At 43.3% G+C, this 57,671-nt stretch carries 44 protein-coding genes, 1 tRNA gene and 1 other annotated feature (1 of these 46 running past the window's edge); of the genes, 35 read left to right on the top strand and 10 right to left on the bottom strand.

Annotation, left to right across the window (positions count from 1 at the left end):
- Together OCV61_RS01325 and OCV61_RS01330 are read right to left on the bottom strand one after the other, a co-directional pair.
- On the bottom strand, nucleotides 1–893 hold an 893-nt coding region (locus OCV61_RS01325), incomplete at its 3' end, for a GGGtGRT protein (protein ID WP_158420372.1).
- Nucleotides 894–921: 28 nt separating this feature from the next.
- Complete coding sequence (locus tag OCV61_RS01330; RefSeq protein WP_158420276.1) at nucleotides 922–1,614, bottom strand: iron-sulfur cluster assembly scaffold protein; 693 nt, start codon at nucleotides 1,612–1,614, stop codon at nucleotides 922–924.
- Nucleotides 1,615–2,000: 386 nt separating this feature from the next.
- Here OCV61_RS01330 and OCV61_RS01335 point away from each other — a divergent pair, with 386 nt between their 5' ends.
- Entirely contained in the window at nucleotides 2,001–2,750 is a 750-nt protein-coding gene (locus OCV61_RS01335) for a TraX family protein (RefSeq protein ID WP_158420277.1), read from the top strand.
- A gap of 123 nt (nucleotides 2,751–2,873) precedes the next feature.
- A complete protein-coding gene (locus OCV61_RS01340) occupies nucleotides 2,874–4,241 on the top strand; it encodes an MATE family efflux transporter (protein ID WP_158420278.1) in 1,368 nt (455 codons plus the stop codon).
- A gap of 67 nt (nucleotides 4,242–4,308) precedes the next feature.
- Here the strand turns inward: OCV61_RS01340 and OCV61_RS01345 are convergent, their stop codons facing one another.
- Nucleotides 4,309–6,744 carry a glycoside hydrolase family 94 protein gene (locus tag OCV61_RS01345; RefSeq protein WP_158420279.1) on the bottom strand — a complete coding sequence of 812 codons (2,436 nt, stop codon included), beginning with the start codon at nucleotides 6,742–6,744 and terminating at the stop codon, nucleotides 4,309–4,311.
- Nucleotides 6,745–7,191: 447 nt separating this feature from the next.
- Here OCV61_RS01345 and OCV61_RS01350 point away from each other — a divergent pair, with 447 nt between their 5' ends.
- The 5 genes from OCV61_RS01350 to OCV61_RS01370 all read left to right on the top strand — a co-directional run bounded on the left by OCV61_RS01350 (nucleotide 7,192) and on the right by OCV61_RS01370 (nucleotide 12,307).
- The gene (locus OCV61_RS01350; RefSeq protein WP_158420280.1) at nucleotides 7,192–8,202 is read left to right on the top strand and encodes a LacI family DNA-binding transcriptional regulator; all 1,011 of its coding nucleotides are present in this window, start codon (nucleotides 7,192–7,194) and stop codon (nucleotides 8,200–8,202) included.
- Between the two features lie 82 nt (nucleotides 8,203–8,284).
- Nucleotides 8,285–9,637 (top strand): hypothetical protein, encoded by a 1,353-nt coding sequence (locus tag OCV61_RS01355; RefSeq protein ID WP_158420281.1) that lies wholly within the window; start codon nucleotides 8,285–8,287, stop codon nucleotides 9,635–9,637.
- An 85-nt stretch (nucleotides 9,638–9,722) separates the two neighbouring features.
- Nucleotides 9,723–10,703, top strand: coding sequence for a carbohydrate ABC transporter permease (locus OCV61_RS01360; protein ID WP_158420282.1), 981 nt, complete (start codon nucleotides 9,723–9,725; stop codon nucleotides 10,701–10,703).
- Complete coding sequence (locus OCV61_RS01365; RefSeq protein WP_158420283.1) at nucleotides 10,700–11,557, top strand: carbohydrate ABC transporter permease; 858 nt, start codon at nucleotides 10,700–10,702, stop codon at nucleotides 11,555–11,557. The genes OCV61_RS01360 and OCV61_RS01365 overlap by 4 nt, the downstream gene beginning before the upstream one ends.
- A 105-nt stretch (nucleotides 11,558–11,662) precedes the next feature.
- A complete protein-coding gene (locus OCV61_RS01370) occupies nucleotides 11,663–12,307 on the top strand; it encodes a trimeric intracellular cation channel family protein (RefSeq protein WP_158420284.1) in 645 nt (214 codons plus the stop codon).
- 126 nt (nucleotides 12,308–12,433) lie between these two features.
- Here OCV61_RS01370 and OCV61_RS01375 read toward each other — a convergent pair whose 3' ends face one another.
- The gene (locus OCV61_RS01375; protein WP_158420285.1) at nucleotides 12,434–14,164 is read right to left on the bottom strand and encodes an ammonium transporter; all 1,731 of its coding nucleotides are present in this window, start codon (nucleotides 14,162–14,164) and stop codon (nucleotides 12,434–12,436) included.
- Between the two features lie 280 nt (nucleotides 14,165–14,444).
- A complete protein-coding gene (locus OCV61_RS01380) occupies nucleotides 14,445–16,544 on the bottom strand; it encodes a glutamine synthetase III family protein (protein ID WP_158420286.1) in 2,100 nt (699 codons plus the stop codon).
- 278 nt (nucleotides 16,545–16,822) lie between these two features.
- Between OCV61_RS01380 and purF the strand changes: the two genes are divergently transcribed.
- The 14 genes from purF (at nucleotide 16,823) to OCV61_RS01450 (ending at nucleotide 37,108) form a co-directional block, all read left to right on the top strand.
- Entirely contained in the window at nucleotides 16,823–18,238 is a 1,416-nt protein-coding gene (gene purF / locus OCV61_RS01385) for an amidophosphoribosyltransferase (protein WP_158420287.1), read from the top strand.
- Between the two features lie 241 nt (nucleotides 18,239–18,479).
- Nucleotides 18,480–20,105 (top strand): CTP synthase, encoded by a 1,626-nt coding sequence (locus tag OCV61_RS01390; protein ID WP_158420288.1) that lies wholly within the window; start codon nucleotides 18,480–18,482, stop codon nucleotides 20,103–20,105.
- A gap of 15 nt (nucleotides 20,106–20,120) precedes the next feature.
- Nucleotides 20,121–24,665, top strand: coding sequence for a glutamate synthase large subunit (gltB, locus tag OCV61_RS01395; protein WP_158420289.1), 4,545 nt, complete (start codon nucleotides 20,121–20,123; stop codon nucleotides 24,663–24,665).
- Nucleotides 24,666–24,667: 2 nt separating this feature from the next.
- Entirely contained in the window at nucleotides 24,668–26,152 is a 1,485-nt protein-coding gene (locus OCV61_RS01400; protein WP_158420290.1) for a glutamate synthase subunit beta, read from the top strand.
- Nucleotides 26,153–26,366: 214 nt separating this feature from the next.
- A complete protein-coding gene (locus OCV61_RS01405; protein WP_158420291.1) occupies nucleotides 26,367–27,689 on the top strand; it encodes a glutamine synthetase family protein in 1,323 nt (440 codons plus the stop codon).
- A gap of 74 nt (nucleotides 27,690–27,763) precedes the next feature.
- Entirely contained in the window at nucleotides 27,764–28,318 is a 555-nt protein-coding gene (locus tag OCV61_RS01410) for an ANTAR domain-containing response regulator (protein WP_158420373.1), read from the top strand.
- 57 nt (nucleotides 28,319–28,375) lie between these two features.
- Nucleotides 28,376–29,707 (top strand): aspartate--tRNA(Asn) ligase, encoded by a 1,332-nt coding sequence (gene aspS / locus OCV61_RS01415; protein ID WP_158420292.1) that lies wholly within the window; start codon nucleotides 28,376–28,378, stop codon nucleotides 29,705–29,707.
- A gap of 14 nt (nucleotides 29,708–29,721) precedes the next feature.
- Entirely contained in the window at nucleotides 29,722–30,015 is a 294-nt protein-coding gene (gene gatC, locus OCV61_RS01420) for an Asp-tRNA(Asn)/Glu-tRNA(Gln) amidotransferase subunit GatC (RefSeq protein WP_158420293.1), read from the top strand.
- Between the two features lie 11 nt (nucleotides 30,016–30,026).
- Nucleotides 30,027–31,499, top strand: coding sequence for an Asp-tRNA(Asn)/Glu-tRNA(Gln) amidotransferase subunit GatA (gene gatA, locus OCV61_RS01425; protein WP_158420294.1), 1,473 nt, complete (start codon nucleotides 30,027–30,029; stop codon nucleotides 31,497–31,499).
- Nucleotides 31,496–32,935 (top strand): Asp-tRNA(Asn)/Glu-tRNA(Gln) amidotransferase subunit GatB, encoded by a 1,440-nt coding sequence (gene gatB / locus OCV61_RS01430; protein ID WP_158420295.1) that lies wholly within the window; start codon nucleotides 31,496–31,498, stop codon nucleotides 32,933–32,935. The genes gatA and gatB overlap by 4 nt, the downstream gene beginning before the upstream one ends.
- 58 nt (nucleotides 32,936–32,993) lie before the next feature.
- Nucleotides 32,994–34,217 (top strand): LL-diaminopimelate aminotransferase, encoded by a 1,224-nt coding sequence (locus OCV61_RS01435; RefSeq protein WP_158420296.1) that lies wholly within the window; start codon nucleotides 32,994–32,996, stop codon nucleotides 34,215–34,217.
- A complete protein-coding gene (locus tag OCV61_RS01440; RefSeq protein ID WP_158420297.1) occupies nucleotides 34,214–34,540 on the top strand; it encodes a cupin domain-containing protein in 327 nt (108 codons plus the stop codon). The genes OCV61_RS01435 and OCV61_RS01440 overlap by 4 nt, the downstream gene beginning before the upstream one ends.
- A gap of 136 nt (nucleotides 34,541–34,676) precedes the next feature.
- The gene (locus tag OCV61_RS01445; RefSeq protein WP_158420298.1) at nucleotides 34,677–35,945 is read left to right on the top strand and encodes a M18 family aminopeptidase; all 1,269 of its coding nucleotides are present in this window, start codon (nucleotides 34,677–34,679) and stop codon (nucleotides 35,943–35,945) included.
- The gene (locus OCV61_RS01450; protein WP_158420299.1) at nucleotides 35,942–37,108 is read left to right on the top strand and encodes a M20 metallopeptidase family protein; all 1,167 of its coding nucleotides are present in this window, start codon (nucleotides 35,942–35,944) and stop codon (nucleotides 37,106–37,108) included. Before OCV61_RS01445 ends, OCV61_RS01450 begins: the two co-directional genes overlap by 4 nt.
- Nucleotides 37,109–37,126: 18 nt before the next feature.
- Here OCV61_RS01450 and OCV61_RS01455 read toward each other — a convergent pair whose 3' ends face one another.
- The gene (locus OCV61_RS01455) at nucleotides 37,127–38,071 is read right to left on the bottom strand and encodes an AEC family transporter (RefSeq protein WP_158420300.1); all 945 of its coding nucleotides are present in this window, start codon (nucleotides 38,069–38,071) and stop codon (nucleotides 37,127–37,129) included.
- 128 nt (nucleotides 38,072–38,199) lie between these two features.
- On the opposite strand from OCV61_RS01455, the gene OCV61_RS01460 reads away from it, so the two are divergent.
- The 3 genes from OCV61_RS01460 (at nucleotide 38,200) to ilvC (ending at nucleotide 41,009) form a co-directional block, all read left to right on the top strand.
- Complete coding sequence (locus tag OCV61_RS01460) at nucleotides 38,200–39,258, top strand: tyrosine-protein phosphatase (protein WP_158420301.1); 1,059 nt, start codon at nucleotides 38,200–38,202, stop codon at nucleotides 39,256–39,258.
- A gap of 131 nt (nucleotides 39,259–39,389) precedes the next feature.
- Nucleotides 39,390–39,887 carry an acetolactate synthase small subunit gene (ilvN, locus tag OCV61_RS01465; RefSeq protein WP_158420302.1) on the top strand — a complete coding sequence of 166 codons (498 nt, stop codon included), beginning with the start codon at nucleotides 39,390–39,392 and terminating at the stop codon, nucleotides 39,885–39,887.
- Nucleotides 39,888–39,989: 102 nt separating this feature from the next.
- Nucleotides 39,990–41,009: a ketol-acid reductoisomerase gene (ilvC, locus tag OCV61_RS01470; protein WP_158420303.1), complete on the top strand. Its 1,020-nt coding sequence runs from the start codon at nucleotides 39,990–39,992 to the stop codon at nucleotides 41,007–41,009.
- Nucleotides 41,010–41,050: 41 nt separating this feature from the next.
- Here the strand turns inward: ilvC and OCV61_RS01475 are convergent, their stop codons facing one another.
- Nucleotides 41,051–41,923, bottom strand: coding sequence for a LysR family transcriptional regulator (locus OCV61_RS01475; protein WP_158420304.1), 873 nt, complete (start codon nucleotides 41,921–41,923; stop codon nucleotides 41,051–41,053).
- A 154-nt stretch (nucleotides 41,924–42,077) separates the two neighbouring features.
- Here OCV61_RS01475 and leuC point away from each other — a divergent pair, with 154 nt between their 5' ends.
- The 3 genes from leuC (at nucleotide 42,078) to OCV61_RS01490 (ending at nucleotide 44,219) form a co-directional block, all read left to right on the top strand.
- Nucleotides 42,078–43,346 (top strand): 3-isopropylmalate dehydratase large subunit, encoded by a 1,269-nt coding sequence (gene leuC, locus OCV61_RS01480; RefSeq protein WP_158420305.1) that lies wholly within the window; start codon nucleotides 42,078–42,080, stop codon nucleotides 43,344–43,346.
- Between the two features lie 13 nt (nucleotides 43,347–43,359).
- The gene (gene leuD, locus OCV61_RS01485) at nucleotides 43,360–43,851 is read left to right on the top strand and encodes a 3-isopropylmalate dehydratase small subunit (protein WP_158420306.1); all 492 of its coding nucleotides are present in this window, start codon (nucleotides 43,360–43,362) and stop codon (nucleotides 43,849–43,851) included.
- A 294-nt stretch (nucleotides 43,852–44,145) separates the two neighbouring features.
- Nucleotides 44,146–44,219, top strand: a tRNA-Pro gene (locus tag OCV61_RS01490).
- Nucleotides 44,220–44,439: 220 nt separating this feature from the next.
- On the opposite strand, the gene OCV61_RS01495 is transcribed toward OCV61_RS01490, so the two are convergent.
- The 3 genes from OCV61_RS01495 to OCV61_RS01505 all read right to left on the bottom strand — a co-directional run bounded on the left by OCV61_RS01495 (nucleotide 44,440) and on the right by OCV61_RS01505 (nucleotide 46,578).
- The gene (locus OCV61_RS01495; protein ID WP_262582582.1) at nucleotides 44,440–45,483 is read right to left on the bottom strand and encodes a redoxin domain-containing protein; all 1,044 of its coding nucleotides are present in this window, start codon (nucleotides 45,481–45,483) and stop codon (nucleotides 44,440–44,442) included.
- 77 nt (nucleotides 45,484–45,560) lie between these two features.
- Complete coding sequence (locus tag OCV61_RS01500) at nucleotides 45,561–46,460, bottom strand: 4Fe-4S binding protein (RefSeq protein WP_158420307.1); 900 nt, start codon at nucleotides 46,458–46,460, stop codon at nucleotides 45,561–45,563.
- Complete coding sequence (locus OCV61_RS01505; protein ID WP_244092886.1) at nucleotides 46,453–46,578, bottom strand: CD1871A family CXXC motif-containing protein; 126 nt, start codon at nucleotides 46,576–46,578, stop codon at nucleotides 46,453–46,455. The genes OCV61_RS01500 and OCV61_RS01505 overlap by 8 nt, the downstream gene beginning before the upstream one ends.
- 138 nt (nucleotides 46,579–46,716) lie before the next feature.
- Here OCV61_RS01505 and OCV61_RS01510 point away from each other — a divergent pair, with 138 nt between their 5' ends.
- From OCV61_RS01510 to OCV61_RS01545, 8 genes are all read left to right on the top strand, one after another.
- Nucleotides 46,717–47,454: a response regulator transcription factor gene (locus tag OCV61_RS01510; RefSeq protein WP_158420376.1), complete on the top strand. Its 738-nt coding sequence runs from the start codon at nucleotides 46,717–46,719 to the stop codon at nucleotides 47,452–47,454.
- Nucleotides 47,451–48,626, top strand: coding sequence for a sensor histidine kinase (locus OCV61_RS01515; RefSeq protein WP_158420308.1), 1,176 nt, complete (start codon nucleotides 47,451–47,453; stop codon nucleotides 48,624–48,626). The genes OCV61_RS01510 and OCV61_RS01515 overlap by 4 nt, the downstream gene beginning before the upstream one ends.
- 169 nt (nucleotides 48,627–48,795) lie before the next feature.
- Nucleotides 48,796–49,083 (top strand) — a binding site (T-box leader).
- 76 nt (nucleotides 49,084–49,159) lie between these two features.
- Entirely contained in the window at nucleotides 49,160–50,815 is a 1,656-nt protein-coding gene (locus OCV61_RS01520) for a 2-isopropylmalate synthase (protein WP_262582584.1), read from the top strand.
- 131 nt (nucleotides 50,816–50,946) lie between these two features.
- Nucleotides 50,947–53,364, top strand: coding sequence for a leucine--tRNA ligase (gene leuS / locus OCV61_RS01525; RefSeq protein ID WP_158420309.1), 2,418 nt, complete (start codon nucleotides 50,947–50,949; stop codon nucleotides 53,362–53,364).
- Between the two features lie 323 nt (nucleotides 53,365–53,687).
- On the top strand, nucleotides 53,688–54,863 hold the full coding sequence (locus OCV61_RS01530; RefSeq protein ID WP_158420310.1) for an ABC transporter substrate-binding protein: 1,176 nt from the start codon (nucleotides 53,688–53,690) through the stop codon (nucleotides 54,861–54,863).
- Nucleotides 54,864–54,969: 106 nt separating this feature from the next.
- Nucleotides 54,970–55,854: a branched-chain amino acid ABC transporter permease gene (locus tag OCV61_RS01535; RefSeq protein ID WP_158420311.1), complete on the top strand. Its 885-nt coding sequence runs from the start codon at nucleotides 54,970–54,972 to the stop codon at nucleotides 55,852–55,854.
- A 15-nt stretch (nucleotides 55,855–55,869) separates the two neighbouring features.
- Nucleotides 55,870–56,943: a branched-chain amino acid ABC transporter permease gene (locus OCV61_RS01540; protein ID WP_158420312.1), complete on the top strand. Its 1,074-nt coding sequence runs from the start codon at nucleotides 55,870–55,872 to the stop codon at nucleotides 56,941–56,943.
- Nucleotides 56,940–57,671, top strand: the 5' portion of a protein-coding gene (locus OCV61_RS01545; protein ID WP_158420313.1) for an ABC transporter ATP-binding protein. 111 nt of this gene lie beyond the right edge of the window; the window shows 732 of its 843 coding nt (coding positions 1–732); the start codon lies at nucleotides 56,940–56,942; its stop codon lies off the right edge, out of view. Before OCV61_RS01540 ends, OCV61_RS01545 begins: the two co-directional genes overlap by 4 nt.

Consider the following 57,671-nt stretch of genomic DNA (forward strand, 5'->3'; position numbering starts at 1 on the left):
GAAGAAGAACCAGCGAACTGAGCATCAGAGTGCATACGTCCCATAGTATCTGTCATACCGTAGGAAGCAGGACCTGCTGCCATGTTGTCCGGGTGAAGTGTACGTCCTGTACCACCGCCGGAAGCAACGGAGAAGTATTTCTTACCCTGCTCGATACATTCTTTTTTGTATGTACCTGCAACCGGATGCTGGAAACGGGTCGGGTTTGTGGAGTTACCTGTGATGGAAACACCAACATTCTCGTGATGCATGATAGCAACACCTTCCTGAACGTCATCTGCACCGTAGCATTTAACAGTAGCACGAAGACCGTTGGAATATGGTTTCTCATAGATAATATTTAATTTAGCTTCTTTGTAATCATATTTTGTCTCAACAAATGTGAAACCGTTGATACGGGAAATGATCTGAGCAGCGTCTTTTCCAAGACCGTTCAGGATAACACGTAATGGTTTCTGACGTACTTTGTTTGCTTTCTCTGCAATACCGATGGCACCCTCAGCAGCTGCGAAGGACTCATGGCCTGCAAGGAAGCAGAAGCACTCTGTCTCTTCCTCAAGAAGCATTTTACCAAGGTTACCATGGCCAAGACCTACTTTTCTGTGGTCAGCAACAGAACCTGGGATACAGAAAGCCTGAAGGCCTTCTCCGATAGCAGCAGCAGCGTCAGAAGCTTTTCTGCAGCCTTTTTTGATTGCAATGGCAGCACCTACAGTGTATGCCCAGCAAGCGTTCTCAAAGCAGATCGGCTGGATCTTCTTTACCTGATCATATACGTCAAGTCCAGCATCTTTTGTAATTTTTTCAGCTTCTTCGATAGAGCTGATACCATAGCTGTTTAATACAGCATTGATCTGGTCAATTCTTCTTTCATAACTTTCAAATAATGCCATTTTATGTTCGTCTCCTTTCGTTTCCTGATTACTCTTCTCTTGGGTCGATAATCTTAACGGCATCTGCTACACGGCCATACTGACCTTTTGCTTTTTCCCATGCGGTGTTAGGATCATCACCTTTTTTGATGAAGTCGGTCATCTTTCCAAGAGAAACGAACTGATATCCGATTACTTCATTATCCTCGTCAAGAGCGATACCTGTTACATATCCCTCTGCCATCTCGAGGTAACGAACACCTTTTTCTTTTGTAGCATACATAGTACCAACCTGGGAACGAAGACCCTTACCAAGATCCTCAAGTCCGGCACCTACAGCAAGTCCGTCATCAGAGAAAGCACTCTGAGTACGTCCATATACGATCTGGAGGAATAATTCTCTCATTGCGGTGTTGATCGCATCACAGACAAGGTCAGTATTTAAAGCTTCCAGGATAGTTTTGCCCTGAAGGATCTCAGCTGCCATAGCTGCAGAATGAGTCATACCTGAACATCCGATCGTTTCAACAAGAGCTTCCTCGATTACACCATTTTTTACATTCAGGGACAGCTTGCATGCACCCTGCTGTGGAGCACACCAGCCAACGCCGTGTGTAAAACCAGAAATATCTTCAATTTTTTTGGAATGAACCCATTTTCCTTCTTCAGGAATTGGAGCAGGCTCATGTTTTGCGCCCTTAGCTACAGGACACATGTTTTCAACTTCCTTAGTGTAAATCATTTTAAGACTCCTTTCAGTATTAGTGAACTTAATGTTGTTAAAAGTCTAACAACTCAGTGTAGCGCTCCTTAAGGGAGTCTCCCATAGCGGAACGCTTTACTGGTGTTATTCTCTCACAAAATGCCCAATTCGTCCAGTCATAATTTGTAAAAAAACATAGAAAAAAGAGAAAGTGCTTGAATAAAAAATGTAAATGAGCAACAGTCACCGAAAAAAATTTCTTTACTTTTCTAATTTACTTACTATAATGCAATTATCGGATGCGTCATTGGAGGGGAGAGAAATATGATATACACATGCAGATATAAATCAACGATTGGTGATATTTTGCTGGCTGCAGATGAAATTAAGTTGGAACAAGCAAACCTAAGTTAAAGGAGTACAGGATGGAACAGACAAAGCAATTACAGGATTCATTTATGCCGGAAAAGTTCCGGGTTTTAAGCGGCAGTGCATTAAAAGTACTGGCTATGGTGATCATGCTGATCGACCATACAGCTGCATTTCTTCTGGTGAAATCAGCGTCTGCCACCAGGACTTTATTTGTTCTTGGAGGCACGGATATATCGATTTACAGGATCATGCGGGATGTGGGCAGGGCTGCATTTCCCATTTTTTGTTTTCTTCTGGTGGAGGGCTTTGTCCATACACACAACCGCTTTAAATATGGAAGAAATCTACTGATCTTTGCCTGTATTTCAGAAATTTCCTGGGATCTGGTACATAAAGGTACATTCTTTGATATGTCTACCCAGAATGTGTTTTTTACACTGTTTTTGGGTTATCTGGCTTTTTGTGCAGTTGATTATTATAAAGACAACCAGCTGATGCAGCTTATCTGCATGGCCGTGCTTTTTGCTGTATCATGGAACCTGCATGCAGATTACAGCTACAGAGGGTATGTATTCCTTCTTATCATGTACTGGCTGAAGGAGAAGAAAGCAGCCCAGGCGGTGATCGGTACAAGCTGGCTGATCTATGAGTGGAAAGCATGCTTTGCTTTTCTTTCTATCAATATGTATAACGGACAGAGAGGATTCATTAAAGGAAAATGGGCAAAATACTTTTTCTATGTTTTTTACCCGGCACATATCCTGATCCTGTTCCTGATCCGGCGGATGCTTTATCAGATGTAGATCACTCCTCCTCTTTTTATGATGTTTTGATTGACATATAGGATGCACTGCTATAGAATAGAAAAAGTTATCGTAAAAAACGGCTGCTCGACTTGAACAAAACACATTGAGAGGGGGATTTTTATGGAAAAAAATGCCGTGGAAAAAGAAAACAAAATGGGCGTTATGCCTGTTGGAAAATTGCTTGTATCAATGTCTGTCCCGATCATGATTTCCATGCTGGTTCAGGCATTATATAATATTGTAGACAGTATGTTTGTTGCAAAGCTCAATGAGAATGCACTGACAGCTGTTTCACTGGCCTTTCCTGTACAGAACCTGATGATCGCAGTAGGTACAGGTACCGGTGTAGGTATTAATGCCCTTGTGTCACGGTCTCTGGGCGAAAAGAATACGGAATATGCCAACAAGGCTGCTAATAACGGCATTATCCTTTGCCTGTTAAGTGCATTGACTTTTGCCGTGCTTACCGGAGTCTTCGGACATACATTCTTTGCTGTTCAGACACAGGATCCCCAGATCCTTTCTTATGGAACGGCTTATGTAAGGATCATCGGGATGATGTCATTTGGACTGTTTATGCAGCTTGTATTTGAAAGACTGCTGCAGGCAACCGGAAGGACGTTTTATTCCATGCTGACCCAGCTTCTGGGTGCGATCCTGAATATTATTCTGGATCCGATCATGATTTTTGGTCTTTTCGGCTTTCCCAGGATGGAGGTGGCAGGTGCTGCCCTTGCCACTGTAACTGGGCAGATTATTGCTGCTATTGTAGGATATTTTGTAAATCATCATATTAATAAGGAACTCCATATTTCCCTGGTGAAATATAAGCTGTCCGCAAATGTTGTAAAAAATATTTACAGTGTTGGGTTCCCGTCTATTATCATGGCTTCCGTAGGATCTGTTATGACCTTTGGTATGAATAAGATCCTGATGGGATTTTCCTCTACTGCAACCGCAGTATTTGGTGTTTATTTCAAGCTTCAGAGCTTTGTATTTATGCCGGTATTTGGTCTGAATAATGGTATGGTGCCCATCATTTCTTACAATTACGGAGCCAAAAAGCCGGATCGTATCACAAAGACGATCCGGTTCAGTGTGGCTATGGGTGTTGGAATCATGCTTCTGGGATTTGCAGTATTCCAGCTGTTCCCTCAGGAGCTTCTGAATATTTTCAACGCTTCAGATACTATGCTGGAGATTGGAATACCGGCTCTTCGCATTATCAGTTTTAGCTTTTTGCTGGCTGGTTTCAGTGTGGTTTCCTCCTCTGTATACCAGTCCCTGTGCCATAGCTTCTTAAGCCTGGCAGTATCTGTGTTAAGACAGCTGGTAGTGCTTCTTCCGGCGGCCTTTATTCTGGCACGGACAGGCGGGATCAAAGCTACCTGGTGGTCATTCCCTATTGCAGAATTGTTTTCCTTTGTGATCTGTGTGCTGTTCCTCAGATATGTTTATAAAGCGGAGATCGATCCGTTGAAGAAATAAAAGAAAAGCCAGTTTCCTTCAGAATCACCTGGAGCAAACTGGCTTATTACATGTCATATAAAATGTCTTATCCCATATGGATCGTTACCTGGTATTCTTTCTTTCCCTCTTCAAAAGGAATCAGATTACCTGAAATCTGTTTTCCGTCGATTTCCAGATATTTTACCCCCTTTTCAACATGATCAGGATTTGAGATAAAAAGATGATATACTGCGCCCCTAAACCTGCGGGTGACAGTGAAATCCCCAAAGTCTGCAGGGATACATGGGTCTACACACAAACCGTCATAGCTTGGCTGTATGCCAAGGATGGCCTGGGAGAGATTTACAAATGTCCAGGCAGCAGTGCCTGTAAGCCAGCTGTTTTTGGCTTCCCCGTGCCGTGGTGCATCCTTTCCTGCAATCATCTGAGAATAAATATAAGGTTCTGTCCTGTGGATCTGGCTGATATTCTCAATATAGGAAGGACAGGTTTTTTTATAGATCTGAAAAGCACGGCTGCCTCTGCCGATCATGGTTTCTCCGATGGAAATCCAGGGATTGTTATGGCAGAAAATACCTGCATTTTCTTTATAACCTGGCGGATAGGAGGAGATTTCCCCAAGGTTCAGGTAGTATCTGGTATAAGCAGGCTGCTGTACCATGATACCGTATTTGGTATCCAGCCGTTCTTTTACAGAATCCAGTGCTTTTTCTGCCAGGCCTTCCTTTACACCGATCCCTGCCATTACGCAGAATCCCTGAGGCTCAATAAAGATCTGGCCTTCTTCACATTCATGGGAACCTATCTTTTGGGATGTTGCATCATAGGCGCGAAGAAACCAGTCACCATCCCAGCCGGAGGTAAGCACTGCCTGGTACATGGCATCAATTGCATCTTTTGCCTGAAGAGCTTCCTCGGTGTGGCCATATTTTTCACAGATGGTTTGAAATTCCCTGCCGTATTTTACAAACATTCCTGCAATGAAAACAGATTCTGCCACAGGACCTTCAGAAGGACCAGTAGTCTGGAATGGCTCCCCAGGCTCACTGGAAAAGCAGTTCAGGTTCAGACAGTCGTTCCAGTCTGCACGGCCGATCAATGGTAGTTTATGGGGACCTAAGTGGGTACAGGTATAATGGAAGCTGCGAAGCAGATGCTGGAAAAAGGGCTGTGCTTTTGAGGTGTCGCAGTCAAAGGCTACCATTTCGTCTAAAATAGAAAAATCACCGGTTTCCTTCAGGTAAGCAGAAGCAGCTGCGATCAGCCATAACGGGTCATCGTTAAATCCGCTTCCAATATCCAGATTGCCTTTCTTGGTGAGAGGCTGATACTGATGATAAGCACTGCCATCTTCAAATTGAGTAGCAGCAATATCAAGGATACGCTCTCTTGCGCGTTCAGGTACAAGATGTACAAAGCCAAGAAGATCCTGACAGGAATCTCGAAAGCCCATGCCTCTTCCTGTACCGGATTCGTAGTAGGAAGCAGAGCGGGAAAGGTTGAAAGTTACCATACACTGGTACTGGTTCCAGATATTTGCCATACGGTTTACATGGGGATCCTGGCTGTTTACAAAAAAGCGGGAGAGCAGATCTTCCCAGTAATGGTTCAGATCCTGGAATGCTTTCTTCACCTGTGCGGAAGTATGATATTTTTCCTGCATGGCAAGAGCTGTGGTCTTGCGGATCACATTTGGTGCTTCCCATTTTTCTTCCTGAGGATTTTCACAATACCCAAGAAGGAATATCAGTTCTTTCTCTTCCCCTGGAGCAAGTACAAGATCAATCTGGTGACTGGCGATGGGATACCATCCACTGGCAACAGAACCAGTACATTTTCCCTGCTCTACGGCCAGAGGCCGGTCATTTCCCCGGCGCACTCCCAGAAATTCATCTCTGCTGGTGTCAAAGCCGTCAATGGGCGTATTTACAGAAAAGAAGCTGTAGTGATTTCTTCGCTCCCTGTATTCTGTTTTGTGGTAAATAGCGCTTCCCTGGATCTCCACTTCTCCAATACTTAAATTACGCTGGAAATTGGTCATATCATCTACTGCATTCCACAGACAAAACTCCACATAGGAAAAAAGGGAAAGCTTTTTGGCAGAAGCGGATTGGTTTTTTAAGGTAAGTACATTGATCTCGCAAGGAGTGTCTACAGGTACAAAAGCCAGAAGATCAGCAGAAAGCTGGTTTTTGATTCCATGGAAACGGCTGTATCCAAGACCGTGTCTGCATTGGTATTCGTCCAGAGGGGTTCGGGTGGGCATTGTACCAGGATTCCAGATCACATCCCCTTCTTTTATGTAATAGTATTTTCCGTTGGAATCTGCCGGAAGATTATTATAGCGGTAACGGGTAAGCCGGAGCAGCTTTGCATCTTTATAGAAACTGTAACCACCACAGGTGTTGGAGATCAGACTGAAAAAGTCCTGAGATCCCAGATAATTGATCCATGGAAGTGGAGTGTCCGGGGTTGTGATCACATACTCCTTTTTTTCGTCGTCAAAGAAACCGAACTTCATTGGAAATCCTCCCTTGTCAAAGATTAGAGCTTGACACGATGTACTACAGTGCCTGTAATCATGCGTGGAGCTCTGAAAAAAAGTATATGCGAAAACGAATGAGTTCTGATAATTCGACAGAAATAAAAGAAACATTAGAAAACAATATAAAATAGTGAAAATATAAAGAAGTTATCCCTATAAAAGGATGGGATAATTATCTTAACTTTAATATATCTGAGAGAATATAAAAAAGCAAGGAATTTTTACGAAATAGTTTCGTGATAAAAGAAGATAACTTTGTTTAATTTGAAAAAAACTGAAAATCTGATTTTGTGAAATAGAGAGAAAGGAAGCAAAAAGCATAAAAAACGAGAAAATATACTTGATTATTTGTGCATAAAGTAATATAGTGAAGATGCGAAAACGATTTAGGAAAACAAAGAAAGCAAAGAGGCAACAGGGCTTATGGTATCGATGAAGGAAATCGCAAAGAAATGCAATGTTTCCGTAGCGACAGTCAGCAAAGCTTTAAATGATTATCCGGATATCGGGGAAGAGACAAAAGCACTGATCCAGAAAACCGCAGAAGATCTTGGGTATCTGCCAAATTCATCTGCAAGGGCATTGAAAACAAAAAGAAGCTACAATCTGGGCGTGCTTTTTGTAGATCAGGCTCACAGCGGACTGACACATGCTTATTTTAATCACGTGCTTGAAAGCTTCAAAAGTACAGCAGAGAGCAAGGGATATGACATTACCTTTACTAGCGGAAATGTTTCGGGAAAGAAGATGAGTTATTATGAGCATTGCAGATACCGGGGCGTGGACGGGGTGGTAATGGCTTGCGTGGATTTTTACAGCGAGGAGGTGCAGGAACTTTTAAGATCAGAAGTGCCGGTTGTTACCATTGACCATGTGTGTGATGGCAGGATCTCTGTTTTATCTAACAATGTACAGGGAATGGAGAAACTTCTGGAATATATCTTTTCTCAGGGTCACCGAAAGATTGCATACATTTATGGAGATGACACTTCGGTTACGAAGAAGCGTCTCAGCAGCTTTTACCGGATGATGCAAAGAGAAGGGATCCAGGTTCCGGACGAATATGTCAGGCCAGCACGTTACCTAGACGCAGACCTGTCTGCAAGGCAAACCAGGGAGCTGCTAGAACTTAAAGATCCACCTACCTGTATCCTTTATCCAGATGATCTTTCAGCAGTTGGAGGGTTTAATGAGATACGGGAAAGAGATTTGAAGATTCCGGAGGATATTTCCATTGCAGGCTATGATGGGAATAACATAGCCAGGATCATGGAACCAAAGCTTACCACATTATGTCAGGATACCAGTGCCATTGGAAGGATCGCTGCAGAGAAGCTGGTGGAACTGATTGAACAGCCGAAGACAGCGCTGATCCGGTCCTATACAGTGGATGGAACTTTATTTCAGGGCAGATCGGTCAAAAAACTGGGGTGATTTTTACTGCAGTCCTGTAATGTAAAAGAAGTACCAAAATAAATGTAAATAATAAAAGGATTATATTAAGGAGGTAGCAAAAATGAAGAGAAAGCTTATGAGTGTTTTACTTACCGCTGCAATGGTTGGAGGACTTTCCGTATATGCAGTTCCGGTAATGGCTGAAGATGACCAGGAACCGGACAACACAGTGACAGGTGATTCTGCAGCTGATGATGCATTCGTAGTGTGGGGCTGGAATGATGACATTAAGAATATTCTGGATGGTCCGTTCAAAGAGGCATATCCGGATGATTATAAGAGAATCGTATTTGTAAATACAGGTGGATCTGATTATTATCAGGGCAAATTGGATCCTGTACTGGATGACCCTTCTAATGAATTATATCCGGATCTTATGGGACTGGAAGTTGATTATGTTCAGAAATATGTAAACAGTGACTGGGTAAAATCAGTTGCAGACCTGGGCATTACAGAGGACGATTACAAGAACATGTACCAGTATGATCTTGATCTTGGTACAGATGCAGACGGTAATGTACGTGCTCTGTTCTGGCAGGCAACACCAGGATGCTTCCAGGTACGTGCAGATCTGGCAGAAAAATATCTTGGAACTACAGATCCGGCTGATCTGGCAGAGAAATTCAAAGATCTTGATACGATTATCGCAACAGCAGAAGAAGTTAAGGAAGCATCCGGTGGAAAGTGCAAATTGTTCTCTGGTTATGATGAGATCAAACGTATGCTGACAAACTCCAGAACTGTAGGCTTCTATGATGAGAACGATGTGATCACTTTGGATGACAATATCACCACTTATCTTGAAACAGCCAAGAAGATGTATGATGAAGAGCTTACTTTTAATACAGATCAGTGGAATGCTGACTGGTATGCAAACATGGATGGGGATGGCGAGAGCAGCAATGCAGCCATTGCTTATATGGGATGCCCATGGTTTACTTACTGGTGCTTAAGCGATACATGGAAAAACAATACGATCCTTGTTCCAACAGCAAATAAATGCTACTGGGGCGGCACTGGACTGGCTGCAACAACAGAGTGTGCTGATACAGAACTTGCTGGCAAAATCATGAAATTCTTTACCTGTGATACAGATGGAATGGTAGCCATCAATGCACTGAATTCTGATTATGTAAATAACACAGAAGCAATTAATAAGATCATTGAAAGCGGCGCTTCCGCAGACGGAAATGGTTATCTGTATGCTGACGCAGGACAGAACTTTATGGAATTCTTCCTTCCTCTGGCAGATGGACTGGATGCTTCTACCGTAACAGCAGAAGATCAGCAGATCCTTTCTCTTCTGGATACCCAGACAAAGGCTTATGCAACTGGTGAGAAAGATCTTGATACCGCAATTTCAGATCTGAAAGCATCAATCCATGATACCTTCTCTTACCTGAGCGTAGAATAATAATGAAACCAGGCTGACAACAGCTGCCTGTATGGATACTGCCTCTTCATTTACGAAGGGGCAGTACCTTTCATAGGAGGTATTTATGAATAAGAAGAAAAAGAAAAAAATCAATTACGGAAGATACGGATATTATTTTATTGCTCCCTTTTTTATTACTTACCTGATCTTTCAACTGTGGCCGCTGATAAATACTTTCTATTACAGCACCCTTTCTTATTATAAGAGAAATGGCAGGCAGTTTGTGGATTTTGCAGGCATTCAGAATTTTTTGAATGTGCTTGGGTTAAGTGCAGGAGAGCGCCCTTATGTACTTAGCTATCTGAAAAATACATTGGTGATGTGGGGCTGTAATTTTGTCCCCCAGATCCTTGTTTCTCTTTTACTGGCTGTATGGCTTACTGACACAAAGGTTAAGGTGAAAGGGACAGGGGCAGTGAAGGTGATCGTTTATCTTCCAAGCATTATCACTGCAGCTTCTGTATCTGTATTGTTTAAGGCCATGTTTTCCCAGTATGGACCGATTACCCAGTCTTTGAAAAACTGGGGCATTCTTGGGAAAAACTTTGATTTTATGTCCAGCGTGGCAGGAAGCCGTGGACTGATTTCCACGATCTTGTGGTGGATGTGGTTTGGAAATACTACCCTGCTTCTGATATCAGGAGTGCTGGGAATTGATCCTGGACTGTTTGAGGCGGCAGATATTGACGGAGCTACCGGATTTAAGAAGTTTCGGTTCATTACCCTTCCTCTGTTAAAGCCAATCATGCTGTATACCCTGGTAACATCTGCAATCGGCGGTCTGCAGATGTATGATATTCCAGCGCTGTTTAATGTTCCTGAAACAGGCCTGGTAGGGCTTCCGGATGATAAGACTACAACAATGGCCATGTATATCATGCGTCTGTATAACAGTGATGTTGGAAAAGCGGCAGCAGTATCCGTGATTCTATTTGCAGTAACATTGATCGTCAGCCTGATCCTTTTTGCTGCCATGGGTGACAAGGAGGAGCGTAGGATGAAAAAGGCAGCAAAGAAAGCCGGAAAGGCAGGGCAGAGATCATGAAAGATGGTTATACAAGCTCTATAAAGCGGCAGCGGATTTTCCGTACTGTAGTATGTGTGATTTTCTGTATTCTTGCACTGGGGCCGTTTTTACTTTTGATCATGAATGCCACCAGAAGCTCTGAAGCCATCAAATCCGGTATTTCCCTGATCCCGTCAGGCCATCTGATAGAAAACTGGAAAAATCTTCTGGCAAAGCAAAATGGTATGCAGATCACTTTGCAAAAAGCAGCATTAAATTCACTGACCATCACAGTACCAGGTACTTTTCTTGCTGTATATTTTTCTTCTATGACAGCGTATGGCATTTATGTATATGATTTTAAATTTAAGAAATTTGCATGGGCGTTTATTATGGCCATCATGATGGTTCCAAGCCAGATTTCTATTATCGGTTTTTACCGGTTCATGCTGGATCTGAAGCTGGTAGATACATATATTCCGCTGATCATCCCTGCTATTGCTAGTCCGGCGGTAGTATTCTTTATGAAACAGTATATGGAAAGTACACTTTCTATTGAGATGATTGAAGCGGCCCGGATTGATGGATCCAGAGAGTGGCATACCTTTAACCGGATCATTATACCGATTATGAAGCCGGCAGTTGCCACACAGGCAATCTTCCAGTTCATTGCCCAGTGGAATAATCTGTTTACACCTACCATTATGCTGACTACAGATTCCAAAAAAACACTGCCTATGTTTGTACAGCTGCTTAGTTCCAATCAGTTCCGTACAGATTACGGAGTAGTATATGTAGGACTGTTTGTAACCATTATCCCATTGGTGATCATTTATTTTATTCTTTCAAAATATATTGTGGCAGGAGTGGCTCTTGGTGGAGTGAAAGGATAAAAGGGGTACACAAAGCAGGGCAGGTTTGTTATAATTTTATATGTAGGAAAAGGATCCTGCACAGCAGGGTCCTTTTTACAGAGAAAAAATGGCAGGAGAGAGATAATGGATATTCAAACAGCGATCACATTTTGTCTTGAGATGATCGGGACAGTTGCATTTGCAGCATCCGGGGCTATGGTGGGAGCCGGATGCTCTATGGATATTTTCGGAGTATGTGTGCTTGGGGTAGTAACAGCGGTAGGAGGAGGTATAATCCGTGATATTGTACTTGGGATCCTGCCGCCTACTGTATTTTTGAATTCAAAGTATGCACTGGCAGCAGTGATCACTTCCTGCCTGGTATTCTTTGCTTATTATATGAAGAAGATGGAGCCGGGACAACACAGTTCCCAGGCTTTTGAAAGGATCCTTCTGATCATGGATTCCATAGGACTTGGGATTTTTACTGTGATGGGAGTAAATACAGGGATACGTCAGGGATACGGAAGCAATGTATTTCTTTTGGTTTTTGTTGGAACCATCACAGGCGTAGGTGGAGGTCTTTTAAGAGATATGATGGCAGGTGTGCCACCTTATATTTTTGTCCGCCATATTTATGCCTGTGCGTCTATTGTAGGAGCAATTGTATGTGTGTGGATGCAGCAGTTTGGGGCTGTATGGGCAATGGTAGTGGGATCCTGTGTGGTAGTGCTGATCCGGTATCTGGCAGCTCATTATCGATGGAATCTGCCAAAGCTTCCAAGATAGATGGGATACAAGAGTATATAGAAATCTGCAATAAAAAGGTCTGCAAACCAGCCCTGCAATTGGAAATCCATTTGCATATTGGCTGGGAGGCAGACCTTTTTCTATAATAGAAATATGAGTGGAGCCTTATTTTTCAGCGGTATCCTGAAGAGCTAAGTAGCCTTCTTCACCGGTACGGATCTTTACTACATTTTCAATGTCGTATACAAATACTTTTCCGTCTCCGATCTGGCCGGTGTGAAGTACCTTTTTCGCTGTAGCGATCACTTTCTGTACTGGCACAAGACTGACAACAATTTCAATCTTAACTTTTGGCAGAAGGTTCATATCCATTTCAACGCCACGATAGAAGGATGGAGCACCTTTCTGTACGCCACAGCCAAGCACATTGGTAATGGTGATGCCGGTAACACCGATCTCATTCATTGCATGCATAAATTCTTCAAGCTTGTTCTGCCTTGTGATGATCACAACCTTGGTAAGCTTATGTACTCCTTCCCTTGGAAGCTCAGGTACTGTTTCAGCAGGAGCAGAGGGCATTGGGTAGCTGGTATGTTTACCGGAGCCGGTTCCCATAGGAGCAGGAACGCTGGCAACTGTATCACGGATCGTAAATCCATCGTAAGCACTTGCAAGACCATGCTCTTTAACGTCAAGACCCTGGATCTCTTCTTCTTCGGATACACGAAGACCAATGGTATGCTTGATCACCTGGAAAATAATCGTCATTGTAACAGCAACCCAGAGGATCGTAATGCACATACCTGCAATCTGAACACCAAAGCCGTGGAAGCCGCCGCCTACCAGAAGACCTTTCCAGTCTGTACCGGTTCCATCTGAGAAAAGACCGACTGCAAGGGTACCAAAAGCACCGTTCAGGCCATGAACACCAACTGCACCTACCGGATCGTCAACCTTCAGCACTTTATCAATGAATTCAATACCAAATACAACAATGAAACCAGCCAGGATACCAATGATCGCTGCGGAAGTAGGAGATACAGTATCGCAGCCTGCAGTGATGGCAACAAGACCTGCCAGGGATCCGTTCAGGGACATGGACACATCTGGCTTTTTGTAACGTACCCATGTGATCAGCATAACTGTAACAGTAGCAACTGCAGCTGCAAGGTTGGTAGTAACAAAGATCTTGCCGGAAGTGACAATAGCATCTCCTTCCATGGAAACTGTGGAAGCACCGTTAAATCCAAACCAGCAGAACCAGAGGATAAATACACCAAGTGCGCCAACTGTCAGGTTATGACCAGGAATTGCTTTTGATTTTCCGCTTTTGGTATATTTACCAATACGTGGTCCAAGGATAATAGCTCCAACAAATGCAGCAACACCACCTACCATATGGACAGCGCAGGAACCTGCAAAATCATGGAATCCCATCTGTGAAATAAATCCGCCGCCCCAGATCCAGTGTCCTGAAACAGGATACACTACAAGACTGATGAGCAGACTGTAAATACAGTAAGCGGAAAACTTGGTGCGTTCTGCCATTGCACCGGAAACGATGGTAGCAGAGGTTGCACAAAAGACGGTCTGGAAGATAAGAAATGCCCAGAAAGGAACGCCATCAGGAAGCATTGCGCTTCCATAATTAGCTTCGGTGGCAATACCGCCGATCTTTCCCAAAAAGCCGTTTCCTGCACCAAACATAATACCGAAGCCAACCAGCCAGAAGACCGGTGTGCCGATACAGAAATCCATCAGGTTTTTCATGATGATATTTCCAGCGTTTTTGGCTCTTGTAAAGCCTGTTTCAACCATTGCAAATCCAGCCTGCATAAAGAAGACAAGGGCTGCACCTACAAGTACCCATATAGTATTAACTGCTGAATAGTCCATATATCATTCTCCTTTCTTTCCCCTTGAAAAAATAAAAAGAAGCGAGAGAGAGGATATATGCTTTCTTCCGCTTCTTTACGAACTAAAACAAGTAACTTTTAACCCCGTACAATATCCATTCACTCGCTTACATAGTTTAGCTCATAGATGATCGAAGTCAGGGATTTATATATGTAAACCAGGGAATATCCGCTATCGTGTGATTAATGGATGAGGAAATCGATAATGAATTATGAAGTAGAGTTCATATAAGGATATCCCCTGTATTTACCTGAAACGATTAAATAGAAAACAGAAGTTTTCCGTAGGTAGGATAAGGAAGAAGAGCATCCGGGATAAGAATCTCGGCAGCATCTGCAGCCTTTCTCAGTTCTTCCATATCTTCCAGTACAACAGACTGATATGCTTTGGCATTTTCAAGCGGATCTTCTGTTGCAAGGGCTGTTGCAGTATCTGCTTTCAGCTTTTCCACACCGGAAGCCATTTTTTCTTCCAAAGCAGTAAGCTTTGAAATAAGAGAAGCTTCGCATGCTGTAGAAATATCGGCAACAACCGCTTTTTTGGCGCTTGCAGCAGCTGCAATTTTTTCTGTATAAGTCATTACAGATGGAAGAAGATCTTTCTGGACCATTTCTGCCATTGTATTAGCCTCAATATTGATGGTCTTGGAATAATTTTCCAGCCAGATCTCATAACGGGAGAAGATTTCTTCCTTTGTAAAGATCTTGTGGTCTGTAAACAGCTTGATGTTTTTCTCATCGATCCACATTGGAAGAGCATCAGGAGTAGACTTCAGGTTATAAAGACCTCTCTTTTCGGCTTCTTCGATCCACTCATCTGTATATCCGTTTCCGTTAAAGATCACACGTTTATGCTTACGGATCGCACGTTTGATCAGTTCATGTACTGCATGCTCCATTTCCTCTGCCGGTACACCGGAAAGTTCCTGTGCAAACTGACGAAGTGCTTCAGCAACAGCAGTATTCAGGATAATGTTTGGATTTGCAACAGACGCAGCAGAACCAAGCATACGGAATTCAAATTTATTACCTGTAAAAGCAAATGGAGAGGTACGGTTTCTGTCTGTATTGTCTTTTACAAAGTGAGGCAGAACCTTTGCACCGATATCCATCTGAACAGCACCATGAGAGGTGAAGTATGTATCATTCTCGATAGACTTCATGATCTCAGTCAGCTCATCGCCAAGGAATACAGATACAACTGCCGGCGGAGCCTCATTTGCTCCAAGACGATGATCGTTTCCTGCACTGGCAACAGAGATACGAAGTACATCCGCATACTCATCAACTGCTTTGATCACTGCCATCAAAAATACAAGGAACTGAATGTTTTCAGCTGGTGTTTTTCCCGGATCCAGAAGATTTACGCCTGTATCAGTACTCATAGACCAGTTATTATGCTTACCACTTCCGTTGATTCCTTCAAATGGTTTCTCATGAAGCAGACAAACCAGGCCGTGCTTGTCAGCTACTTTTTTCATGATCTCCATAGTCAGCTGATTGTGGTCAACAGCAACATTGGTAGTATCAAATACAGGAGCAAGCTCATGCTGTGCAGGAGCAACCTCGTTATGTTTTGTTTTTGCTGGAATACCAAGCTTCCAAAGCTCTACGTCCAGGTCGTGCATGTAAGCGGAAACCTTTGGAGCCAGAGTACCGAAATAATGATCTTCCATTTCCTGACCCTTTGGAGCAGGTGCACCAAGAAGTGTACGTCCGCAGAATACCAGGTCTTTTCTTTTGTTATAAAGATCCTTGTCTACCAGGAAATATTCCTGCTCAGGTCCTACTGTGGTAGATACATGCTTTACTTCTTTATTTCCAAGGATATGCAGAATGTTTACTGCCTCTTTATTCAATGTATCCATGGAACGGAGCAGAGGTGTTTTTTTATCAAGAGCTTCTCCGCTATAAGAACAGAAAGCTGTAGGGATGTAAAGGGTTCCGTCTTTAATAAATGCTGGAGAAGTAGGATCCCATGCTGTATAGCCTCTTGCTTCAAAGGTAGCACGAAGACCACCTGACGGGAAGCTGGATGCATCCGGCTCGCCCTTTACCAGTTCTTTACCGGAGAAATCCATGATCACCTGTCCGTCACCGGTAGGAGAAATGAAGCTGTCATGTTTCTCAGCAGTAACATTGGTCATTGGCTGGAACCAGTGTGTATAATGAGTGGCACCATTTTCAATTGCCCATTCTTTCATTGCAACGGCTACGGAGTTAGCTACGTCCAGCTCCAGATGTGAACCGTTTTCAATTGTTTTTTTCAGAGCCTTATACATATCTTTTGGTAATTTGCTTCGCATGATCTTGTCATTAAAAACAAGACTGCCATAAATTTCAGGAATATTTTGAGTCATACTTCGGTACTCCTTTCATTTCGCTTTCACTCATAATTTTTTCTATAAAACGAAAAAAGCGCTTCGGACGATAAATGTATCATCCAAAGCGCCTTTGCTTTATGTGATGTAGTATACACAAAAAAAAACAGATGTCAACTATTTTTTGAAAAAAATTATTTTTTATTTTGCCAGAGGGTGATGGAAATATTTTCAGAAGCCAGGGTTGACAAATGTGTTTTTTCAATTATATTATATGGATGTTTGTGATGAACGGTTATGCAGCTAGGAGGAACCAGATGGCTAAGATAAAAGAAGAATGCGGTGTATTTGGTATTTATGACCTGGACGGAGAAAATGTGGCAACGTCCATTTACTACGGGCTTACAGCTTTGCAGCACAGAGGACAGGAAGCCTGTGGAATTGCAGTATCTGATACCAACGGGCCTATTGGAAACGTGAAATTCCATAAGGATCTGGGACTGGTAAGTGAAGTTTTAAGAGAAAACACCATCCGTCAGATGGATGGGGATATCGGCATTGGACACGTGAGATATTCTACCACGGGAGCATCTGTGGCTGAGAATGCACAGCCCCTTGTGCTTTCTTACGTAAAAGGAAGTCTTGCCCTTGCCCATAATGGCAACCTGGTAAATACCCCGGAGCTGAAGTGGGAATTGATCCAGAGCGGTGCAGTTTTCCATACAACTACAGATTCTGAAGTGATTGCTTTTTATATTGCAAGGGAGAGAGTAGGGTCAAAAAGCGTGGAAGAGGCTGTGATGAAAACAGCAAAGAAGATCAAGGGTGCTTACGGTCTGGTGGTGATGAGCCCCAGAAAGCTGATCGGTGTCAGGGATCCTTACGGCCTGCGTCCTTTATGTCTTGGAAAAAGGGGTAATGCTTATGTGCTTGCTTCCGAAAGCTGTGCTCTTACATCGGTAGGAGCAGACTTTATCCGCGATATAAAGCCTGGAGAAATGGTAAGTATTTCCAGGGAGGGAGTAAAGTCCCAGATGATCTTTGAAAATAAAAAGCATGCACATTGTGTTTTTGAATATATTTATTTTGCACGGCTTGACAGCACCATTGACGGAGTCAGTGTTTATGATGCCAGGATCCGGGGCGGAAAGTCTCTTGCAAAGTCATATCCTGTAGAAGCAGACCTGGTAACAGGAGTTCCGGAGTCCGGACTGATTCCTGCCAAGGGATATTCTGAGGAATCCGGCATTCCATTTGGACTTGCTTTTTACAAAAATTCCTACATAGGAAGGACTTTTATCAAGCCCACCCAGAAGGAGAGAGAGTCCAGTGTACATTTGAAATTAAGTGTGCTGAAGTCGGTTGTACAGGGCAAAAGGATCGTACTTGTAGACGATTCTATTGTGAGAGGCACTACCATTGCCAATCTGATCACCATGCTGAAGGAGGCAGGGGCAAAAGAAGTTCATGTAAGGATCAGTTCACCGCCTTTTTTACATCCCTGTTATTTCGGAACCGATGTGCCAAGCAATGATCAGTTGATCGCAGCCAAACACAGTACAGAAGAGATCTGCAAAATGATCGGTGCAGATTCTCTGGGATATATGGAAAGTGAATATCTAGAGGGAATGGCCGGAGGCCTTCCAATCTGCAAAGCCTGCTTTGACGGGAATTATCCAATGGAGATCCCGGAGCATACAGTAAGCATGGAATATGAGATCCACAAAATATGATCAGAATTAGGTGTGGCTGCTTTACAGATCAAAAGTGGGTTGTTTTACAGATTTATTATTGACAAACATGTAAAAATGGGTTATATTATAGCAAATTTTTATATCTGTGATTTTTATGACAAAGGTGTCAAAACAGAACTTTCGGGGGATAGTCCCCTCCGGAAGGATTGTTTTGGCACCTTTTTGTTTGGCTTAGTACAGATATGAGATGAGAGCTTTATGGATGAGGAGGAAATATATAATGGCAATTAAGTATGTTTTTGTTACAGGAGGCGTTGTTTCTGGACTGGGGAAAGGAATCACTGCTGCATCCCTTGGACGGCTTTTGAAGGCCAGAGGATATCAGGTGACTATGCAGAAATTCGATCCATACATCAATATTGATCCTGGTACAATGAATCCGATCCAGCATGGAGAGGTTTTCGTTACAGATGATGGTACGGAAACGGACCTGGATCTGGGACATTATGAAAGATTTATTGATGAAAGCCTTGATAAAAACTCAAACGTAACCACAGGAAAGATTTACTGGTCTGTTCTTCAGAAAGAAAGACATGGAGATTTTGGCGGAGGAACTGTCCAGGTGATTCCGCACATTACAAATGAGATCAAAAATCGATTTTACAGGGCAAAATCACCGGATGAGGACAAAATCGCAATTATTGAAGTGGGCGGTACAGTAGGAGATATTGAAAGCCAGCCTTTTCTGGAATCAATTCGTCAGTTCCAACACGATGTGGGACATGAAAATGCTATTTTGATACATGTCACTTTGATCCCATATCTGAAGGCTTCTGGTGAGATGAAAACAAAGCCCACCCAGGCAAGCGTTAAGGAACTACAGGGAATGGGGATCCAGCCGGATGTGCTGGTGTGCAGAAGCGAGTATCCTCTAACGGAAGACATTCGTGGCAAGATCGCTTTGTTCTGTAATGTGCCTGTCAGCCATGTGCTTCAGAATCTGGATGTGGAATATCTTTATGAGGCACCCCTTGCAATGGAAAGGGAAAAGCTGGCAGATGTGGTTCTTCAGTCTTTGTGCCTGGAAAACAGGAAGCCGGATCTGACAGACTGGATCCAGATGGTGGATCATCTGAAGCATCCGGAGGATTGTGTGAATATTGCTATTGTAGGAAAATATACACAGCTTCATGACGCTTACTTAAGTGTTGTGGAAGCGTTAAAGCATGGCGGGATCTCCTGCAAGGCGAAGGTTGAATTTACCTGGGTGGATTCTGAAGAATTAAATGAAAAGAATCTGGACAAGCAGCTTCATGACGTAGACGGGATTCTGGTTCCAGGCGGCTTTGGCAATAGAGGAACAGAAGGAATGATCCTGGCTGCACAGTATGCAAGAGTTCACAAGATTCCTTACCTTGGTATCTGTCTTGGCATGCAGATGGCGATTGTGGAATTTGCCCGTCATGTGCTTGGGTATGAGGATGCTAACAGTATAGAACTGGCACCTGAGACTACTCATCCGGTGATCGCACTTATGCCGGATCAGGAGCAGGTAGAGGATCTGGGGGGAACCCTCCGTCTGGGAAGCTATCCTTGCGTATTAAAGGATGATTCTTTATCCCTTGCACTGTTTGGCAAGAAAGAAATACAGGAACGTCACAGACATCGTTATGAGGTCAATAACGCATACAGAGACGAATTGAATGAAAAGGGAATGAGCATAGCCGGTACATCTCCGGATGGGCATATTGTAGAGATGATCGAGATTTCAGGTCATCCATTCTTTGTAGGAACCCAGGGTCATCCGGAATTTAAGTCAAGGCCAAACCATGCGCATCCGCTGTTCCGTGGATTTGTACAGGCGGCAGTAGACCGAAAAAAAGAAATTGAAAGAAAGACCATATAGAAAGGATGAGGAAATATGAGAGAAGTGGCAAATGACCAGCAGGGTCTTTACCGCCCGGAATTTGAGCATGATAACTGCGGAATTGGTGCAGTTGTAAATATTAAAGGTAAAAAAAGCCATGAAACGGTTGCAAATGCCCTGCGTATTGTAGAAAATCTGGATCATCGTGCAGGAAAGGATGCAGAAGGAAAAACCGGAGATGGTGTGGGAATCCTTTTGCAGATTTCTCATAAATTTTTCAAAAAAGCCTGTAAGAAAGAAGGCATTGAGATTGGAGGGGAAAGAGAGTACGGAATTGGACAGTTCTTTTTCCCGCAGCAGGAAATCAAGCGTGCCCAGGCAAAGAAAATGTTTGAGATCATTGTGGAAAAAGAAGGTCTGGAATTCCTTGGATGGCGTACAGTGCCCACTGTACCGGATGTACTTGGACACAAAGCACGTGAGTGTATGCCCTATATCATGCAGGCATTTATTAAAAAACCAGATGATGTGGAGAAGGGTCTTGATTTTGACAGGAAACTGTATATTGTCCGCAGGGAGTTTGAACAGTCCAATGACAATACCTATGTAGTATCTATGAGCAGCAGGACCATTGTATACAAAGGTATGTTTCTGGTTGGACAGCTTCGCACCTTTTTTGAAGATCTTCAGAGCCTGGATTATGAATCTGCCATTGCAGTGGTTCATTCCCGTTTCAGTACTAATACAAATCCAAGCTGGGAACGTGCACATCCTAACCGTCTGATCGTACATAATGGTGAGATCAATACGATCCGTGGTAATGCAGATAAGATGCTTGCCAGAGAAGAAAATATGGAATCCCCATATCTGAGCCAGGAAATGTCTAAGGTGCTTCCGGTTGTGAACAGAAGCGGTTCCGACTCAGCAATGCTGGACAATACGCTGGAGTTTCTGATGATGAGCGGCATGGATCTGCCACTTGCAGTGATGATCACCATTCCTGAGCCATGGGCAAATAATGATACTATTTCTCAGGAAAAACGGGATTTTTATCAGTATTATGCAACTATGATGGAGCCATGGGACGGACCTGCGTCCATTCTGTTTTCAGATGGTGATGTGATGGGAGCTGTCCTTGATCGAAATGGTCTTCGCCCATCCAGATACTATGTTACATCTGATGGATATGTGATCTTGTCCTCTGAGGTAGGCGTTCTTCCTGTGCCGGAAGAAAAAATTGTATTAAAAGAACGTCTTCATCCTGGGAAAATGCTTCTTGTGGATACTGTACAGGGCAAGATTATTGATGATAATGACCTTAAAGAAATGTATGCAAAAAAACAACCATACGGAGAGTGGCTGGACAGCAATCTTCTGCATCTGAAGGATATCCATATCCCAAATGAGAGAATCGAGGAATACACAGAAGAACAAAGAGCCCGCCTTCAGAAGGCTTTTGGATATACCTATGAGCAATACCGGACTTCAATCCGCAATATGGCATTAAATGGCGCAGAGAGTATTGGAGCAATGGGTGTGGATACGCCTCTGGCTGTTCTTTCCAAACAAAATCGTCCTCTGTTTGATTACTTTAAGCAGCTTTTTGCACAGGTAACAAATCCGCCTATTGATGCTATCCGTGAGGAAATCGTTACCAGTACCAGCGTATATGTTGGAAAGGATGGAAACCTGTTGGAGCAGAATGCAGAAAACTGTCAGGTATTAAAAATCAACAATCCTATCCTTACCAATACAGATATGCTTAAAATCAAGGAAATGCACTATGAAGGCTTTAAGGTCGCCGTTGTTTCCACTCTTTATTATAAAAGCACCAAGCTGGAGCGTGCCATTGACCGACTGTTTGTGGAGGTAGATAAGGCATATCGTGACGGAGCCAATATTCTGGTACTTTCTGACCGTGGGGTAGATGAAAACCATATGCCTATTCCGTCACTTCTGGCAGTATCCGCTGTGCATCAGCATTTGGTAAAAACTAAGAAAAGCACTTCCCTTGCAATTATCCTGGAGTCTGGAGAGCCAAGAGAGGTACATCATTTTGCAACCCTTCTGGGCTATGGTGCAAGTGCTATTAATCCGTATCTTGCACAGGAAACGATCCGTGAATTGATCGATACCCATATGCTGGAAAAAGACTATTATGCAGCAGTCAATGATTACAATCAGGCAGTGCTTGGCGGTATTGTAAAAATTGCTTCTAAGATGGGTATTTCCACTATTCAGTCCTATCAGGGATCTCAGATTTTTGAGGCTATTGGTGTATCTCAGGATGTGATCGATAAATATTTTACAGGAACAGTCAGCCGTGTAGGCGGTATTACACTGGAAGATATTGAGGACAATGTAGAACGTCTCCATTCCGAGGCATTTGATCCGCTGGGGCTGGCTACAGATCTTACTCTTGACAGTGTAGGAGCTCATAAGATGAGAAGCCAGGGAGAGGAGCATAAATACAATCCTCAGACCATTTCCCTTCTTCAACAGGCTACATGGACAGGCAGCTATGATTTGTTTAAAGAATATACAAAAAAGGTTGATGAAGAAAACCATGGCAATTTAAGAGGCCTGATGGATTTTAAATACGCCAAAGAGCCTGTGCCTATGGAGGAAGTGGAAAGTGTTGATGAGATCGTAAAACACTTTAAAACAGGAGCAATGTCTTATGGTTCCATTTCTCAGGAAGCACATGAAACACTTGCCATTGCCATGAATCATCTTCATGGAAAATCCAATACAGGAGAGGGTGGCGAAAGTGAGGAACGTCTGGATTCAGCAGGAACAGACAATGATCGCTGCTCTGCCATCAAGCAGGTTGCCAGCGGACGTTTTGGTGTTACCAGCCGTTATCTGGTATCTGCACGTGAGATCCAGATCAAGATGGCACAGGGAGCAAAGCCTGGTGAAGGCGGACATCTGCCTGCAAAGAAGGTATATCCATGGGTAGCCAAGACCAGGCATTCCACACCAGGAGTAAGTCTGATCTCTCCGCCGCCACATCATGATATTTATTCCATTGAGGATTTGGCTGAACTGATCTATGATCTGAAAAATGCCAATAAATATGCAGATATCTCAGTAAAGCTTGTATCTGAAGCAGGTGTGGGAACGGTTGCAGCCGGTGTTGCCAAGGCTGGAGCACAGGTGATCCTGATTTCCGGTTATGATGGCGGTACAGGAGCTGCACCAAGAAGTTCCATCCATAATGCCGGACTTCCCTGGGAACTGGGACTTGCCGAAACACACCAGACACTTCTGATGAACGGATTACGTAACCGTGTACGTATTGAAACAGATGGAAAGCTGATGAGCGGTCGAGATGTGGCAGTGGCAGCTCTCCTTGGAGCAGAGGAATTTGGATTTGCAACTGCACCTCTTGTAACAATGGGCTGTGTGATGATGCGTGTATGTAATCTGGATACCTGCCCGGTAGGTGTGGCAACACAGAATCCGGAGCTGCGTAAAAGATTTAAAGGAAAACCAGAATACGTAGAGAATTTCATGCGTTTTATCGCACAAGAATTAAGGGAATATATGTCAAAGATAGGCGTTCGTACCCTAGAAGAAATGGTGGGACGTACAGATCTTCTGGTTGCATCTGATAAGGTAAAGGAGCCTCATAAGGGCAAAGTGGATCTGACTGCTATTTTGAATAATCCATATGCGGCAAAAGGGGAAAAGGTTACTTTTGATCCGAAAGCAGAGTTCAATTTTGAACTGGAAAAAACATTGGACGAAAAAGTGCTTCTTAAAAAATGCGGTAAAAATATTGTAAGTGGAAGCAAAACAGAAATCTCTGTAAATGTTACAAATACAGACAGGGCTTTTGGAACAATTCTGGGTGCAGAGATCACTAGAAATCATAAAAAAGGTCTGGCAGAAGATACAATTGTAGTCAACTGTACCGGTGCAGGCGGACAGAGTTTTGGTGCGTTTATTCCTAAGGGGCTTACCCTGAAGCTTACTGGTGACAGCAATGATTATTTTGGAAAAGGGCTTTCAGGTGGAAAGCTTGTAGTAAAGGTTCCGGAAAAAGCCGGTTACAAAGCAGAGGATAATATTATTGTAGGAAATGTTGCACTGTATGGTGCTACCAGCGGAACTGCATTTATTAACGGAATGGCTGGAGAGCGTTTTGCAGTACGTAACTCTGGAGCGTATGCAGTTGTAGAAGGTGTTGGTGAGCACGGATGTGAGTACATGACCGGCGGTCGTGTGGTTGTTCTTGGCAAAACCGGGAAAAACTTTGCAGCAGGTATGAGCGGTGGTATCGCCTATGTGCTGGACGTGGACAATGTGCTTTACAAGAATCTGAATAAAGCCATGATCTCCATTGAAAAGGTTGAGAACAAATATGATAAAAAGGAACTGCGGGATCTGATTGAAGCCCATGTACAGGCTACCGGCTCAAAACTGGGGGCAAAGGTGCTGGCAGACTTTGACGAATATCTTCCTCATTTCAAAAAGCTGATTCCAAATGAGTATAAACATATGGTGACTTTAAGTGCAAAGCTGGAAGAAAAAGGATTGAACAGCGAACAGGCACAGATGGAAGCGTTTTATGAAAGTATTAGGAGGGCATAACCGTGGGAAAACCAACTGGATTTTTAGATTACGACAGAGAGACGGCAAAGGTTCTGCCGCCGAAAGTAAGAATTGCTGATTTTAAGGAATTTCGTATTCCGTTAAATAAAGAAAAACAAAAACTTCAGGGGGCACGCTGTATGGCATGCGGAGTTCCCTTCTGCCAGTCGGGCATGATGCTTGGAGGAATGGCTTCCGGCTGTCCGCTGCATAACCTTGTACCGGAAACAAATGATCTGGTATATACAGGCAATTGGAAACAGGCATTCTTAAGACTGAGCAAGACCCATTCCTTCCCGGAATTTACATCAAGGGTGTGCCCTGCACTGTGCGAGGCTGCATGTACCTGTAATATTAACGGAGAGCCTGTATCTACCAAAGAAAATGAACGTGCCATTATTGAGACTGCTTATGCAAATGGCTGGGTAAAGCCTCAGATCCCAAAGGTGCGTACAGGCAAGTCCATTGCAGTAGTTGGCAGTGGCCCTTCCGGACTTGCCGCAGCACAGCAGTTGAACCGTAGAGGCCATCAGGTAACTGTATATGAAAGAAACGACCGGATCGGCGGGCTGCTCCGCTATGGAATCCCGAATATGAAGCTGGATAAATCTGTGATCGACCGCAGGATCCACTTAATGGAAGAAGAGGGAGTTAAGTTCATAACAGGAGTCAATGTTGGTGTGGATATTACGCCTGCAGAGCTGCTGAAACAGTATGACCGTGTGATTCTTGCCTGTGGTGCATCCAATCCAAGGGATATCAAGGTTCCTGGAAGAGAAGCAAAAGGTATTTATTTTGCAGTAGATTTCCTTTCTAAGGTTACAAAAACACTTTTGGATTCTGATTTCCAGAAAGCACCTTATGAGGAAGCGAAGGGAAAACATGTGCTTGTGATCGGAGGAGGAGATACAGGAAATGACTGTGTAGGTACTTCCATCCGTTTGGGAGCAAAATCCGTTACCCAGCTGGAAATGATGCCAATGCCGCCTGTACACAGGGCGCCGAATAATCCATGGCCACAGTGGCCAAGAGTGCTGAAAACAGATTACGGTCAGGAAGAGGCCATTGCTGTATTCGGTCATGATCCAAGGGTTTATCAGACAACAGTAAAGGAATTTATTGCTGATAAAAACGGAAATGTATGCCAGGCAAAGATCGTTAAGCTGAAAAGTGAGAAAGATCCTAAAACTGGCCGCATGATGATGGTACCTGTAGAAGGAACAGAAGAAGTGATCCCGGCAGAACTGGTACTGATCGCAGCCGGTTTCCTTGGAAGCCAGAAATATGTGACAGATGCATTTAAGGTAGCAGTAAACGGACGTACCAATGTGGAAACAAAACCGAATGGATATGAAACAAGTGTGGAGCGTGTGTTTACAGCAGGAGACATGCATAGAGGCCAGTCTTTGGTGGTTTGGGCGATCCGTGAAGGCAGAGAAGCTGCCAAAGCAGTGGATGAATCTCTGATGGGATATTCATATCTGTAAACTTGTAACTGTCCGGCACCATCACAGTTGCAGGCATAATGATACAGCTGCAAAGCTTTTTAAGGCTTTTGTGGCTGTATTTTTTTTGATTCACAGTGATAAAGGAGTTGACAACAAATAATGCCGTTGCTATAATGTTCAACATGAACAAGGGCGTTCTTCATACAGATGTTGTATGAAGTATGCTCTTTTTTATTATAAAGGAGAGAATGAGATGGGGAATTATACACGAGAAGAAGTTTTACAGATGGCGGAGGATGAAGATGTAGAGTTTATCCGATTGCAGTTTACGGATATGTTTGGAACATTGAAAAATATAGCCATAACCGCAAGAGAGCTTCCAAGGGCATTAAATAATGAATGCGTGGTAGATGGATCTTTTATTGCAGGGATCGCAGGAGAAAAAGAACCGGATATGTATCTTTATCCGGATCTTGACACCTTTACTATCCTCCCATGGCGCCCCCAGCAGGGAAAGGTTGCCAGACTGTTGTGCGATATTTATACACCGGACGGAAAGCCAAATGAACGCAGCTCCAGATATATATTAGAAAGAACAGCTGCAATGGCAGAGCAGAAGGGCTATACCTGCTATATTGACCCGGAATGTGAATTTTTCCTGTTCCATACAGACGATAATGGAGTACCTACCACACTGACTCATGAGAAGGCAGGTTATCTGGATATCAGTCCTGTGGATCTGGGAGAGAATGCAAGAAGAGATATGGTGCTGAATCTGGAGGATATGGGCATGGAGATCGAATCCTCCCATCATGAGACTGCACCGGCACAGCATGAGATCGACTTCAGATGTGATGAGATCCGTAAAATGGCTGACCACATTATGACCTTTAAAATGGCAGTGCGGACCATTGCAAAGCGTCATGGGCTTCATGCTACCTTTATGCCAAAACCTAAAGTGGATGCTAATGGATCCGGCATGCATATTCGGTTTTCTTTATTTAAAGAGGGCAGAAATATTTTTGTAGATCCAAAGAATCCACAGGAGTTAAGTGAGGATGCGTATTACTTTGTTGGCGGCCTTTTGGCTCACAGCAGGGAAATGGCTGTGATCACCAATCCAGTGGTGAATTCTTATAAGCGTCTGGTGCCAGGATATGAGGCACCTACAGAGCTTACCTGGACTACAAACAATCAGAATTCCCTTATCAGGATTCCAGGTGCCAGAGGAGAACATACAGGGATCGAGTTGAGAAGCCCGGATGCGGCAGCCAATCCATATCTTGTATTTGCCTGCTGTCTGGCTGCAGGACTGGATGGAATTGAAAAGAAGACCTATCCTACAAAGTCTTCCAATCGTTCCATGTCTGAATCTGATCAGAAAGCAATGAATATAGGAAATCTTCCGGAGAATCTTTGTGAAGCTGTAGAAGAATTTGAGAACAGCCAGTGGATGAAAGAGATTCTTGGCAAGGAATTTTGTGAGGAATATACCGCTGCAAAGAAGAAGGAATGGCTTCGTTATACAAGACAGGTGACACAATGGGAGATTGAAGAATATCTGTATCGTATTTAAGAATATGAAGCAGGAATACGAAATACCAGCGTGAAGGTTTGTATAACAAAGACGAAAGAGAGTGGCGGGTACGTATGAATAGCAGCATTGTAATTGCGCTGCCTAAGATCGAAGATGCGAAAAAAATACGGGCGATCCTGATCCGGTATGGTTTTTCTGTGGCTTCAGTGTGCAGCACAGGTGCAGGTGCTTTGGCAAGCATGTCTGAACTAGATGGGGGAGTCCTAATCTGTGGCTACCATTTGCCGGATATGTATTACCGGGATATATTGGAATATCTGCCTTCCTATTTTCAGCTGTTGCTGCTTGCATCAGCCAGAGTGATCGGAGAGGCGCCATCTTCCGTCTTATCTGTGGAAATGCCTATGAAAGCCAGTGATCTGGTAAATACAGTTGATATGGTACTTTCACAGCTGGAAAGACGATGGAAAAAAGACAAGAAACGGCCAAAGCCCCGTAGCTGGAAAGAACAGAATTATATATCTAATGCAAAATTTTTATTAATGGAGCGAAATCATCTGAATGAAGAGGATGCATACCGTTATATACAGAAATGCAGTATGGATTCCGGTACTAATATGGTAGAAACAGCACAGATGGTGCTAATGCTCTTATATGATGAAGTATAAAGTTTAAGAAAATGCCTGAAAGGGCAGCAATTCACTGTGAATATGGAGGATGAGGAAATGAAATTTTTGGATGGTAAATGGGAAAAGAAAGAATGCAGCTTTGAAGAACTTTTAAGTGACCACATCCTGAATCAGCAGGCTTGTGTGGCAGGTGCGATTCACAGTATCCGAAATATGGGTGAAATTGCATTCGTAATCTTAAGAAAAAAAGAAGGGCTTTTTCAGACGGTGCTGGAAGAGGGAAAAGCAAATGTTTCTGTCCGTGATCTGAAAGAAGCCATGACCGTAAGAGTGACAGGAACTGTCAGCCAGGAGGAGCGTGCACCACAGGGCAGAGAGCTTCTGATCTCAAATCTGGAAGTATTGTCATCACCGGCAGAACCTCTTCCTCTGGCAATTGATAAATGGAAGCTGAATACTTCTCTGGAAGCAAAGCTGAACTTCCGTTCCATTTCTCTTCGTAACCTTCAGGAAAGGGCAAAATTCAGGATCCAGGAAGGTCTTACAAGGGCTTTTCGAGATTATCTTTATGAACAGGGATTTACAGAGATACACACACCAAAGATCGGTTCCAGAGGAGCTGAAGGTGGTGCAAATATGTTCAAACTCAGTTATTTCCATAAGCCTGCTGTTCTTGCACAAAGCCCGCAGTTTTACAAACAGATGATGGTTGGCGTATTTGACCGTGTGTTTGAAACGGGGCCTGTGTTCCGTGCAGAAAAGCATAATACCAAACGTCACCTGAATGAATATACAAGCCTTGATTTTGAAATGGGATATATTGACTGTTTTCAGGAGATCATGGCCATGGAGACAGGATATCTTCAGTATGCTATGGAGCTTCTGAAAAAGGATTATGCTAAGGAACTGGAAATGCTGAAAGTTCAGCTTCCGGATGTGTCCAGGATTCCACAGGTACGTTTTGATGAAGCAAAACAACTGGTGTCCGAAAAGTACAAACGTCAGATCCGTAATCCATTTGACCTGGAGCCTGAAGAAGAAGCCTTGATCGGCCGTTACTTTAAAGAAGAATATGATGCGGATTTTGTATTTGTAACCCATTATCCTTCTAAAAAACGTCCTTTCTATGCTATGGATGATCCGGAAGGTACCAGGTATACCTTAAGCTTTGATCTTCTGTTCCATGGCCTGGAGATCACCACAGGAGGGCAGCGTATCCATGATTACCAGGCACTGTGTGATAAGTTAGCCGCACGAGGTATGGAAACCGAAGGAATGGAGGAGTATCTGGATACCTTCAAACATGGAATGCCGCCACATGGTGGATTGGGAATCGGTCTGGAACGTCTTACCATGCAGCTGCTGGGAGAGGATAATGTACGTGAAACATGCCTGTTCCCAAGAGATATGAACAGGCTGGAGCCATAAGAGGAGATGGAAAAATGGCAAAGATCATAGATGATGAAACAATGGAAAATGTATGCATTCTGGCAAAGCTGTCCCTTTCCGGACAGGAAAGAGAAAAGGCTAAGGCTGATATGCAGAAAATGCTGGATTATGTTGAAAAGCTGGATGAACTGGATACATCTGGTGTGGTACCACTGTCTCATATTTTCGGGAATGCTAATGTATTCCGTGAGGATGTGGTGACAAATGGAGATGAAAGCGTGGCAATGCTGAAGAATGCACCAAAAGCAAAGGATGGACAATATCAGGTGCCCAAGACCATAGGATAGGAGAGAAAACCATGGATTTGGAAAAAATGACAGCGCTGGCTCTGGCGGAAAAGATCAAACAGCATCAGATCAGTGTGGTTGATGGTGTAAAGACTGTGTTTGACCAGATCGAGAAAAAAGAAGACAGAGTACATGCGTATCTGGATTTATATAAAAAAGAAGCATATACGAGAGCAAAACAGGTAGAAAAAGGAATTGCAGACGGCACTTATACAGGCCCGCTTGCTGGTGTGCCTATTGCGGTAAAGGATAATATCTGTGTACAGGGCAAGCCTGCTACCTGTGCTTCAAAGATTCTTGAAGGCTTTGAGCCTCAGTACCAGGCAGAGGTGATCGATCGGCTGGAAAAGGCAGGGATGATCATTATCGGAAAAACAAATATGGATGAGTTTGCTATGGGAAGTACCACAGAAACATCTGCTTACGGAATCACAAGAAACCCATGGAATCTGGAGCATGTACCCGGTGGTTCTTCCGGCGGCTCCTGTGCAGCGGTAGCAGCAGGAGAAGCGTACATGGCATTGGGCTCAGATACCGGTGGTTCGATCCGTCAGCCCAGCTCTTTTTGTGGAGTAACAGGCCTGAAACCGACCTATGGTACAGTTTCAAGATATGGACTGATCGCTTACGCATCTTCCCTGGATCAGATCGGACCTGTAGGAAAGGATGTAGCAGACTGTGCAGCACTTCTTCAGGTGATTGCAGGTCATGATCCTAAGGACAGTACATCCCAAAAAAGAGAAGATCTTAATTTTATGGAAGCTTTAAATGGAAAGATCACAGGTATGAAATTTGGTGTTCCCAAAGAATATCTGGCAGAGGGAATTGATCCGGAAGTAAAGGCTGCTTTTATGGAAGTGCTGAAAACACTTACAGAGCTTGGGGCAATCGTTGAGTTTTTCTCAGTAAAAACAATGGAATATATGATCCCTGCTTATTATATCATTGCCAGTGCAGAAGCCAGCTCCAACCTGGAGCGCTTTGATGGGGTGAAATATGGATACAGGGCAAAAGAATATGAAGGTCTTCATGATATGTACAAGCGTTCCAGAACAGAAGGTTTTGGAGAAGAAGTAAAAAGACGTATTATGCTTGGCTCCTTTGTACTTAGCTCCGGATATTACGATGCATATTATCTGAAGGCTTTGCGTACAAAAGCTTTGATCAAGCAGGAGTTTAACCAGGCATTTGAAAAATATGATGTTCTTCTTGCCCCGGCAGCGCCTTATACAGCACCAAAGATCGGAGAAAGCCTGAAGGATCCGCTGGCTATGTATCTTGGAGATATTTATACAGTTGCAGTCAATCTGTGCGGATTGCCTGGGATTTCCGTTCCTTGCGGCAAGGACCATACAGGGCTGCCTATCGGCGTACAGATGATCGGTGACTGCTTTATGGAGAAGAAGATCCTGCGCGCAGCACATGCATATGAGCAGGCAAGAGGAGATTTTGGAACTCCGGAAGAAGGAGGTGCCAGAGCATGAAACAGTATGAAACAGTGATCGGTTTGGAGGTTCATGTAGAGCTTGCTACCAGAACAAAAATATTCTGCGGTTGTTCTACCGCATTTGGAGGAGCACCAAATACACACACTTGTCCGGTATGTACCGGTATGCCAGGCTCTCTTCCTGTATTGAATAAAAAAGTAGTTGAATTTGCATTAAAAGCCGGGCTTGCAACTAATTGCCACATTAATCAGTATTGCAAATTTGACAGAAAGAATTATTTCTATCCGGATAACCCTCAGAACTATCAGATTTCCCAGCTGTATCTGCCAATCTGTCATGATGGCTGGGTAGAGATCCAGACTTCTGCAGGCAAAAAGAAAATCCGTATTCATGAAATGCACATGGAAGAGGACGCAGGAAAACTGATCCATGATGAATGGGAAGACTGTTCTCTTGTAGATTACAACCGAAGTGGCGTGCCTCTGATCGAGATTGTTTCTGAGCCGGATATGAGAAGCGCAGAAGAAGTGATCGCATACCTGGAAAAGCTGCGCTGCACTATGCAGTACCTGGGCGTTTCTGATTGTAAGCTGCAGGAAGGATCTATGCGTGCAGATGTAAACCTTTCTATCCGCCAGGTGGGTTCAGACACATTTGGAACAAGAACAGAGATGAAGAACCTGAACTCTTTTAAAGCAATTGCAAGAGCGATTGAAGGGGAACGGGAGCGCCAGATCGAGCTTCTTGAAATGGGAAGACCGGTAGTGCAGGAAACAAGAAGATGGGATGATAACAAAGAATCTTCCCATGCTATGCGTTCTAAGGAAGATGCAAAGGATTATCGGTATTTTCCAGATCCGGATCTTCCACCCATTCATATTTCAGACCAGTGGATCCAGGATACGAAGGCACAGCTTCCGGAATTCCGTGAAGAAAAGCAGCAGCGTTATCAAAAGGAATACGGGCTTCCAGCTTATGATGCGGAAATCCTTACAGAATCCAGGCATCTTGCGGATTTGTTTGAAGAAACAGCCACGCTGTCCGGGAATCCGAAAAAAACAGCAAACTGGTTTATGGGTGAGGTGCTTCGTCTTGTAAAAGAAAAGGGAATGGAGCCGGAAAAGGTACATTTTAGTGCAAAGCATCTTGCAGATCTGCTGGATATGGTAGAAAAAAAACAGGTTAGTGCCCAGAATGCAAAAAGGGTATTTGAAAAAGTGTTTGACCAGGATATTGATCCTGTGGTATACATTGAAGAGAAAGGTCTGAAAATTGTTGAAGATACAGGCCTGCTTAAAAGTACTGTGACCAGGATCCTGGATGAGAATCCGGAACCTCTTGCCCAGCTTCTTGAAGGTAAGGATAAGGTTATGGGCTACTTTGTAGGACTGATCATGAAAGAATTAAAGGGAAAAGCAAATCCGGCAGGTGTTCGGGAGGCTCTTGCTGATGAGATCAGCAAACGAAAATAAAATTAAAACAAGCCAGGATGCCATATAGCAGCAGGCTTCTGGCAGGCAGGAGATATTTATGGTAACAGTAAATCACAATTATCTTAAATTACCGGGCAGTTATCTTTTTTCAACCATCGGTAAGAAAGTAAAAGCATATCAGGCAGAGCATACAGATGCAAGAATCATAAGTCTTGGGATTGGAGATGTGACCCAGCCTTTGGTACCGGCGATTATCGATTCCCTTCATAAGGCCGTGGAGGAGATGGCTCATGCAGAGACTTTTCGCGGCTATGCACCGGATCTTGGCTATGATTTTCTGAGGAATGCCATTGCAAAAAACGATTATCAGGATAGAGGGTGTCAGATCTGTGCTGATGAGATTTTTGTTTCCGATGGAGCCAAAAGTGACTCAGGAAATATCCAGGAGATTTTCGGACTGGATAATAAGGTGGCAGTCTGCGACCCGGTTTATCCGGTGTACGTGGATACTAATGTTATGGCAGGACGTACAGGTTTTTACAATACACAGCGTGAGAATTTTGACGGGGTGATCTACATGCCCTGCAGGGAAGAGAATGGCTTCCTGCCGGAGTTGCCGGAAGAAGTGCCGGATCTGATCTATCTTTGTTTCCCTAATAACCCCACAGGTGGTGCCATTACAAAAGAGGGACTTCAGCAATGGGTGGATTATGCCAACAAAAACGGCTGCGTGATCATTTATGATGCAGCCTATGAAGCATATATTTCTGAAGAGAATGTACCACATACTATTTATGAGTGTGAAGGTGCAAGGACCTGTGCTATCGAGCTTCGTAGCTTTTCCAAGAATGCAGGTTTTACAGGTGTGCGGCTTGGCTTTACCGTAATTCCAAAGGAACTGGTCCGTGATGGTGTGGCACTTCATGATCTGTGGGCAAGACGTCATGGCACTAAGTTTAATGGTGCTCCTTACATCGTACAGCGTGCAGGGGAAGCTGTATATTCTACGGAAGGCAAGGCGCAGTTAAAGGAGCAGGTAGGCTATTATATGAGGAATGCTAAAACGATCCGGGAATCTCTTGCAAATGCAGGCTTTTCCGTTTCAGGTGGTGTGAACGCTCCGTATATCTGGCTGAAAACACCAGGGAAAATGACATCCTGGGAGTTTTTTGATTATCTGCTGGAAAAAGCAAATGTAGTAGGAACTCCTGGTTCCGGCTTTGGTGCTCAAGGCGAAGGATATTTTCGGCTTACTGCGTTTGGTACCTATGAGAATACGCTGGAGGCGATCAGCAGAATTGAAAAGGAGGTTTCATTATGAAGGTAAGCCGTATTGAGCATATGTGCGAAGGAAATGGCCATGTGATCATTAAGGAGATCCTGGAAGAGCCATATCTTGCAGGGAAATGCGGTCTGTATGCAGAAGTAACACTGGAGCCGGGATGCTCGCTTGGTTATCATGAGCATCATGGGGAAAGTGAGACCTATTATATTCTTGCAGGTCAGGGAGAGTATAATGATAATGGGGCATATCGTCCGGTGAGTGCCGGGGATATTACCTATACTTCATCAGGCAAAGGTCACGGATTATCAAATACAGGTAATACAGATCTTGTTTTTATGGCACTGATCATAAAAGACTGACGGACAGGCTGTTGTACTCAGGAGGTACAGCAGCTTTTTTATGTAATAGGCACATTAAGTGCTGTATCCTTCCGGTTGCGGCCAAATGGAATGTAGCGTATAATCAGGATATCATACGGATGAGGAGATTTTAGATATGTACAGAAAAAATGCTGAAAAGTTACTTGAATTTATAAAGAAAAGCCCTTCTGCATTTCAGGCAGTGGAACAGATGAAGAAACGCCTTTTGAAAAAGGGCTTTACAGAATTGTCTGAAAAGGAATGCTGGGACATCCATCCGGGCGGCAGATATTTTACAACAAGGAATCATTCCGCACTGGCTGCTTTTTCCATACCGGAAGAAGGGGCAGACCATTTTCACATACTGGCAAGCCACAGTGATTCTCCTGCATTAAAGATCAAAGAGAATCCGGAGATAAATGTAGAAGGAATGTATGTGCGCCTGAATGTGGAACCCTATGGAGGAATGCTGATGGCACCCTGGTTTGACAGGCCTCTTTCTGTGGCAGGACGTGTGATCGCCAGGGAAAAGGGGGAGATCCGGCAGATCCTGGTGGATATGAATGAGGATATGGCTTTGATTCCCAGTCTTGCAATACATATGAACAGAGAAGCCAATAATGGATACAAATATAATGCACAGAAGGATCTTTTGCCCTTATACGGACTTGGAGATGCAAAGGGCAGCTTTATGAAGCGGATCGCGCAGGCAGCAGGTGTAAAAGAAAAAGACATTCTTGGTCATGATCTGTTTCTATACCCAAGAACTGAGGGCAGTATCTGGGGATCTGAAGAGGAATTTGTTTCCGCTCCAAGGCTGGATGATCTGCAGTGTGCTTTTGCCTCCCTGGAGGGCTTTCTGAAGGGCAAAAAAGAAAATTCCATCTGTGTCCACTGTGTGCTGGACAATGAGGAAGTTGGCAGCAGTACCAAGCAGGGGGCAGCTTCTACCTTTTTGAAGGATTGTCTCCTTCGCATTTATCTGGGCTTTGGAAAAAGCTATGAAGAATATTTGGCTGCAATGGCTGGAAGCTTTATGATCTCTGCTGATAATGCCCATGCGCTTCATCCAAATTATGCTGAAAAAGCAGATCCTGTGAATCGTCCAGTGATCAATGGAGGAATTGTAGTGAAATATAATGCAAACCAGAAATACTGCACAGATGGTCTTACAGGCGCTGTGTTTAAGGATCTTTGCCAGCAGGCACAGGTGCCTTATCAGATCTTTGTGAATCGTTCTGATATTGCAGGAGGTTCCACATTAGGCAATATTTCCAATAATCAAGCAGCACTCAATACGGTAGATATCGGGCTGCCGCAGCTTGCCATGCATTCCTGCTTTGAGACAGCAGGGGTGAAAGATACTACTTATCTGATCCAGGCAGCGGAGGAGTTTTTCAGTTGAAAAAAACAGAGTTTTCACAATATGAGGAGGAAGTGATCCGTCTTCGGCGGCACTTCCATCAGTATCCGGAGCTTGCTTTGCAGGAGTTCCAAACTTCTGCATTTATACAGAAATATCTGGAAGAACTGGGGTATCAGGTCAGGCATGTGCCGCCTACAGGTTTGATCGCAGAGCATCCCTGTATGAAAAACAGAGAAAAAATGGTGGTTCTGCGGGCAGAAATGGATGCACTCCCTGTGCAGGAGTGTACAGGTCTGGCCTATGCATCCAGGAATAAAGGCTGTATGCACGCCTGTGGTCACGATGGGATACTGGCAGTGGCTTTGACTCTGGCAAAGATCCTTTCCGGGCAAAAGGATTTTCCTGTGGCTGTCCGCTTCTTGTTTGAGCCGGCAGAAGAGATTGGAGAGGGTACGGTACGGATGCTGGAAGGGGGAGCTCTTGACAAGGATAAGGGCAGGAAAGCTGACGGATTTTTAATGTTCCATTATGCCTGTGACCAGCCCCTTGGTATGGCAGTCCACAAAGGGCAGGCCTCCGCTATGATCGGCAAAATGGAAATTCTGATAAAAGGAAAGTCCAGTCACTGGTGTCAGGCGGAAAAAGGGATTGACAGTATTTATGCAGCTGGTCTTGTCGTCCAGAAGGTTCATGAGATCAGTCGCGATTATGTGGGAAAAGGACCTCATGTTGCCGGGATCGGCACCATACATGGCGGGGAATATCCTAATATTATTTCAGATCAGGTGAAGCTGGTGGGAAATATCAGAGCCTGCTATAGAGAGGATTTTGAACAATTAAAAAAGGCCCTGGAGCAGGCCTTCCATAAGGTGGAAGAAGTAACCGGGGCACAGGTATGTTTAAGCTTCCCAAAAGATCCGGTGCTACCCTTTGCCAATGACCCTACTCTTACTGCCATAGCAGCAGACACAGGAAGAACAATATTCGGATCCCATTTTCTGCTGGAGGGAGAAGATGAACTTTTTCTTACAGGAGATAATGCATATCGGTATTATCAACAGACAAAGGGACTATTCTGCGTTTTTCTTGCAGCAGTTCCCGGAGAGGAGCATCCATTTCATCATCCGAAGTTTCAGATCGATGAAAGGATCCTTCTTCCTAGTGTGCAGACCCTTTATGAGATTATAAGAAAATATGCATAACAGGCATTCGGGAAAGAATTAAAGCATACCCAGGGAACGGCACAGGAACAGCCAGCCGGTAAGGGTAAAGGAACTTAGCAAGGTGGTAAGCATAACTACACCTGAGGTAAAGGAACCTTCATAATCCGTATTTTTCGCCATAATATAACAGCTGATAGTAGTTGCAGATCCAAGCATGATCAGAATGGCCGCCAGTTTGTCTTTAGTAAAACCGAAATGCATGGCTGCCGGCAGGAAAAGTGCTGTATATCCAACCAGCTTCAAAAATGTGCAGGCAAGTACTGCACGGATCCTGGAAAAGGCTTTTCTGAATTCAAGTGCGCCGCCCATTGCCATCAGTCCCAGAGGAGTGGCAGTTTTGGCCAGATTTCCAACGGTAGTAGAGAGAATTTTAGGCATAGGAAGGCGGAGCAGGGACCAGATGGAGCCGGCAACGATCCCAAGGATTATGGGATTGGTGGCAATCCCTTTCAGAGTGCGTTTGATCACTGGCATGGAAATTCCTGAATTGCCAGGACGGAACAGACACAGTACAGTGACTGCCATAATGTTATAAAGAGGTACGCTGGCAACAATCATAAGGGGAGCCATTCCTGCATCTCCATACATATTCTGGATAATGGCAATACCAAGCACAGCAGCACTGCTCCGATAGGATGCCTGGACAAATTCCCCTTGAATATCCCTGGGTTTTAATAGAAAGGAAAAGCCTATTGAGATCAGGATGCTGATCAGTGTGGCAAAAAAACAGAAAAGCACCATCTTGCCGTCCCATACGCTGTAGATGTCCATATCTGCAATGTCCTGGAAAAGAAGAGCAGGAAGGGCGGCTTTAAAAACAAATTTGTTCATTTTGCTTACAAAAGACTCATCAAAAAGTCCGGCTTTTCTGAAAAAAAGTCCCAGCATCAAAGTGAGAAAGATAGGAATTGTTGCATTAAGACAAAAGATCAGATTTTCCATTTTAGTATTTGTTCCTTTCTGTAGTAAGATGTGTGGTGGTTTTATTATAGCCTTACAGTGGGAATTGTCAAATTTTCCGGAATGTGTTATTCTTTCGGAGTATAGCAAAATGGAGGAAGATTGTATATATGAGATACGGTAAGATACGTATAGAAGATGGTTATCTGGCATACAGCCGCCACATGATGCTGAACAGCCTTCCCTGTAAGGACATTGTGTGGGCTTATATGCGTCGGGAGGGAGACGATTCCCCCGGAGGAAGTGTGAAACAGATCATTTCCAACTATCTGGTTGTTGTTACCAAGCGTAAAAAACGTTATATGTTTGACATGACAGAGAAAGAGGTACAGGAATGTCTCCGCCTTCTGAAAGCTCTGAACCCGGAGATGGCAGTTGGCTTTCCAAGAGGTGGCAGGCTTCCGTTGCAGTCCCTTCCCAATACCAGGGATCTGGGGGCATTGACTGCCAGGGATGGCCGGCATATCCTGCCAAGAAAGCTTCTGCGCAGCGGAGAACTGTATCATGCTTCACAGGCTGATAAGCAGCTGCTTACAGAAGAGTATCGGGTAAAAACCGTGGTGGATTTCCGCTCCAATATTGAGCGAAAGGAAAAACCGGATGTGATCCTGCGAGGTGTGGAATATTACCACATTCCCATTTTGGATGAAGAGAATCTGGGGCTGTTTGGAGAAGGCAGGGTTTGTAATCGGCTTTTGACCTACCAAGGAGACGGTGAAAAGTACATGGATCAGATGTATGAGAATCTGATCCGTGACCGTTACTCTGTGAATCAGTATGCCAGATTTTTAGATGTATTGATCCGTCATAAAGAAGGGGCAGTGCTCTGGCACAGCTGGGACGGCACGGGCAGGGCAGGAGTGGCCACGGCTCTTTTGCTTTGTGCCCTTGATATTCCGGAGGACACTGTAAGAGAAGATTTCATGCGTTCCAATGCCTATCTGGAAGCAGAGCTTCAGTATATGCTTTTATATTTGGAAGCAATGGGCATGGACAGCCCCAGGGTTGCGGAGAATATGAGTATCTTTTTCAGAGTAAAGGAATCCTATATTGATCGTGTATTTCAGATCATCCGCCAGGAATACGGTACTGTGGAACGTTTCCTTAGAAGAGGCTTGTATCTTACTCCAAGAGCGGTGGAAGAGCTTAGAGATAAGTACCTGATTTGACTTTTGAGCCAGGATTTAAAAATTTTTAATGAATTAATGCAATAAAGTGGCATTTCGCATTGACAAACAGAATTTTGTTGCTATAATGATAAAAAAGTAAAAAGCCTATAGGTGGCGGGAGGGAGTCGATTTTGCAGAAAAGAATTTTATCTTTGCTGGTAGACAACACTTCCGGTGTGCTGAGCCGGATCGCCGGTCTGTTCAGCCGCCGCGGCTATAATATAGACAGCATTACTGCAGGAGTGACAGCAGATGAGAATTTTACACGCATTACAGTAGTATGCAGTGGTGATGATGCCATTCTGGGTCAGATTACGAATCAGCTTTCCAAGCTTGTGGATGTAAGGGATATTAAAGTTCTGGATCCACAGCAGAGCGTTGTTCGTGAGACAGTGCTGGTAAAAGTTGCAGCGAAGCCGGAGCAGCGTGATGGGATCATTTCAGTGGCCAATATTTTCAGGGCAAGCATTGTTGATGTTAGCAGAGATTCTCTGGTCGTTGAAATGACAGGAAGCAAGAGTAAGCTGGAGGCCTTTATCGATCTTATGGGAGACTATGAGATACTGGAGCTGGCAAGAGCCGGTGTGACAGGACTTTCCAGAGGCAGCGGAGGAGTTTGCTACTTCTAAACAGAGAAAGCCCACAGAAGCAGTTCGCTAGGAGATGTCTGTATCCCAGGGTATTGGGCATACTCTTAACAATATATAGACAAACAGTAGGAGGAAATAATAATGGCAGCAAGAATTTTTTATCAGGAAGACTGTAACCTTTCTTTGCTTGAGGGTAAAAAAATTGCAATCATTGGTTACGGCAGCCAGGGTCATGCACATGCACTGAACTTAAAGGATTCAGGATGTGACGTGATCATCGGACTTTATGAAGGAAGCCGTTCCTGGAAGAAAGCAGAGGAGCAGGGCTTTAAAGTATACACAGCAGCAGAGGCTGCAAAGCAGGCTGATATCATTATGATTCTGATCAATGATGAGAAGCAGGCAGATATGTATAAGAGAGACATTGAGCCGAACCTGGAAGAAGGCAATATGCTGATGTTTGCTCATGGCTTTAATATTCATTTTGGATGTATCGTGCCTCCGAAATTTGTAGATGTTACCATGATCGCTCCTAAGGGACCTGGCCATACAGTAAGAAGTGAGTATCAGGCTGGTAAAGGTGTTCCGTGTCTGGTAGCTGTAGAGCAGGATTACACAGGTAAAGCTCTTGATATGGCACTTGCATATGCACTTGGTATCGGTGGAGCAAGAGCCGGAGTTCTTGAAACTACTTTCAGAACAGAGACAGAGACAGACCTGTTTGGTGAGCAGGCTGTACTTTGCGGCGGTGTATGTGCCCTGATGCAGGCTGGATTTGAGACTCTTTGTGAGGCTGGATATGATCCGAGAAATGCTTACTTTGAGTGTATCCATGAGATGAAACTGATCGTTGACCTGATCTATCAGTCCGGATTTGCAGGTATGAGATATTCTATCTCCAATACTGCAGAGTATGGCGATTATATTACAGGACCAAAACTGATCACAGAAGATACAAAGAAAGCTATGAAGAAGATCCTTTCCGATATCCAGGATGGTACTTTTGCAAAAGAATTCCTGCTTGATATGAGCCCGGCAGGCCGTCAGGTTCACTTCAAAGCTATGAGAAAGAAAGCTGCAGAGCATCCGTCAGAGAAGGTTGGCGAGGAGATCCGTAAACTCTACAGCTGGAATGGCGAGGACAAGCTGATCAATAACTAATCGTTATTTACAAAACAGGTTTTACCTGTCTTATATTTCAATTACCGGAAGAACTGTCTAAGGAGAGGCAGTTCTTCTTCTTTTTTTCTGCATACAAATCCTATCTGCCGTACTGGAAAGGCAAAGCCCATAGGTACTTCCACAAGAGCACCGCTTGCCAGGTCATCTTCTACAAATTCCCGGATTACACAGGCAATCCCAAGCCCGATCTTTGCAAATTGGATCAGAAGATCCATAGATGTTACCTCCAGAATATGGCTTAATTCTATACGGTTTTCTTTTAAAAGGGAATTTACTGACTGGCGGGTGATATTATCTTCATCCAGCATCATAAACGTTGCCGTATGGATCAAAGGTTCAGAAGGGAAAAGCTGCTGCTGGTTTTTCAGATATTGTCTGGTTGCCACAAAGGTATCCTGGATACCAAGTAGTGGACGGAAATGATAACCGGTAAGCTTATGGGGTCTGCCGATCAGTCCAAGATCGATCTTGTTGTCATCCAGAAGTTTCAGAGTCTGATAAGTGGACTGGCAGGAAATATTAATACGTACCTGAGGGTTCACAGAGATGTAGTTTTGAAGATAGGACATAAGTACGTATTTACACAAGGTGGAGCTGGCTCCAAGCCGCAGCCTTGGGATCTCTCTGGAATGATTATGAAGGATGGATTCTTCTCCTTCTCCAAGTAAAGAGAAAGCTTCTTTTACTTTTTCGTAAAGAAGTTGTCCGTCTGCAGTCAGTTCCACTCCTCTTGAATTACGTTTGAAAAGAACGGTATCCAGATTCTGTTCCAGCTTTTTGATGGCATGGCTGATGGCGGGCTGGCTGATGTACAATTCCCTGGCTGCCTGTGAAATATTTCCGGTACGGCCGGTAGCATAAAAAATGTGGTATAGTGAAAGATTTTCCTGCATAAAAGCTCCTTCCATAAATAATATTTATAGCAAGTATGATAAATATGTATTTTCATTATAGCAGAAGCTGTGATAGAATACCAATATAAATTCAAGTTGAGCAGCCGGGAGAAAGTGGACAGCTGCACAGAAATGTTACAGGAGGAATATGAGAATGGGAATGACAATGACACAGAAAATTTTGGCAGCTCATGCAGGACTGGATCATGTGGAAGCAGGACAGCTGATTGAAGCAGATCTGGATCTGGTGCTGGGAAATGATATTACTTCACCAGTGGCTATTCATGAGATGGACAAAATGACTGTTGATACAGTTTTTAATAAAGATAAGATTGCACTGGTAATGGATCATTTTATCCCAAACAAAGATATTAAATCTGCAGAACACTGCAAATGTGTCAGAGAGTTTGCCTGTCGTCATGATATCACCAATTATTTTGATGTGGGACAGATGGGAATTGAGCATGCGCTGCTTCCAGAGAAAGGTCTTACGGTTGCAGGTGACGTAGTGATCGGTGCGGATTCACATACTTGCACCTACGGCGCACTGGGTGCATTTTCTACTGGTGTGGGAAGTACGGATATGGCAGCTGGTATGGCTACCGGAAAAGCATGGTTTAAAGTTCCGGCAGCTATTAAATTTAATATTGTGGGCAAACCAAAGAAATGGGTCAGCGGAAAAGATGTGATCTTACATATCATCGGCATGATCGGTGTGGACGGAGCACTTTACAAGTCTATGGAGTTTACCGGTGAGGGGATTAAGAACCTTTCCATGGATGATCGTTTTACAATTGCAAATATGGCGATCGAGGCAGGAGGAAAGAACGGTATCTTCCCTGTAGATGAGCTGACCAAGCAATACATGAAGGAGCATTCCGTAAGAACGTATAAGATTTATGAGGCAGATGAGGATGCAGTTTATGAAGCTGAGTATACCATCGATCTTGGTGAACTGGAGCCTACCATTGCATTCCCACATCTTCCGGAGAATACGAAGACTATTTCACAGATCACAGAGCCTGTTGTGATCGATCAGTCTGTGATCGGTTCCTGTACAAACGGCCGTATTGATGATCTGCGTGTGGCAGCTCAGATCCTGAAAGGACGTAAAGTAAAAAAGGGCGTGCGCTGCATCGTGATCCCGGCAACTCAGGCCATTTATCTTCAGGCTATGGATGAAGGCCTTTTGAAGATCTTTATTGAAGCAGGTGCAGTTGTAAGTACACCTACCTGCGGACCTTGCCTTGGCGGTTACATGGGTATCCTGGCAGCAGGAGAGAGATGTATTTCCACTACCAACCGTAACTTTGTAGGCCGTATGGGTCATGTGGATTCAGAGGTATATCTGGCAAGCCCGGCTGTAGCAGCAGCCAGTGCTGTTACAGGTAAGATTTCTGCACCGGAAGAACTGGGATTATAAGGAGGAATAAAAGATGCAGGCAAAAGGAACCGTTTTTAAATATGGAGATAATGTAGATACAGATGTAATCATTCCTGCACGTTATCTGAATTCTTCAGATCCGGCAGAATTGGCTACCCACTGCATGGAAGATATTGATAACACATTTGTGAAAAGGGTGAAAAAGGGAGATATTATCGTAGCAGATAAGAACTTTGGCTGCGGTTCTTCCCGTGAGCATGCACCTATCGCTATTAAGGCAGCAGGAGTAAGCTGTGTGATCGCTGAGACCTTTGCACGTATTTTTTACAGAAATGCCATCAATATCGGACTTCCGATCATTGAATGTCCGGAAGCAAGCAAGGGGATTGAGGATGGAGATCAGGTAGAGGTTGATTTTGATTCCGGTATGATCTACAACCGTACAAAGGGTACAGAGTTTAAAGGGCAGGCTTTCCCGGAGTTCATGCAGAAGATCATTAAAGCAGAAGGCCTTGTAAACTATATTAACAGCAAGAAGGCATAAGATTCAGCTAACTTTTCATTATACTTATACATCCTGAGAGTATGTAAGCAGAATAGATCTGGCAAAGTACAGGATCTGCATTTGCAATAAACTGCAATTGCAATAATCCTGCTTCAGTCATTCTGCATCCGTTCTCTCAGGATTTTCTTTGTTTTTGATAAATGTAAAGAATATTATGAACTTTGTCAAATAAGAAAATACAGAGAGAAAATACAGAGAGGTTCATAAGAAAATACATAAAAGTAAAAAAATAGTTGCTTTTTCAGGTGAATGCTGATATAATATTTTCTGTTGCGGGGTATGGCGTAGCTTGGTAGCGCGCACGGCTGGGGGCCGTGAGGTCGCAGGTTCAAATCCTGTTGCCCCGATTAAAATTAAATTCAGTAAAATCAAGAGTTTGGAGCGTCTGCACTGAACTCTTTTTGTTTGCTTTTTGATTGCCTTTGATTACCTCATTGCTCCAATCTATTGTATTTACGATTTTTCAGTGTTTTCAATGATTTCCGTTTTGCAATTCAAGTTTGTTTACAGTCTGAAAGCCACCCGTTCGTGGGTGGCTTTGCGTAACTGTAAACGTTTTTATGAAATTTATTTCTCTGTGCTATCAGCATCAATTACAGATTGAATCTGTTTCATCAGAGTATCGTAATTGTCCTGGTTGTCAATTCCGCCCAGCATAGGATCTCCTACAATATTCCCATTTCGATCTACTAAAATTGTTGTGGGAAATGCCATAATACTTGAGGCATATTTTCCTGCATCAGAATCAGAGTCAATGGAAAGATTGCGGTATTTTGCTCCCTGACTTTCAAGAATCGAAGCTGCTTCTTTGATCGCATCTTCATTCCCATCAAAAGTCTCTGTGTTGATGCCTACTACTTCTCCGCCCATGGATTTGATGGCATCATTTAATTCGTTAAGCTTGGATAATTCAGCTACGCAAGGTTTGCACCCGGTAAACCAGAAATTAACAACTGTTACTGCATTCTTGGAAAACAGACTTTCATCAACTGAATTTCCATCGAAATCTTTTCCGGAAAAGTTATTAAAAGGAGAGGAATCATCTGACGCAGTTTTTGTTTCTGAAGTGTCTGTTTCTGCATTTTTCTTTTCAAGTTCTGCAATCTGTTCTTCAATTTTTCGTATGGTTTCAATATCATCTGTAAGGGTTTGATACTGCTCATCTGTAAAAGAATCCTTGTTTGATTCAACTGTATCAGAAAGAAAATCTGCGTAATTTCCACTTGAATCGGCAGAGCTTTTACTCATCAGACCAAAAGCTTTGTCCCATGCATCTTTGTGGTCTGCAAAAAGCTGGTTTTCCTGCTGATACAAATTGTCAAGCTCTGAATCTGAAGTATTGTCAGATGGATCAGTGTCAGTTTCTTCATAAGTAATTTGGGCGGTATCTGATCCTGTATTTTCTGTTTCAGTATTTTCTGTGTCTGCTTTTACAGTTTCTGTTTTATCTGCTTCCGTGGTTTCTGTATTAGTGGTTTCAGTTTTGGAAGATTCAGTTTTAGCGGATTCGGTTTTTGCAGTTTCCTTTTCCGTAGTTCCTCCGTTACATGCGGTAAATGATAATGCGGTGCCAAGTGCTAAGAGTGTGATAAGTACTTTTTTTGCTTTCATGATAATAAACTCCTTTAAATAATTATAATAAGATTAATTGGATAACTGTATTAATATATTAATTAGGTAACTGTTTCTTATTGCTGGCTATTGCAGTTGTCCTTTTTGGTACATGTTTTCCCCATAAACTGGTAATGGATCGCATCTGTGGGACAGGCCTTTATGCAGGCTCCGCACCGGATACATTCCATATGGTTTGGTGTTTTGCGTACATCCACGTCCATTTTACATGCTTTTGCACATTTGTTACATCCCACGCATTTGCTGCTTTCCACCTGAATGCCAAGAAGGGATACCTTATTAAACAGTGAATAAACTGCACCAAGAGGACATATCCATTTGCAGAAAGGCCTGTAAAACAGGATGCTTAAAATAACTACGGTAATCAAAATAAGACACTTGAACGTAAATAAATTTCCCAATGCAGAACGTATAGCTGCATTTCCAAATGACAATGGTATTGCACCTTCCAGCACACCTTGCGGACAAATATATTTGCAGAAGAATGGATCTCCCATTCCTATCGAGTTCGTTACAAGCATTGGCAGAAGTATGACGAAAACAATAAGAATGATATATTTCAGGTATCTTAAAGGCTTCAGCCTGGCTGTGGATAATTTCTTTCCGGGGATTTTATGAAGTAAATCCTGAAACCATCCAAACGGACACAAAAATCCACAGATAAATCGCCCCAGCAGCACACCAAGCAAAATAAAAAAACCGGTTATGTAATATGAGAATTTAAACTTGGATGAGCCAACCACTGCCTGAAATGCACCAATCGGGCATGCACCTGTGGCAGCAGGACAGGAATAGCAGTTTAATCCTGGAACACATACAGTTTTCGCCTTGCCTTGATATATTTGGCCTTTGAACACATTGGGAATGTGAATGTTGGTAAGAAGTGTGGCAGCTGCCTGTATCCACCCACGGATTTGTGCAATTTTTTTTGATCGTAAATTCGTTTTTTTATCCAATTCCAACACACTCCAAACATAATTTTATTGCTTTTCCCAGTACGGTGGCGGCTTCGCCTCTGATCGCACCATAGCTAATCATAGCTATGCCTGTAATAAGTAAAACAAGTTGAGACATTTTTTTACACTTCAAAATCTTATTACTCCTTTCGTTTTGGCAGACATGATACTTTTTTAATTTATGGCATATATGCCATACTTTTCTTTTCTTGCATAATCGTTGCTATTTTCATTTCCTGCATATATTGACCAGCTGATGTTTGTATTATACAATAACTGTTGTAAAATTTCTGTTAAGAAGCAGGTGGAAAATTTGAGATTATTAATTGTTGAAGACGAGAAAAAATTATGCGACACTGTTGCAAAAAGTTTATATGATGCAGGATATGAGGTGGATACCTGTTACGATGGGGAAGAGGCGCTTGATTATATTCTGGCAGAGAATTATGATCTGATCGTTTTGGATCTGAATCTTCCCGGTATGGATGGCATGGATATTTTAAAAGAACTCAGAAAGAAAAATGAGGATACAAAGGTTCTTATATTGTCTGCAAGGAGCCAGATCGCAGATAAGGTGGAAGGGCTGGATGCAGGGGCCAATGATTATATGGAAAAGCCTTTTCATCTGCAGGAGCTTGAAGCACGTATCAGAAGTCTTACACGGCGCAGATTTGTACAAAGAGATGTTTGCCTGAAAGCAGGAGATATACGGTTTGATACCAGAAAGCGTGAGGCTTATGTAAAAGAAGAAAAAGTACATTTAACCAGAAAAGAAAATGGGATTTTGGAATATCTGCTTCTTAATCAGGGTCGGCCGATCAGTCAGGAAGAACTTATGGAACATGTATGGGATGCGTCTGTGGACAGCTTTAGCGGGTCTATCCGGGTGCACATGTCTTCTCTTAGAAAAAAGCTTAAGGCAGTGCTTGGTTATGATCCGATCCTGAACAAGATTGGTGAAGGCTATAAGATACGAGAGGAATCAGAGCGATGAGAAAAATGTCACTTCAGTGGAGGATTACGATCCTCACTACGCTGTTTATTGCAATTATATGCGGATGTCTTACCCTGTTTGTTTATAAGAATGGTGTATATTATATTGATTTGCTGCAGGATACAGTTGATGCTAAAAGCGATCAGGGTAATGGTAAGGAACCAGATGAAATATATATTAATATTCCTGATGATAAATGGAATGATTTTGCTGATGATTTTTCTATTCAGGTATACAATAACAAAGCTGATTACAAGAAAAGCAGTCTGATGTTTTCAACGCTGCTGGCACTTCTTGGCGGTGTTGTTACATATTTTATAGTTGGACATGCATTAAAACCACTAAGAAAAATTGCAGATAAAATGGAAGAAGTGCAGGCACAAAATCTGTCAGACTCCAGGCTGGAAGAAAATGAGGTTAAGGAGTTAAACCAGATCAGTGTGTCGTATAACAAGATGCTGGAACGCCTTTCAGAAGCATTTGATGTGCAGAGACAATTTACTGCCAATGCAGCTCATGAGCTTCGCACACCTTTATCATTGATGCAGGTACAGCTGGATTTATATCATTCCTCTCAGCATAAACATAATGATGAATGTACAGAACAGACAATCACTATGGTCATGGAACAGAATGAAAAACTAAGTAAAATGATCAAGACCCTTTTGGATATGAGTGAGCTTCAGAGTGTGGAACGTGATGATATTATCATGGTGGATGCACTTGTTGAAGAAGTGATCGCAGATCTGGAACCGCTTGCAATAGAAAAGAATATCCGGCTTATTGGAAATTGCAGGAATGCAAATATGCAGGGAAGTGATATTCTGATTTACAGGGTGGTATATAATCTGGTTGAGAATGCAATAAAATATAACCATTCAGGAGGTCAGGTTACAGTCACCTCTTATCAAAAAGACAAAAACGTTTATCTTTCGGTAGAGGATACAGGAAGTGGTATTCCCAGGGAACTTAAGGAGCGGGTGTTCGAACCATTTTTCCGCGTAGACAAATCCAGAAGCCGTGAACTGGGTGGTGTAGGGCTTGGCCTTGCACTGGTACATGAAATCGTGCGTGCTCATGATGGAAGCATTACGGTTAAAGACAATCCGTCAGGCGGAACGATTTTTGAAGTGGTGCTCCCTCAGCATCTTCAGTCTTTGTCCGGCAAATAATGGGATGGGTCTGCACATAAAAAATATAGCTCCATACAATAAAAATACGAAACAATGTATCATCTATCTATAAAAAAATAAAATGCTTGATTTTTACACTTTTCTGGTGTATAGTGATAAAGACTTCAAGAGTTAGAGATATTTTGACTCTTGATCATAATTTCATAGTTTAAATGCACAGATGAGGAATAGTACATAAGGAACCGAAGCACAGAGAGCTGCTGGCTGGTGGAAAGCAGTGGATGGAATTTATGGAACTCGCCTCGGAGCAGCTGATCCCAAAGCCTGACATTTATTATACATATCAGAGTGTTATGGAGAGTAGGAGCAGACGGTATCCACCGTTACATGGAATGGATATAAGGATGAATTTTCGTTCCGTATCCAGTGAGTGTATGAATTTTATTCATGAAATAAGAGTGGTACCGCGTAGATGATCAGATCTTTCGTCTCTTGCAGAAATGCAGAAGATGGAAGATTTTTTTGTTTCATTAATAATGACAAAGAGAAAAAGAAATGGAGGAAATAATAAGATGATGAACCCAGGTAAATATCAGAAACAGTATTATATGCCACCGGAAGTATGTCTGGATTGGACGAAAAAGGAGTATGTTGACAAGGCTCCTGCATGGTGTTCTGTAGATCTTCGTGATGGCAACCAGGCGTTGGTGATCCCTATGAGTCTTGATCAGAAGGTGGAGTTTTTCAAGTTGCTTGTACAGATTGGTTTTAAAGAGATCGAAGTAGGATTTCCTGCTGCATCTGAAACAGAATATACTTTCCTGCGCACACTGATCGATCAGAATCTGATTCCTGAAGATGTAACCATCCAGGTACTGACACAGGCAAGAGAGCATATTATCCGAAAGACCTTTGAAGCAGTGAAAGGTGCACCAAAGGCCATTGTACATGTTTACAATTCCACATCTGTTGCACAGAGGGAACAGGTATTTAAAAAGTCAAAAGAAGAGATCCTGAAAATTGCTGTAGATGGTGCCAGACTGTTAAAAGAACTTGCTGATGAAACAGAAGGCAATTTCCAGTTTGAGTACAGCCCGGAAAGCTTTACCGGCACAGAGCCGGAATATGCCCTTGAAGTCTGCAATGCAGTTCTGGATGTATGGCAGCCTACACCAGATAATAAATGCATTATCAATTTGCCTGTAACAGTAGAACTGGCAATGCCTCATGTATATGCAAGTCAGGTAGAGTATATGTGTAAACATATGAAGTACAGAGATAATGTGATAGTATCCCTTCATCCTCATAATGACAGAGGCTGTGGTGTGGCAGATACAGAGATGGGTATTCTGGCAGGGGCAGACAGGATCGAGGGTACTCTTTTTGGAAATGGAGAGCGTACCGGTAACGTGGATATTGTAACATTGGCCATGAATATGTATTCCCAGGGTGTGGATCCGGGGCTTGATTTCTCTGACATGCCACACGTATGTGAGGTCTATGAGGCATGTACAGGAATGCACATCAATGAAAGAAGCCCATACAGCGGAGCACTTGTATTTGCTGCATTCTCCGGATCCCATCAGGATGCCATTGCAAAAGGAATGCACTGGATCGAGGAAAAAGATCCTAACCATTGGACAGTGCCTTATCTGCCTATTGATCCTACAGATGTGGGACGTAATTATGATGCAGATGTTATCCGTATTAACAGCCAGTCCGGAAAAGGCGGCGTAGGTTATATCCTGGAAACCAAGTACGGTCTGAATCTTCCACCGAAAATGCGGGAGGCTATGGGTTATACAGCCAAAGCTGTATCCGACCATCTGCATAAAGAGCTCCATCCGGATGAAATCTTCGGACTGTTTAAGAGAACCTATGAAAATGTAGTTGAGCCATACAGTATTCATGAGGTTCATTTCCAGCAGACAGAAAATGGAATTTCCACCAGAGTTACATCAACCTTCAAAGGAAAGACGATTACCACAGAAGCAATTGGTAACGGACGTCTGGATGCTGTCAGCAATGCATTAAAGAAAGCATACGAACTGAAGTATTCTCTGGAAGTATATCAGGAGCATGCATTGGAAAAAAGTTCAAGCTCCAAGGCAATTGCCTATGTGGGAATCAAGAAGCCGGATGGAACCATGGCATGGGGTGCAGGTGTGGATCCGGATATTATCCGTGCATCCATTGATGCCCTTGTTACAGCAATCAATAACCGCTGATTCCGCAGATTGCATACACAAAAGAACAGCAGTCAGGGGAATTTTACTTGACATTGTTGTTTCATATGATAGACTAAAATCTAGTTTTATAAGTTTTTCTATTAGTTTAAATGATTCAGGAGGAATAAATTATGGCTGCACCTTATAATCACAGAGCCATTGAAGCTAAATGGCGCACCAAATGGGAAGAAAAGCCCATTAATGTGAACGATGGCAAAAAGCCCAAATACTATTGTCTGGATATGTTTCCATATCCATCCGGAAATGGTCTTCATGTAGGCCATTGGAGAGGATATGTTATTTCTGATGTATGGAGCCGTTACAAAATGCTCCAGGGATATTATCTGATCCATCCTATGGGATGGGATGCATTTGGTCTTCCGGCTGAGAACTATGCGATCAAGATGGGGGTTCATCCGGCAATTTCCACAGCATCCAATGTTAAGAACATTAAGCGTCAGATCAATGATATCGCAGCAATTTACGATTGGGATATGGAAGTAAATACCACAGATCCTAATTTCTACAAATGGACTCAGTGGATCTTTGTCCAGATGTTTAAGAAAGGCCTTGCTTATGAGAAGGAATTCCCTATTAACTGGTGTCCTTCCTGTAAGACAGGACTTGCAAATGAAGAGGTAGTAAATGGCTGCTGTGAAAGATGTGGTGCTCCTGTTACCAAGAAGAATCTTCGCCAGTGGATGCTGCGAATCACCAAATATGCGGACCGTCTGTTAAATGACCTGGATAAGCTTGACTGGCCGGAAAAGGTTAAGAAGATGCAGACAGACTGGATCGGCAAGTCTTATGGCGCAGAGGTGGAATTCCCCATCGATGGAAGAGATGAGAAGATCACTGTTTATACAACAAGACCGGATACTCTTCATGGCGCTACATTTATGGTTCTTGCACCTGAACACGCCCTTGCCAAATCCCTTGCAACGGATGAGACAAGAGAGGCAGTGGAGAAATATATCTTTGATTCTTCCATGAGATCCAATGTTGACCGTATGCAGGACAAAGAGAAGACAGGCGTATTTACAGGAAGCTATGCCATCAATCCGTTAAATGGGAAGAAGGTACCCATCTGGCTGTCTGATTATGTACTTGCAGATTATGGTACAGGTGCCATTATGTGTGTACCTGCCCATGATGACCGTGACTTTGAGTTTGCTAAGAAGTTCGGTCTGCCTATTGTCCAGGTTATTGCAAAAGACGGTAAAGAGATCGAAAATATGACAGAAGCCTACACAGATGCGGTAGGCACAATGATCAATTCCGGTGACTGGAATGGCATGGAGTCTTCTGTACTGAAAAAAGAAGCTCCGGAGATGATCGAGAAGAAAGGCTTTGGCCGTAAGACTGTGAATTATAAGCTGCGTGACTGGGTATTCTCCCGCCAGCGTTACTGGGGTGAGCCGATCCCCATCGTTCATTGCCCGAAGTGCGGAGCAGTGCCGGTTCCGGAGGATCAGCTGCCCCTGCGCCTGCCGGAGGTAGAAAGCTATCAGCCTACTGGCACAGGAGAGTCTCCACTGGCTGCAATTGACGAGTGGGTAAATACTACTTGCCCATGCTGTGGCGCACCTGCAAAGAGAGAAACAAATACCATGCCTCAGTGGGCAGGTTCTTCCTGGTATTTCCTTCGTTATGTAGATAATAAGAATGATAAAGAGCTGGTATCCAAAGAAAAAGCAGACAAGTACCTGCCAGTTGATATGTATATCGGTGGTGTGGAGCATGCAGTCCTTCACCTTTTGTATTCCAGATTCTACACCAAGTTCCTGTATGATATCGGGGCAATTGACTTTGATGAGCCATTTAAGAAACTGTTCAACCAGGGTATGATCACTGGCAAGAATGGGATCAAGATGAGTAAATCTAAGGGCAATGTTGTATCACCGGATGATCTTGTAAGAGATTATGGCTGCGATTCCTTGAGAATGTATGAACTGTTCGTAGGACCGCCGGAACTGGATGCTGAGTGGGATGACAGAGGTATTGATGGCGTATCCAAATTCCTGAAGAGATTCTGGAATCTTGCCCTTGACAGTATTGAGAAAGATGTTCCTGCAACCAAAGAGATGATAAAAGTACGCCATAAACTGGTTTATGACATCACGCAGCGTCTGGAAAGCTTCAGCCTGAATACAGTTATTTCCAAATTCATGGAGTATAACAACAAGCTGATCGAACTGTCCAAGAATGCTGATGGAGCAGTGGATAAAGAGACGATTGAAACAATGACCATCCTTCTGGCTCCTTTTGTGCCCCATGTGGCCGAAGAAATCTGGGAAAAGCTTGGACATGAGGATTCTGTTTTCCATGCACAGTGGCCGGAGCATGATGAGGAAGCAATGAAAGATGACGAGGTAGAGGTACCGGTCCAGATCAATGGAAAGACCCGTGTTGTTATCAGTATTTCTGCAGACAGCTCCAAGGAGGATGCACTGGCAAAAGGCCGTGAAGCACTGGAAGGCAAGCTTACAGGTAATGTGATCAAGGAAATCTACGTTCCCAAGAAGATCATCAATTTTGTAATGAAATAAAATTACTGCTGTGAAAAAAATGCAATATGTAAATTGCAATCAATAGAATAAAAAATACTTGCATTTTAAAAACGCAGGCTGTATAATACACTAAAAGGCAAAGGCGCCGGAGAGATTTCTCCTGCGCCTTTTTTCGTATTCAGAAGGTATGAATGATCTGTATGGGCATCACTTGAATGCGATTATATTACATTAAAAAAATATGCCATGCTGATAAAATTTTACTTGATTAAAGCATAAAAGCGTGGTATAATTTCAGAAAATGTACGAGAAGTAAAGACAAACGTCTTTGCTATAGGGACAAAAAAGGAGGAGAATGAATTATGAAGAAAAAAATAGTATCCGTAATGATGACAGCTGTAGTAGCTGCAGCAACTGTATTTAGCGCAGCCGTACCTGCATTTGCAGCAGACACAGTAAAGATCGGTGTTTATGAGCCGGCATCCGGAGACAATGGAGCAGGTGGCAAGCAGGAAACACTTGGTATCCAGTATGCCAACAGTGAAACACCTACCGTTGAGATCGACGGCAAAGAATATAATGTGGAGCTTGATATTGTTGATAATGAATCCTCTACAGATAAAGGCCCTTCTGCAGCTTCCACTCTGGTAAGTGACGGAGTATCCATCGTTCTTGGATCTTATGGTTCAGGTGTATCCATTGCAGCATCTGATATTTTCAAAGATGGCGGTGTTCCTGCATTGGGAATTACCTGCACCAATCCACAGGTAACTCAGGGAAATACTCATTATTTCCGTATCTGCTTCCTGGATCCATTCCAGGGTACAGTACTTGCTAACTTTGCAAAAGACAAATTTGAGGCAAAGAAAGCATATGTTCTTACGAAGTTGGGAGATGATTATTCCGCAGGGCTTGGACATTACTTTACAAAAGCTTTTGAAGATCTTGGCGGTGAAGTCGTTGAGGAAACCTTCCCAGATGGTAACAGTGATTTCACATCTTATATCACATCTGCTAAGAATGCAGGCGCAGACGTATTCTTTGCACCTACCTCTACAGAGGCAGCAGCACTGATCATTGAGCAGGCAGCGGCACAGGGACTGGATCTTCCTCTTCTTGCAGGTGATACCTGGGATTCTAATGTTATCCTGAAAGCTGCAGAAGGCAAGGATGTACAGGTATATGTAACAACCTTCTATCAGGAGGGCGGTAACGAAGATTTTGATAATGGCATGAAAGAATTTATCAATTCTGATTCCAAGAACCTGGCAAACAACGGTGGTGATGATACGATCGCAGCTGTATCTGCAATGGGTTATGATGCATATTACGTAGCACTGGAAGCACTGAAGGCTGCAGGCTCCACTGATCCAGCTAAAGTAAATGAGGCACTGTGGGATGTGACTTATGAAGGTGTATGTGGAAAGGTACAGTTTGATTCTGAAAACGGAGATGCACAGAGAGATACCGCATATGTAAAAACTGCTAACACTGAGACTGGAGCATGGGACTTTGTTGGTGAGCAGGGTGTAGAATAATAACTTCAGGACTTGATGAATTTGATAGCACAGGAGGCGGGGTACAAGTTCCCGCCTTTCCTGTGCTAATTGGAAAAATACTGTAACGAAAAAGGAGGATTCCTCTATGGAATGGTTCAATCAGAATCTGCCATATTTTCTGGCAGGTATTTCTGTAGGCGGACAGTATGCCCTGATTGCCATTGGATATACAATGGTTTATGGTATTCTGCGTCTGATCAACTTTGCACATGGTGATATTTTTATGGTAGCAGGTCTGATCATGGTTTACTTATCAGCTTCACTGCCTATTTACATATCGATCCCCATTATGATCGTAGCCACTGTTATTATTGGTTTTCTTATTGAGCGTGTTGCTTACAAGCCTCTTCGCCAGGCGCCCAGGATGTCGATCATGATTTCTGCTATCGGAGTTTCTTATCTTCTCCAGAACCTGGCCCTTTATATTACAGGAGGCTTAGCACAGCAGTATCCGGCAATTCCGTGGATCAGTGACACGATTGAGATTTTCGGATCTGTTACAAAAAGAGTTACTGTGATCACACCGATCCTTACCATTGTTCTTGTTTTTGCACTGGTATTTCTAATCAAGAAAACAAAGATTGGTATGGCAATGCGTGCAGCATCTAAGGATTTTGAAACCTCCCAGCTTATGGGAATTAAGATTAATTCCGTGATCAGCATGACTTTTATTATTGGATCATTTCTTGCGGCAGTTGCCAGTCTTCTGTATTTTTCCAATTATACAGGAGTTGTTCCCACATCTGGCGCCATGCCTGGACTGAAGGCCTTTGTTGCCGCTGTATTTGGCGGGATTGGCTCTATCCCTGGAGCCGTGATCGGAGCTTTTATCATTGGTATCTGCGAGAATATCATTAAAGGAATGGGTATGACCACCTTTTCGGATGCATTTACCTTTGCACTGCTGATCGTTATTCTGATTGCTAAGCCAACAGGTTTATTTGGTGAGAAAGTCACAGATAAAGTCTGAAAAGGAGGGGATATTATGACAAAGAAAAAAGAAACGATCATAAATGTTGCCCTGATTGCAGGACTTCTTGTGATTTTATACATTATGGAACAGCTGATGAATCCTACAGATATGATTTTTACAGTCCTGAAAAAAGGTGCTATTTACGCACTGGTTGCTGTATCCATGAACCTGTTAAACGGCTTTACAGGTCTGTTTTCCCTTGGGCAGGCAGGCTTCATGCTTCTGGGCGCATATACATACGGGATCCTTACCATTCCGTCAGAACAAAGAGAAAGCGTTTACCAGTATTTTGATGGCGGCATCGTACAGTTTGCAGTTCCTGTGGCTATAGGCATCCTGGCTGCCGGTGTGGTAGCTGCTATTTTTGCATACCTGATCGGTCTTCCTGTACTTCGTCTGAAAAGTGATTATCTGGCAATTGCCACACTTGGTTTTGCCGAGATCATCCGTGCAGTGTTCCAGTGGGATAAGCTGGGACCACTTACCAATGGTTCCAACCTTTTGAGAAGCTATCCTACGTTCAAAAGTGTGCTGTTCCCGTTTATTGTATCAGGGATCTGTATTGCTGTGATCGTGATGATGATCAATTCTACTTACGGAAGAGCATTTAAGGCCATTCGTGATGATGAGATAGCAGCAGAGGCTATGGGAATCAATCTGGCCCATCATAAAAGGATCGCTTTTACAGTCAGTTCCTTTTTTGCAGGGATCTCAGGTGCCCTTCTTGCTATGTACCAGACAACCATCCAGGCTTCCATGTTCAAGTCTGCAATGACTTATGAGATCCTGCTGATCGTTGTAATCGGAGGTATTGGCTCTGTGACAGGAAGCTGTATCAGTTCTTTCCTGTTTATTACCTGCTCTGAGTGGATCCTTAGATTTCTGGATAATGATACTTATATCGGGGATTTCCATGTACCCCTTCTTCGGTCTGGTTTCCGAAAGGTTGTATTTTCTATTATCATTATGATCATTGTACTATTCTTCCGACAGGGTATCATGGGAACAAAAGAGTTTTCAGTGGCAGGGATCCGGAACTTTTTTGTGCGAAAATCCAATAAGGAAAAAGGGAGGAAACTCCAATGAGTGAACATGTGCTGAAAGTAGAAAATGCAACGATGCAGTTTGGCGGTGTGGTTGCAGTTGATAATATGAATATTGTTGTAGATAAAGGTGAGATCGTTTCCCTGATCGGTCCTAATGGTGCAGGGAAAACAACGGCTTTTAATGTGATCACCGGTGTTTATGCACCAACCAATGGGGCTGTATATTTTAATGGAAAGAAGATCATTGAAAATCATCCACAGGGTAAAATGAAGAAATTATACCAGGGGCAGAATGCAGGCAAATATACTCATGTGCTTGCACCTACCCCGGATAAGATCACACAGCTTGGAATTGCAAGGACCTTCCAGAACATCCGCCTTTTTAAAAGCCAGACAGTATTTGAGAACATTCTCATTGCAAAACATTTGAGAAGAACCAGTAATCTTTTTACTGCCACTTTCCACCTGAACGGAAAAGAAGAGCAAAAGATGCGAGAGGATGCAACTCATCTGTTGGAAATCGTAGGTTTAAAAGATGAGAGGAATGAGATGGCTACCTCTCTTCCCTATGGAAAACAGAGAAGACTGGAAATTGCCAGGGCGCTGGCCACTAATCCAAGCCTGCTTCTTCTGGATGAGCCTGCAGCAGGTATGAACCCACAGGAAACCGATGAATTGACGGCTTTTATTGGAGAAATCCGTGATAATTTTGGACTTACTATTTTTATGATCGAGCATCACATGGATCTGGTTATGGAGATTTCCGAC

The sequence above is a fragment of the Blautia ammoniilytica genome (genome assembly GCF_025566965.1).
Taxonomy (GTDB): Bacteria; Bacillota; Clostridia; order Lachnospirales; family Lachnospiraceae; genus Blautia_A; species Blautia_A ammoniilytica.

Bases quoted from the DNA above. Each gene is read 5' to 3' on its own strand.
- OCV61_RS01390 (WP_158420288.1), top strand. From the start codon at position 18,480: ATGGCAATTAAGTATGTTTTTGTTACAGGAGGCGTTGTTTCTGGACTG.
- OCV61_RS01520 (WP_262582584.1), top strand. From the start codon at position 49,160: ATGATGAACCCAGGTAAATATCAGAAACAGTATTATATGCCACCGGAA.
- OCV61_RS01350 (WP_158420280.1), top strand. From the start codon at position 7,192: ATGGTATCGATGAAGGAAATCGCAAAGAAATGCAATGTTTCCGTAGCG.
- OCV61_RS01540 (WP_158420312.1), top strand. From the start codon at position 55,870: ATGACAAAGAAAAAAGAAACGATCATAAATGTTGCCCTGATTGCAGGA.
- OCV61_RS01435 (WP_158420296.1), top strand. From the start codon at position 32,994: ATGGTAACAGTAAATCACAATTATCTTAAATTACCGGGCAGTTATCTT.
- OCV61_RS01380 (WP_158420286.1), bottom strand. From the start codon at position 16,544: ATGACTCAAAATATTCCTGAAATTTATGGCAGTCTTGTTTTTAATGAC.
- OCV61_RS01455 (WP_158420300.1), bottom strand. From the start codon at position 38,071: ATGGAAAATCTGATCTTTTGTCTTAATGCAACAATTCCTATCTTTCTC.
- OCV61_RS01345 (WP_158420279.1), bottom strand. From the start codon at position 6,744: ATGAAGTTCGGTTTCTTTGACGACGAAAAAAAGGAGTATGTGATCACA.
- leuC (WP_158420305.1), top strand. From the start codon at position 42,078: ATGGGAATGACAATGACACAGAAAATTTTGGCAGCTCATGCAGGACTG.
- OCV61_RS01365 (WP_158420283.1), top strand. From the start codon at position 10,700: ATGAAAGATGGTTATACAAGCTCTATAAAGCGGCAGCGGATTTTCCGT.
- OCV61_RS01335 (WP_158420277.1), top strand. From the start codon at position 2,001: ATGGAACAGACAAAGCAATTACAGGATTCATTTATGCCGGAAAAGTTC.
- gltB (WP_158420289.1), top strand. From the start codon at position 20,121: ATGAGAGAAGTGGCAAATGACCAGCAGGGTCTTTACCGCCCGGAATTT.
- OCV61_RS01360 (WP_158420282.1), top strand. From the start codon at position 9,723: ATGAATAAGAAGAAAAAGAAAAAAATCAATTACGGAAGATACGGATAT.
- ilvC (WP_158420303.1), top strand. From the start codon at position 39,990: ATGGCAGCAAGAATTTTTTATCAGGAAGACTGTAACCTTTCTTTGCTT.
- OCV61_RS01510 (WP_158420376.1), top strand. From the start codon at position 46,717: ATGTTTGTATTATACAATAACTGTTGTAAAATTTCTGTTAAGAAGCAG.
- leuS (WP_158420309.1), top strand. From the start codon at position 50,947: ATGGCTGCACCTTATAATCACAGAGCCATTGAAGCTAAATGGCGCACC.
- purF (WP_158420287.1), top strand. From the start codon at position 16,823: ATGGCTAAGATAAAAGAAGAATGCGGTGTATTTGGTATTTATGACCTG.
- OCV61_RS01340 (WP_158420278.1), top strand. From the start codon at position 2,874: ATGGAAAAAAATGCCGTGGAAAAAGAAAACAAAATGGGCGTTATGCCT.
- OCV61_RS01515 (WP_158420308.1), top strand. From the start codon at position 47,451: ATGAGAAAAATGTCACTTCAGTGGAGGATTACGATCCTCACTACGCTG.
- gatC (WP_158420293.1), top strand. From the start codon at position 29,722: ATGGCAAAGATCATAGATGATGAAACAATGGAAAATGTATGCATTCTG.
- OCV61_RS01440 (WP_158420297.1), top strand. From the start codon at position 34,214: ATGAAGGTAAGCCGTATTGAGCATATGTGCGAAGGAAATGGCCATGTG.
- leuD (WP_158420306.1), top strand. From the start codon at position 43,360: ATGCAGGCAAAAGGAACCGTTTTTAAATATGGAGATAATGTAGATACA.
- OCV61_RS01375 (WP_158420285.1), bottom strand. From the start codon at position 14,164: ATGGACTATTCAGCAGTTAATACTATATGGGTACTTGTAGGTGCAGCC.
- OCV61_RS01495 (WP_262582582.1), bottom strand. From the start codon at position 45,483: ATGAAAGCAAAAAAAGTACTTATCACACTCTTAGCACTTGGCACCGCA.
- OCV61_RS01475 (WP_158420304.1), bottom strand. From the start codon at position 41,923: ATGCAGGAAAATCTTTCACTATACCACATTTTTTATGCTACCGGCCGT.
- OCV61_RS01535 (WP_158420311.1), top strand. From the start codon at position 54,970: ATGGAATGGTTCAATCAGAATCTGCCATATTTTCTGGCAGGTATTTCT.
- OCV61_RS01355 (WP_158420281.1), top strand. From the start codon at position 8,285: ATGAAGAGAAAGCTTATGAGTGTTTTACTTACCGCTGCAATGGTTGGA.
- OCV61_RS01505 (WP_244092886.1), bottom strand. From the start codon at position 46,578: ATGTCTCAACTTGTTTTACTTATTACAGGCATAGCTATGATTAGCTAT.
- gatB (WP_158420295.1), top strand. From the start codon at position 31,496: ATGAAACAGTATGAAACAGTGATCGGTTTGGAGGTTCATGTAGAGCTT.
- aspS (WP_158420292.1), top strand. From the start codon at position 28,376: ATGAAATTTTTGGATGGTAAATGGGAAAAGAAAGAATGCAGCTTTGAA.
- OCV61_RS01460 (WP_158420301.1), top strand. From the start codon at position 38,200: ATGAGATACGGTAAGATACGTATAGAAGATGGTTATCTGGCATACAGC.
- OCV61_RS01370 (WP_158420284.1), top strand. From the start codon at position 11,663: ATGGATATTCAAACAGCGATCACATTTTGTCTTGAGATGATCGGGACA.
- OCV61_RS01530 (WP_158420310.1), top strand. From the start codon at position 53,688: ATGAAGAAAAAAATAGTATCCGTAATGATGACAGCTGTAGTAGCTGCA.
- OCV61_RS01410 (WP_158420373.1), top strand. From the start codon at position 27,764: ATGAATAGCAGCATTGTAATTGCGCTGCCTAAGATCGAAGATGCGAAA.
- gatA (WP_158420294.1), top strand. From the start codon at position 30,027: ATGGATTTGGAAAAAATGACAGCGCTGGCTCTGGCGGAAAAGATCAAA.
- OCV61_RS01405 (WP_158420291.1), top strand. From the start codon at position 26,367: ATGGGGAATTATACACGAGAAGAAGTTTTACAGATGGCGGAGGATGAA.
- OCV61_RS01330 (WP_158420276.1), bottom strand. From the start codon at position 1,614: ATGATTTACACTAAGGAAGTTGAAAACATGTGTCCTGTAGCTAAGGGC.
- OCV61_RS01445 (WP_158420298.1), top strand. From the start codon at position 34,677: ATGTACAGAAAAAATGCTGAAAAGTTACTTGAATTTATAAAGAAAAGC.